We start from the raw sequence: 48,977 nt of genomic DNA on the forward strand, positions 1-48,977 counted from the left end.
CCCGGGCGACACCCGCGAACTGCGGGAACTGGCCGCCGGGTTCGGCGTGCACGTGGTGGACGCCCCGGTCTCCGGCAGCCCGGCCGCGGCCCGGGGCGGCGAGCTGACCCTGATGGCGGCCGGCGACCCCGGGCCGCTCGACCTGGCCGAGCCCGCGCTCACCGCCCTCGGCCGGGTGTACCGGGTCGGCCCGTCCGGCGCCGGCCACGCGCTGAAGGCGCTGAACAACCTGCTCTCCTCGATCAGCCTTGCCGCGACCGCCGAAGTCCTGCTCGCCGGGCGGGCGTTCGGCCTCGAACCGGCGGTGATGCTGGAGGTGGTCAACGCCTCGACCGGCCGCAACCACGCCTCCGAGACCAAGTTCCCGGCCCACGTGCTGACCGGTGGCTTCGACTCCGGCTTCGCGCTGCGCCTGATGCTCAAGGACCTGCGGATCGCCGACCGGCTGCTCGACGACGCGGGTGGCCGCTCCGACCTCGGCCGGGCCTGCCGGGCGATCTGGGAGCAGGCCCGGGCCGAGCTGTCGCAGGACGCCGACAACGTCGAGGTGGTCCGCTGGCTGGAGGCCGCGGCCGGACGGGAGCTGCGGGCATGACCGGGACCGAGGGGACGGTCGCCACCGAGGAGAGGGCCGGCACCGGGGGCAGGGCCGACAGCGACGCGGCGGCCGCGCCGCGGATCGCCGTCATCGGCGGCACCCCCGCCACCCTGCGCAAGGTGCGTGCGGCCGGCTTCGAGATCGTCTGGGTGTACGGCCCGCAAGAGCTCGACCCGGCCGGCCTCGCCCACGTGGCCGAGGCCCATCTGGTCGATTACCGGGAGCCCGCCGCCGTCGCCGAACTGCTGGCCACCGTCCACCGGTTGCGCCCGCTGGTCCGGGTGGTCTCGATCATCGAGGACGGCCTGGAGCCGGCCGCCGCCGCGACCACCCGGCTCGGCCTGCCGGGCAACGGGCTGGAACTCGTCCAGGTGCTCCAGGACAAGCTGGCCTTCCGCACGCTGCTCGCCGAGCGCGGCGTCGACGCCGTCGCGGCCCGGATCGGGCACACCGCCGCGGACATCCGGGCCTTCGTCGCCGAGCACGGCCCGGCGGTGATCAAGCCCCGCTACGGCTCCGGCAGCCTCGGGGTGCGGTTCGTCGAGGACCTCGCGGCCGCCGACGAGGCGGGCGCCTGGGCGGCCGGGTTCGGGCTGCACTCCTTCCTGATGGAGCAGTTCCTGTCGGGCACCGAGATCAGCGTGGAGACCTTCAGCTTCGCCGGCCGGCACGTGGTGCTCGCGTACACGGCCAAGGAGAAGCTCGCCTCCTTCGTCGAGGTTGGCCACACCCAGCCCGCCCCGCTGGAGGCGGACACCGCCCGCCGGGTCGAGGGGCTGGTCCGCTCGATGCTCGACGCGGTCGGCCTGACCGACGGGCCCGCGCACACCGAGGTGATCATCACCGAGCAGGGCCCCCGGCTGGTCGAGTCGCACAGCCGGCGCGGCGGCGACCGGATCACCGACCTGGTCCAGCAGGTGTACGGCATCGACACCGACGCGCTGGCCTTCCTCTGGTACGCCGGGCGCACCGGGCCGGTCGAACCGGGGGAGCCGGCCCGCGGCGCCTCGATCCGCTTCCTGACCGCCGAACCGGGCGTGGTCGACGCGGTCGAGGGCCTGGCCGAGGTGCTCGCCGACCCGGACGTGGTGGACGCCTCCGTCTCGGTCGGCCCCGGCGACACCGTGGTGCCCATCGCCTGGTCCTACGACCGCTGCGGACTGGTGCTGGCCCGCGGCCGGGACGGCCGTGAGGCGGCCGAGCGGGCGAGCGCACTGGCCGCCCGGATCGCGATCCGGACCTCGCCCGCCGAGACCGGTCCGCCGGTCCGCACCCTGGCCACCATCGCCGCCCGCCCGGACCGGCTGGTCGGCGCCGCCCCGGGCCCGGGCACCGAGCCGGTACCGGCGGCGTCCACGGGTGAGGCCGCCGGAGCCGCCGGATGAGCGTCGACGAGCAGGAGTTGCGCAGCGCGCTGCGCCCGCACGCGGCCGGGATCGCGGTGCTCACCGGGCCCGGGCCGGTCGGGGTGACGATCACCTCCTTCACCTCGGTCAGCGCCCGGCCCGCCCTGGTCTCCTTCGCCCTGGCCGAGACGTCCAGCACCTGGCCGCACGTCCGGGACAGCGAGTGGTTCGGCATCCAGCTCCTCGGCGCCCGCCAGCAGGAGCTGGCCCGGCTGTTCGCCACCCCGGGCGCCGACCGCTTCGGCCCGGACACCCGCTGGCACCCCGGACCGCACGGGGTCCCGCTGCTCGACGGCTGCCTGAGCTGGCTGGTCTGCGCCCGGCACGACGTCCGTACGGTGGGCGACCACCACCTGGTGGTCGCCGCCGTCGACGAGGTCCGGCAGGGCGAGCCGGGCGACAGCCTGGTCCATCTGCACGGCGTCATGCGGCCGGTGGCCCAGCCCGACCTGGTCCGGAGCTGACCCCCGCCCACCACCCGACTGGAGGAGCAATGGAGACGGAAGCACAGTCGCGGCAGCACCGCGCCGCCGGAGTGGCGGTCGCCGCCCGGCACGTCCTGGTGCTGGTGGACAGCGACCACGCCGACACCCCGTACGACGTCTGGGCGGCCGAGCTCGGCGTCCGGCTGACCCTGCTGGTGTCGGCCGAGAAGTACCCGCAGTACGCCCACCTGCCCGAGGCCCGGCCGATCGTCGGCTACCACGGGAGCAGCGAACTGGAGCGGGTGGCCATGGAGTTGGCGGGCGAGGGGTTCGCCGCGGTGATCGCCCGCGGCGAGCGGGACGTGCTGCGGGCCGCCCGGCTGCGCGAGCTGCTCGGCCTGCCCGGCCAGCACTGGGACAGCGCCCTGCCCTTCCGCGACAAGGTCCTGATGAAGACGGTTCTGCGTGAAAAGGGCCTGGAGGTACCGGAGTTCGCGCCGGTGCGGATCGCCCTCGACCTGTTCGGCTTCATCCGGGAGCACGGCTACCCGGTGGTGGTGAAGCCGGCCCTGGGCTCCGGCTCCAAGGGCACCTGCGTGCTGCGCGACGAGGCCGACCTCACCGCACTGCTCGCCGAGGGGCTCCCGGACCACGCCGAGGTGGAGCGCTTCGTCGACGGCCGGATGTACGTCGTCGACGGCCTGGTCGCCGAGGGCCGGCTGTCCGCCGTCTTCGTCTCCCACTACCTCAACGACTGCCTGACCTTCCACTCCGGCGGCTACCTCGGATCGGCCCAGCTCACCCGCGGCGAACCGATGGTGGACCGGCTGATCGAGTACGCCGAGACGGTGCTGGCGGCGCTGCCCACCCCCGAGTGCACCAACTTCCACCTGGAGGTCTTCCGCACTCCCGACGACCGCCTGGTGCTCTGCGAGGTGGCCAGCCGCACCGGCGGGGCCCGCACCACCGGTGCGATCCGCGCCTGCACCGGCTTCGACCTGGACCGGCGCTGGTTCGCCGCCCAGCTCGGCGAGCGGATCGCCCCGGGCGAGGAACTGCGCGGCGCGGCACCGGGGGCTTCCGGCGGCTGGGTGCTCTTCTACCCGGGCAGGGGCCGGCTGGCCGCGCTGCCGAAGGACCCGCCGTCCTTCGTGGTCGAGGAGCGGATCAAGGGCGTGATCGGCCACCGCTACCACGGCGGCGAGAAGTCCGGGGACTACCTCGGCGGCTATGTGATCATTGGCCGGGACGCGGACGAAATCGCGGCGAACGCCGAGGAGTTGGCCGCGTGGTACGCGGGCGGGATCAGCTGGGAGGACTAGTGGACAAGCGGTACATCGTGATCGGCGCCGGGGCCGTCGGCGGCGTGGTCGGCGCCCGGCTTCACCGGGCCGGGCACCGGGTGGTCCTGGTGGCGCGCGGCGACCACGGCACGGCCCTGCGCGAGCGCGGGCTCACCGTGCACGGCCCGGCCGGGGCGGAGACCGTCCCCGTCCCCGTGGCGGCCGGACCGCACGAGGTCGAGCTGCGCGAGGGCGACGTACTGCTGCTGGCCGTCAAGACCCAGGACACCGGGGCCGCGCTGGCCGACTGGGCCGAGCAGCCGGTCGGGCCGGACGGCGGCCGGGCCGGCGCCCGGCTGCCGCTGGTGTGCCTGCAGAACGGGGTGGAGAACGAGCGGCTGGCGCTGCGCCGCTTCCGCCGGGTGTACGGCGCCATGGTGGTGCTGCCGGCCGCCTTCCTCACCCCCGGCGAGGTGCGCACCTGGTGCGGGCCGCGCACCGGCGTGCTGGTCCTGGGCCGCTACCCGGAAGGCGCCGACGACACCGTCCGGGCGATCGCCGCGGACCTGACCGCGGCCGACTTCCGGGCGGTGGTCGCCGAGGACGTGCTGCGCTGGAAGTACGGCAAGCTGGTCAACAACCTGGCCAACGCCGTCGACGCGCTGTGCGGGCAGCGGCCCGGCGCGGAGTCCGGCGAACTCGCCGTCCGGGCCCGGGCCGAGGCCGTCGCGGTGCTGGAGCGCTCGGGCATCGCGTACGCGGCCCCCGCCGAGCTGGCCGAGCTGCGCCGCGGCGCGGTCGACGAACTGCCGCCCGGCGGCGGGGCGGGGCACGGCTCGACCTGGCAGAGCCTCAAGCGGGGGGTCCGGTCCGCCGAGGTCGACTACCTGAACGGGGAGATCGTGCTGCTCGGCCGCGGCTGCGGGGTGCCGACGCCGGTGAACGAGCTGTTCCAGGACCTGGTGAACCGCTGGGCCCGGGAGGGCCGCGAGCCCGGCAGCCTCGCCCCGGCGGAGCTGGCCGGACTGGTCGGCCAGGTGGACGCGTCGTAGGTCAACAGCCGTCCGGGTGCTCCCGGGACCGGCCGGTGCCGGCGAGCAGCTCCTCGGTGCGTTCCAGCCAGGGCTTCGAGCCGAGTTCGGCGAACAGCGTCCGGCAGGCCGTCAGGTGGCCGGCGGCCTCGGCGCGGTCGCCCCGATCGAGCGCGATGCCGGCCAGCGCGTAGCGCGAGCGGGCCTCCACGGCCCGCTCGCCGACCTGCTGGGACAGGTCCAGCGCGCGGGTCAGCGCGTCCACCGCGCCGTCGAGCCGGCCCTCCTGCTGCCGTACGGTGCCGAGGCCGTGCAGTGCGTACGCCTCGCCGATCCGGTCGCCGCCGGCCCGGACGATCCCCAGGACGTCCTGCAGCGCGTCCTCGGCCAGGTCGGTCCGGTCGGCCGACAGGTGCAGCTCGGCGAAGCGCTGGAGCACCTGGGCCTCCACGCGTACGCAGCTCTCCGCCCGGCAGATCACCAGGGCCTGCTCCAGCATGGTGCGGGCCCGCTCGGTGCTGCCCGCGCTCATCCACCAGCCGGCCAGGCTGCGCAGGATGTGGGCCTCGCCGATCCGGTCGCCGACCAGCCGCATCACGGCCAGCGCCTCGTCGTACTTCTCCCGCATCGCCAGGTCGTCGCCGCGCACCCCGTCGAGGAAGGCGTCGTTGCGCAGCACCAGCGCGCGGCCGTGGTCGTGCCCGGCCGCCTCGAACAGCTCCCGGGCGAGCGCGAAGTGCTCCTGGGCCTGCTCGTGCCGGGTCTGGAACATGTGCAGGGTGCCCAGCGAGTAGAGCATCGCGGCCTGGCCGACCGGGTTGCCGGCCCGTACCGCCACCTCCTGGGCGAGCCGGGCGGTCTCCTCCCAGTCGTCGAAGTGCCCCTTGGCCTCGAACAGGGTGACGGAGGTGAGCGCGAGATCCCAGCAGAGTTCGTCCAGCCCGGCCGCGGCGGCCTGCCGGACGGCCGTCACCAGCGCCAGCCGTTCGGTGTCCCAGCCGTCCACCCCGGCGCCGGCCGGGCCGGTGGCGGAGGACTGCGGCGGCCGCCAGCGCTCGGCGCGGCCGTGGATGACGGTGTAGTCGCCGCCGTACTCCCGGCGGTGGGCGTCCTCGGCCAGGGCCAGCCAGCCGCCCAGCATCCGGGCCAGCGCGGCCTGCCGCTCGGCCGCGCTCTCGGTCGCCGTCAGCTGCTCGTGGGCGTAGGCGCGGACCAGGTCGTGGAAGCGGTAGCGCGGCCCCGGCCGGTTCGGGTACTGGACGATGTCCATCACCTGGGCCTCGACCAGCAGGTCGAGGGTGTCCTCGGCGGTGACCGGGTCGGTGTCCAGCAGCGCGGCCGCGATCCAGGCGGGCGCGTCGGGCAGCTGGACCAGCGAGAACAGCCGGAACAGCCGCTGCGCGGAGGGCGGCAGGGCACGGTAGGTGAGGCTGATGGTGGAGCGCAGTTCGAGCCCGTGGTGGCTGAGTTCGTCCAGCCGCTGGCGCTCGTTGCGCAGCCGCTGCACCAGCCGCTCGACCGGCCAGTGCGGGTGCGAGGCCAGCCGGGCCCCGGCGATCCGCAGCGCCAGCGGCAGCCCGTCGCACAGGTGCACCAGCTCGACGGCGGTGTCCAGCTCCGCCTGGACCCGCGCCCGGCCGATGATCCCGGCCAGCAGGTCCAGCGCGTGGGACATCTCGAACACCTCGACGTCCACCTGGTGGATGCCCGGGACGCGGGCCAGCCGGGCCCGGCTGGTCGCGAGCACCGCGCAGCTGGCGCTGCCGGGAAGCAGCGGCGTCACCTGCTCCGCGCTGGTCACCCCGTCCAGGACCACCAGGACCCGGCTGTCGGCCAGCCGGCTGCGGTACATCTCGGCCCGCTCCTGGGGGTCGTCCGGTATCGCCTTGGCCGGCACGCCGACCGCCCGCAGGAAGCGGGCGAGCAGCGTCCCGGTCCGGTTCTCGCCGTCGCCGGCGCCGCCCGCCTCGGCGGTCGGGGTGTGGAGGTCGGCGTAGAGGTGGCCGTCGGGGAAGTGGGCGCCCGCCTCGTGGGCGGCGCGGACGGCCAGCGCCGACTTGCCGACGCCGCCGGGGCCGCAGATGTTGACGATCGGCACCGCGTAGCCGGGTGCCTGGGCGCCGGCGGAGGGGACGATCAGCTTCTTGATCTCGTCGAGCTGGCCCCGGCGGCCGATGAAGTCACTGATGCTGGCGGGGAGTTGGCGGGGGGTGAGGCGGAACGCGGTCTCCGCGGGCGGCGCGGCGGGCGTCGGTGGCTCGGCGGGGGCGCGGCCGTCGCGGCGCACCGGCAGGTCGAGCTCGGGGGACTGGTTGAGGATCGCGCCTTCCAGCTCCCGCAGCTCCTGCCCGGGCTCGATGCCGATCTCCTCGACCAGCGCCCGGCGCGCCCGCTGGAACGCCTCCAGGGCGTCGGCCTGCCGGCCCGAGCGGTACAGGGCCAGCATCAGGTGCCCGTACAGCCGCTCCCGCAGCGGGTGGCGGGCGGTCAGCGAGGCCAGTTCGGCGCTGAGCTCACCGTGCCGGCCGAGCAGCAGGTCGAGCCGGACCCGCTCCTCCAGCACCGTCAGCCGGCGGTCGTTGAGGTGGGTCGCCGAGCGCTGCGCCAGCTCGCCGGGCACCCCGTCCAGGGCCGGGCCGCGCCACAGCGCCAGCGCCTCGCGCATCGTCGCCGCGGCCCGCTCGGTGAGGCCCGCGCCGCTCTCCCCCCGGGCGAGCGCGACCAGCCGCTCGAACTCCAGGCTGTCCACGTCCTCCGGCTCCAGCTCCAGGGCATAGCCGGGGGAGCGGGTGATGATCGCCCCCGGCCGTCCGGCCCGGGCGAAGCGTTTGCGCAGGGTGGAGACGGCGACCTGGATCTGCCCGCGGGCCGTCGTGGGCGGCGCGTCCCCCCACACGGCGTCGATCAGTTGTTCGGTGGAGACCGTCCGGTTGACGTTGAGTCCGAGCATCGCCAGGACCACCCGCTGCCGTGGTCCGCCCAGGTCGAGCGAGCGCTTCTCGTGGACCAGTTCGACCGCCCCCAGCAGCCTTAGCAGCATGCTTCCTCCCCGTCAACCGGAACGCGCCCAGCGTATTGGTATACACCAGATTCCCCCGTGGGCACTACAGTCACAGCATTAACCGGACAGCCCCCGCCGAGGGTTTCCGTGCACCCGGCGAATTCTCGCCATATCCCCGGCGCTATCGTACGCGATGCGCTGCTGACCATTGGGGACGCAGATTCTTCGTGCACGTCTACGGCTTCCGGCGGGGAGGCCCCGGATTCGTTGATCGATCCGTGCGGCGCGCTCGCCCCGGAATTGTTTTTGGACATTCTGGCCAGCCCTGCCGCCCTTCCCGAACCGGCCGTGCCGAGCCGTCCGTTGACCGCTGCGCCCCGTTCGGCGCGCCCCGGGCGGCCCGTCCGGTTACGGTGGGTCAACCGGAGGGGTCGGCCGGTCGTCCGGAGGGGTCGACCGGCGGGAACGAGCGGACGAGGGCGGGCTGATGAGCGAAGTGGTGGACCGGCGCCGGCCGCGCCTGCTCGCGCGGCTCGCACTGCTGTGCGCGCTGGCGGCGGTGCTGGTGCTCGTCCTCACCGGCCCGCACGGGCTGCTGGTGCTGCTCGCCGAACTCGTCGGGCTGGTGCTGATGGCCGCCGGAGCCTGGTGGGCGATCACCCGCCGGGCCCTGCCTCGGATCGCCGGCGCGGCGCTGGCCGTCGCGGCGCCGATCGGTGTCATCGTGCTCGCCTACGCCGCCGAGGTGCTGCTGCTCGCGGTGATCGGTCTGGCCCTGTGGCTGGTCGGGCTCGGCTGTGCCCGTGCCGCGCTGCGGGCCGCCCGGCCGGCCCGGCCGATGCCGGTGCGGGAGGCCCCGCCGCCGCGCCGACCGGTGCTGATCATGAACCCGAGGTCCGGTGGCGGGAAGGTCGAACGCTTCGACCTCGTCCGCCGAGCCGAGGAACTGGGCGCCCGGGTGGTGCTGCTCGACACCTCCGACCCCTCACAGCGGCAGGACGTCGCCGAGCTCGCCCGCCGGGCCGTCGCCGAGGGCGCCGACCTGCTCGGCGTCGCCGGGGGCGACGGCACCCAGGCACTGGTCGCCGCCGTCGCCGCCGAGCACGACCTGCCGTTCCTGGTCGTCTCCGCTGGCACCCGCAACCACTTCGCGATGGACCTCGGCCTCGACCGTGCCGACCCCGCCACCTGCCTGGACGCCCTGCGCGATGGCGTCGAACTCGTCGTCGACCTGGGCCGGGTGGGCGACCGGACCTTCGTCAACACCGTCTCCTTCGGCGCCTACGCCCAGATCGTGCAGAGCCCCCAGTACCGCGACGCCAAGACCGCCACCGCCCTGGACACCCTTCCCGACCTGCTGGTGGGCGACGGCGGCACCCGGCTGACCGCCCAGGCCGACGACCACCGCATCGAGGCGCCGCAGGCCCTGCTGGTCAGCAACAACCTGTACGCCGCGCCCGACCCGGTCGACCTCGGCCGCCGCCCGCGCCTGGACGGCGGCGTACTGGGCGTCCTCGGCATTCGCGTCGACAGCGCCGCCCAGGCGGCCGAACTCGCCCTGCTGGGCGAGCGAGCCGGCGGGCTGAAGGTGCTGTCGGCGCGCCAGGTCACCGTGCACGCCGACGCCCCCGAGATCCCCGTCGCCGTCGACGGCGAGGCGCTCACCCTGCCGACCCCGGTCGTCTGCACGCTGCGGCACCGCGCCCTGCGGGTGCGCGTCCCGCGCGACCGCCCCGGCGCGGACCCGGCCCAGCAGGCCCGTGCCCGCCGGTGGGACTGGCGGGACGTCACCCGCCTCGCCCTGGGCCGTACGGGCCCGTCCCGGACGGGTGGCCACTCATGACCGGCCGCGTCACCGGCCGTCTCGTCGGCCGCATCGCCGGCCCGGTCCTGCACGACCTCGCCGCGCTCGACGGCGCGGTGTACGCCGCCGTCGCGGCGACCGACACGCCCGCCCTCGACGCGGGCCTGCGGGCGCTCTCCCGGGCCGCCGACCACTCGAAGATCAACCTCTCCATCGCGGCGGCCCTCACCCTGGGCCCCGGCCGGTGGCGCCGCGCCGGACAGGCCGGCGCGGCCTCCGTCGCCGTCGCCTCCCTCACCGCGAACGTTTTCGGCAAGCACCTGGTCCGCCGCCCCCGCCCCGACCGCGAGGCGGCGCGGGTGGTGGTCAACCGGCACGTGCCGATGCCGGTCTCGGCCTCCTTCCCCTCCGGCCACACCGCCTCGGCCTTCGCCCTGGCCACCGCGGTGGGCACGCTCCTGCCCGCCGCCGCCACCCCGCTCACCCTGCTCGCCTGCGCCGTCGGCTACTCCCGGGTCCACACCGGCGTCCACTACCCGGGCGACGTCCTGGCGGGCGCCCTCCTGGGCAGCACCTGCGCCGGTGTGGTGCTCGCCGTGGGGCGGCGGTGGGTGGCGCGTTAGGTGTCGCCGGTCGCCGGTGCTCCGCCCTGCGGCGCACGCGCCACAAGGCCGGGCTGAGCTCGTCGGACCGGACTCGGGGCCGGCGCGTCACCATCGGGGGAGGGCGTCGACGTCGATCGCGGCCAGCCGCCGCGGGTCCAGCAGAAACTGGACGCGGCTGATCCGGCCCGCCCGGACGGCGAAGCCCAGCACCGCGGTCGGCACGCCGTCCCTGGTGACCAGCGCGCCGGGGGAGCCGTTGACCAGCACCGCGGTGAACGCCGGTCCGCCCTGGCAGAGCGTCACGGCCCGCTGTGCCACCTGCTGGGCGCCGCGGAGCGGATGCCAGCCGTCCGCGTGCAGCGCCGCCTCCGGTTCCAGGGCGGCCGCCAGCGCCGCCGGGTCGCCGTCCAGCACCGCCGCGCAGAAGGCATCGACCAGCCTGCGGCGTACGGCGGGGCTGCCCTCGCCGTCCGCCTCGCGCGCCTCCTGCACCCGGCGTCGGGCCTGCTCGGCGAGTCTGCGGGTGTCCGCCGTGGTCCGCTCCAGGACGGTCGCCACCTGGTCGACGTGCAGCCGCACCAGGTCCTGCAGCACGAAGGCGACCCGCTCGGCGGGGGCCAGCGCGTCCAGCGCGACCAGCAGGGCGAGGCCGACCGGGGCGCTGCGGCCGGGCTCGCCGGACGCCTCCGCTTCGACCACCGCATCCGGCAGCCGCAGCCCTTCCTGTCCTGCCTGCCCCGGCCGTGCGCCCAGGAGGTCCAGACAGACCCGGCTCGTCACCACCGTCAGCCAGGCGGCCAGGTCCGTCACCTCCGCCGGATTGATCCGGGCGAGCCTGGCCCAGGCCTTCCGCACGGCCTCCTCGGCTTCGTCGAACGACCCCAGCAGCGGGTAGGCGAGGGCGAGCATCCGCGGCCGAAGGTGCTCGAACTGGCCTGCCTGCCGCTCATGGTCGGGCACGGTCACACTCCTCGGTCCGGGGGCGCGTCGTCGTGGCTGGACCTTACTCGGAGATCCCGGTTGATCACACCGGGTGGTGCTGACGGAATATCGCGCCCGCTCCGCCGGTGGTCGGCCGACCCCGGTCTCCTCACCGGTCGGAGGCCGTGCGGCTGCCGTTATGCTGTCCGGCGATCTTGTGCGGCACGGCGGGGTATCGGGGGATGGGCCATGGGGTCGGACGGCGTCGGGGGCGGTACTCGCCCGCGGAAGCGGACGTGGCGCCGGGTGCTCGTCGCGGTGGTCGCCGTGCTGGCGCTCGCGGGCGCGGCGGGTGCGGTGGCGATCCACCGGATGACCACCGGGAAGCTCGACCACGGCACGGTGTTCACCGCCACCTCGGGTGAACTCGTCGTCAGACCGGGCCAGTTGTTCTCGATCGAGGTGAGCGCCCACCGGTCGTGGGGCGACGTCTGGACCGTCGCCGAGGCTCCCGATCCCGCCGTGGTGCAGAGCGTGGGCGCCGAGTACGTCCGGAACTTCGGCCTGTCGGACCTGACCGGTGCGGTCGGCGCGGACTCCGGCGGCCATTTCGACTTCGTCTTCCGCGCCGCCCAGCAGCCGGGCCGGACCACCGTCGCCCTGCACGTCGACTACCGCGACAGTCTGGGCGGGACGTTCTCCGGCGGCCCGGAGCAGACCAGGCGCCAGTTCACCGTCCGGGTCGGCTGAGCCCTCTCCGCTGCGCCCGCTTCCGAGCCTCGGGGAAGGCTCAACACACATGGACGGTGTGAGGCCGCCCGCGCAGTGCTGATCGGCCGGCCTGGCCGGGGGTGGGTCCAGGCCCACCCCCGCCCGGGGTGCAGCTGGATTCCGCCGACGGTCCGTCCTCCCTAGATTCGATCACGAGCCGCCCGGAGCGGGGCGGGCGTCAGGTGAGGGCCGGGATCGGGGAGGACGTCGTGCGGGGAAGGGCGCGGTCGGGGCAGGGACCCCGGCCGGAGGTGGCGGAGGGGGCGCCCGCGCTGCGGTTGGCGGGGCTGCGCAAGCGGTTCGGGGCGCACACCGCCGTGGACGGGGTGGACCTCGTGGTGCCGAGCGGTTCCTTTGCGCACTCGGCTCCAGCCTGTACGGCCTGGACGCGGGCGCCCTCTGGCTGACCCTGGTCGCCCCCGGAGCCGAGCGGATCGACGTCCGGGCCCGGCAGTGGGCCTGGCTGCTGGTCGTCGGCCCGGCCGCCCTGCTGCTCACCGTGGCCGCCACCCTCGCCGGCCCCGACGGCCGGGCCTGGCCCTGGCTTCTGGCCACCCTGCCCGCCGCCGGCGTCGTCCTGGCCGGCACCCTGCTGCACAGCGCGCCGCTGCGGTGGGCGGGGACGGCGGTCGGCCTCGGTGCCGGGCTGCTGTACGCCCGGTGGCTCGGCCGGGCGGCCCGGCACCGGCTGGGGACCCGGGGGCCGGAGCTGCTCGACGTGATGCGCAAGGGCGTTCGGCGGGGGACGGAGCCGGACCGCTCGCCCGAGGAGCAGGAGCGGCGGGCACGGCTGGACGCCCTGTCCCGCCGCCGTACGGCGCTCGCCGGGCTGCTGGTGACGGCCGGGGTGCTGAGCGTCGCCCCGCAGGGCGTGGTGGCGCTGGGGATGTCGCTGCTCGCACCGGCGAACCGGAGCTGGTTCCTGGCCCTGTACCTGCCGCAGGGCTGGCAGGTGCCGGTGGCGGCGGGGTTCGTCCTGCTGGGCGCGGTCTGCTTCTTCGGGGTGCACCGGCTGATCCGCGCCAAGCACGCCGCCGAGCGGGAGTAGGAGCGGGGGGTGGGCCGGGCGGACCCACTGCCATCATGATCGTCCAGCATTCGACCCGGCCCCGGGAGGTCCCGTGAGCACCCCGCAGTCCCGAGGCGCCGAGGCGCTGCGCAGCGCCGTCCGGGCGCTCGGGCGCCTCGCCGTCCTCACGCTCCTCGTCCCGGTCGGGGCGCTGCTGGCCGTGCTCTACCTGGCCTCGTTCCTGCTCTGGGGCTGCCTCGGGATGGTCCCGCTGTTCCCGGCGGTCACCAGGCTGGTCCGCTCCCTCGCCGACGCCGCCCGGTGGGCCTCCGGCCACTGGTCGCAGGTGCCCGTACCGGTGCCCTACGTGCCGCTCCCGCCGCTGGAACGCACCCTGCACGGCTGGTTCTGGACCGGCCACGACTACCACAAGAGCCGCTGGTTCGCGTCCTTCGCCCGCACCCTGCGCTGGCTCTGGAACGACCCGGCGACCTGGCGCGACGCCGGCTGGCTGCTCGCCGACCCGCTGGTCGGCGGCGCGATCGCGGCCGCGACCCCGCTGCTGGCCGGCTACGGCCTGTACGGGCTGGCGCAGCCCGTCCTGCCCCAACACGGCCTCGGATACGGTCTGTTGCCGCTGCCCGGCCTCCTCGGCCCGCTCCTCGGACTCGTCCTCGTCCCCGCCGGGCTCGCCCTCGCCCGGCCCGCCCTGCACCTTCACGGCCGGTGGACCCGCACCCTGCTCGGCCCCACCGAACGCTCCCGCCTTGCCCAGCGGGTCGAGCAGCTCACCGAGATCCGGCTCGACGCCACCGAGGCCCAGGCCGCCGAACTGCGCCGGATCGAGCGGGATCTGCACGACGGCGCCCAGGCCAGGCTGGTCGCGGTCAGCCTCCGGCTCGGCGCGGTCGTGCCGCTGATCGACCGCGATCCGGAGAAGGCGAAGCAGGTGGTGACGGACGCCCAGGAGAACGTCACCCAGGCGCTGCAGGAACTGCGCGACCTGGTGCGGGGCATCCACCCGCCGGTGCTCGCCGAGCGCGGCCTGGCCGAGGGGGTGCGGGCGCTCGCGCTGGACGTGCCGCTGAAGGTCGAGGTACGGGCCGAACTGCCCGGCCGGGCCGAGGCGCCGGTGGAGTCGGCGGTGTACTTCGCCGTCAGCGAGGCGCTCACCAACGCGGTCAAGCACGGCGACGCCCGGCACGCCACGGTGGAACTCACCCACGCGGCCGGACTGCTGCGCGCCGAGGTGACCGACGACGGCACCGGCGGCGCCGACCCCGTCGGCGGCAGCGGCCTGCGGGGCATCCAGCGCAGACTGGCGGTGTTCGACGGTACGCTCACGCTGACCAGCCCCCCGGGGGGCCCGACCAGGCTGATCATGGAGTTGCCGTGCGCGTTGTCCTCGCCGAGGACCTCGTCCTGCTGAGGGACGGACTGGAACTGCTGCTGAGCGCCCACGGCCACGACATCGTCGCCGCCGTGGAGAGCGGGCCCGAACTGGCCGCCGCCCTCGCCGAACACCGCCCGGACATCGCCGTGGTCGACGTCCGCCTGCCCCCCACCTACTCCGACGAGGGCCTCTAGGTCGCGCTCGCCGCCCGTCGCGAACAGCCCGGCCTGCCCGTCCTGGTCCTCTCCCAGCACGTCGAACAGCTCTACGCCCGCGAACTGATCGCGGACGGCGCCGGCGGCGTCGGCTACCTGCTCAAGGACCGGGTCTCCAAGGCCGACCAGTTCGTCGACGCCGTCCACACCGTCGCCGCGGGCGGCACCGTCATGGACCCCCAGGTCATCGCCCGCCTCCTCGCCCGCAACGCCTACGACGAGCCCCTCGCGATGCTCACCCCGCGCGAACGCGACGTCCTCGCGATGATGGCCGAGGGCCGCTCCAACGCGGCCATCGCGGGGCGCCTCCACTTCAGCGAGGGCGCGGTCAGCAAACACACCTCCAACATCTTCGCCAAACTCGGCCTCGGCGCCTCCGACGACGACAACCGCCGCGTCCTCGCCGTCCTCGCCTACCTCGACGGCACCCGCCAGGCGTAGACAGCCAGCACCCGCGTGCCCGGCACCAGCCTCGGCGAGGACGCCGACCGGGTGAAGCGGGTTTGACCGCCACGCGCCCACGGAACGACTTCCCGCCGTACCTGCAGCGGCACGGCACCGGCCCGTGCCCGGAACCGAGGGGTGGCATGGCGAGCGCAGGCTCCCAGGGGGCTCACCGGCAGGCGAGGGCACTGGCGCTCGCCCGGAAGCCGAAACTGTGGCTCTTCCCGGGCATCCTGTGCGCCCTGGTGGCCGTGGTGCTCTCGCTGCTCTACATGGGCGGCATCGTCAACCCGAACGGCAACCTGCACCGGCTGCCGATCGCCCTGGTCAACGCCGACCGGGGCGCGCCGCCGCCCGGGCAGCCGGTGAACTTCGGCACCCAGCTGACCAGGGCGGTGGTGGCCGGCACACCCGGCGAGACCGTCGACTGGAAGCAGACCGACGACGCGGGCGCCCACGACCTGATCGCCTCCGGCAAGGTCTACGCCGCGCTCTTCGTCCCCGAGGACTTCACCGCCGCCGTCACCGGACTGACCACCGGCCGCGCCACCGGCCGGCCCACCCTCACCGTCCTCACCAACCCGGGCCTGGGCAGCCTGGGCGCCTCATTGGCCTCGCAGATCGCCCAGGGGGCCGCCCACCAGGCCTCGCTCGCCGCCGGCAGGCAACTCCTGGCCGCCGTACCCGCCTCGAAGGCCTCCGGACCGGACGGCGGCGCCACCGCCCGGCTGCTGCTCGCCGACCCGTTCGCCGTCACCACCAAGGCCGGACCGATCGGCAGCCACAGCGGGCTCGGCCTGAGCGCCTTCTACTACACCCTGCTGTCCGTCCTGAGCGGCTTCATCGGCGGCAACATCATCCACAACGGCGTCGACGGCGCGCTCGGCTACAGCGACAGCGAGATCGGCCCCTGGCACACCCGCCGCCCGACCGTACCGATCAGCCGCACCCAGACCCTGCTGCTCAAGATGGTGATGACCGCCGGGATCATGCTGCTCACCACCTCGCTGGTGCTGCTCTGCACGGTCGGCATCCTCGGCATGGACGCCCCGCACATGGGGATGCTCTGGCTCTTCGCCTACTGCGCCAGCCTGGCCGTCGGCCTCGGGGTGCAGGCCATCAACGCCGCTTTCGGGGGGATCGGGCAGCTGGTGTCCATGTTCGTCTTCATCGCCCTGGCCCTGCCGTCCTCCGGGGCGACCGTCCCGCTGCAGGCGGTGCCGGGCTTCTACCGCTTCCTCGGCGCCTTCGAGCCGATGCGCCAGCTGAGCGACGGCATCAGGGCGATCCTCTTCTTCGACGCGCGCTCCGACGCAGGACTGGCCCGCGGCTGGACCATGATCGCCGTCGGGGTGGTGCTGGCCCTGGCCTTCGGCTTCGGGATGACCCGCTACTACGACCGCAAGGGCCTGCACCGCTGGACGCCCCAGCCCTCCGACTAGCCCCGACCGGCTACGCGCTGTCCCGGGAAGTGTTCCCCGGGGCGGTCTCGACCCGGTCCGTTCCGGTCGCGATCCGCTCCGTACCGGTCTCGACCCGGTCCGTGCGGGTGTAGACGTTCATCGAGTCGCCGCGCAGGAAGCCGACCAGGGTCAGGCCGCTCTCCTCGGCGAGGTCCGCCGCCAGGGAGGAGGGCGCGGAGACGGCGGCGAGCATCGGGATGCCGGCCATCACGGCCTTCTGGACCAGCTCGAAGGAGGCCCGGCCGCTGACCATCAGCACCGTGCCGCGCGCCGGGAGCAGGCCCTCGCGCAGCGCGTGGCCGACCACCTTGTCCACCGCGTTGTGCCGGCCCACGTCCTCGCGCAGGCAGAGCAGCCGGCCCTCGGCGTCGAACAGTCCGGCCGCGTGCAGGCCGCCGGTGCTGTCGAAGACCTTCTGGGCGGCGCGCAGCCGGTCGGGCAGCGCGGAGAGCAGCTCGGGGGTGACCCGCAGCCCGTCCTCGGCGACGCTCCACGGCGCGGTGGTGCGCACCGCGTCCAGGCTGGCCTTGCCGCACAGGCCGCAGGAGGAGGTGGTGTAGAAGTTGCGCTCCAGCGAGGCGTCCGGGGCGGGTACTCCGGCGGCGAGCACCACGTCCACCACGTTGTAGGTGTTGCCGCCGTCGGCGGTGGCCCCGGCGCAGTAGCGGATCCCGGCCAGGTGGTCGGCGGAGTGCAGCACGCCCTCGCTCACCAGGAAGCCGGCCGCCAGGTCGAAGTCGCTGCCGGGGGTGCGCATGGTCACCGTCAGCGGACGGCCGCCGACCCGGATCTCCATCGGCTCCTCGGCGGCGAGGGTGTCGGGGCGGTGCGAGGCGGTGCCCTGGCGCAGTCGCAGTACCCTGCGCGGAACGGTCACTCGGCCCATCGTCGTCGGCTCCTCGGGTTCGGTCCGGTGTACGGATGAATCCTCCCCCGTGGCGGCGACCGGACCGTCGGCGGGCCTACCGGTCGTTCCCGACCGCCAGCACGACCGCGCTCGCCGCACCGCCCGGCGTCTCGTAGTTCACCGTCTCCCCGGCGTGGCGGCCCAGCAGTGCCTGCCCCAGAGGGCTGTCGTAGGTCACCAGGGTCATCTCCCGTTCCTCCGCCAGCTCGGAGATCTCGACGGTCTCCTCCTCACCGTCCGAGAACCGCACGGTGACGGTCGAGCCCACCCCGATCTCCTCCGTCGACGGCGCCCCGGCCGCCTCGGCCTCCCGCAACCGCCCCTCCAGCTCGGCGATCCGCCGGTCCAGCCGCGTCACGTCGGAGGCCCGCTGCAGTTCGTCGGCGGCATCCGCGGGATCCCCCGCCGGATCGTCCTTCCGCAGCGTCGCGGCCACCTCCCCCCGCTCCACCCGCAGCTGCGCCAACTCCTCGCGCACCGCCCGCATCCCCTCGGCACTGATCGGTTCCGGCCCACCGCTCATCACAAGCTCCCGGGTCTCTCACGGGACGTTGAAACACCGGCCGTCTCTCATTACCCCACCCCACCCATTACCCCACCCCACCGCGCCCCCGGCAAATCCTCCGCGTCGTCGCCCCGGTTTCGGCGAACCGGTTCGCGCGGATACGGCCGTCCGGCACAATGACCCGCGCGGCTGCTGGAGAAACTCGGTACGCAGCAGGACGGGCGGATCGGGCCGCTGTTGCGGCTGGCCGCCGGGCGTGAGGCTGCCGACGCCGCTCCGGACGTGGGGGGAGGACCGGGCTGAGGAAGCTGCTCGGGGTGCCGTGCCAGGAGACGGAGAGGGCTTCCCTGGCCCGCGTGCAGGCCACGAACAGCAGGCCTTCGCTCTGCGGAGCGAAGGCTCACCGGCGTCAGTTGGCGTGGTGGTCGAACTCGCCTTCCTGGGCGGCTCGGAGGAACCTGGCGGGGGGGTGGTACGGACTGTGACCTCGCCGTCGTCGGACTCGCGTAGCTCGACCAGTCCGCCAGCGGAGCGCACCTCGACGCATTCGTCGTTTGCGGCGGAGTAGCTGGACTTTCGCCACACAGAACTATTCACGCTTGCTTTCCATTTCCTTCTTGATGGATCCGATGAACTCTCGGGTTTCCTCCTCCGAGAGCGCGCGTGCCTCGAACCGGGCGAGCAGGGATCGGAACCTGGCCATGTGCGCCGGGGCATCAAAGATCCGGGCGCCAAGGCTCGTGTCCACCTGCTCCGTATCCGGCTCGGGGATCACTCCCCCGGCGCAGGTGAAGCTCTCGCTGGAGCCTGGCATCGCACCGACATCGAACGGGACTACTCGGATTCTCCGACTGGAGTCCTACCACTCCGAGAGCAAATGGCATGAGCGTGCGCTCTTCTGGGGTGAGCGGCGGCGCGGGGCCCCGGGGGGGGGGGCGCCGGGGGCCCCCGGCACCCCCCCCCCCACCGCCGCTAGGGTCCCGCCGGGGGGCGTCATCGGCTCCATCACGGAGGTTCCATGAGTGCGTCCGACACGGCCGCGCCGCCGCGCACCCAGGCGAGGGTGCGACGGGGCAGCAGACTGCTCGGCTGGCTGTTCACCACCGACCACAAGGTGATCGGCAACCTCTACCTGGTGACGGCCTTCGGGTTCTTCCTGGTGGGGGGCCTGATGGCGCTGCTGATGCGGACGCAGTTGCTGGGTCCCGACACCGGGTTCCTGTCGAACGAGCAGTACAACCAGATGTTCACCATGCACGGCACGATCATGCTGCTGCTGTTCGCCACCCCGACCTTCGCGGGCTTCGCCAACGCGATCATGCCGCTGCAGATCGGCGCCCCCGACGTGGCCTTCCCCCGGCTGAACGCCTTCACCTACTGGGCCTTCCTGCTGGGCGGGCTGACGGTGCTGAGCGGCTTCCTCACCACGGGCGGGGCCCCCGCCTTCGGCTGGTTCGCGTACGCGCCGCTGAACGGCCCGGCGCACTCGCCGGGGCTGGGCGGGGACCTGTGGGCGCTCGGCCTGGTGGTGGCCGGGCTCGGGACGATCCTCGGCGCGGTCAACTTCATCACCACCATCACCTGCCTGCGGGCGCCGGGGATGACGCTGTTCCGGATGCCGATCTTCACCTGGAACGTGCTGTTCACCTCGATCATGGTGCTGCTGGCCTTCCCGGTGCTCACCGCCGCCCTGCTGCTGCTGGAGGCGGACCGCAAGTTCGGCGCCCACGTCTACGACCCGGCCAACGGCGGGGCGCTGCTGTGGCAGCACCTGTTCTGGTTCTTCGGCCATCCGGAGGTGTACATCGTCGCGGTGCCGTTCTTCGGCATCGTCACCGAGATCATCCCGGTCTTCAGCCGCAAGCCGATGTTCGGCTACTACGGGATGATCGGCGCGACCGTCGCCATCACCTCCCTGTCGATGTCGGTGTGGGCCCACCACATGTTCGCCACCGGGCAGGTGCTGCTGCCCTTCTTCTCGATGATGTCCTTCCTCATCGCGGTGCCCACCGGGGTGAAGTTCTTCAACTGGATCGGGACCATGTGGAACGGCTCGCTGTCCTTCGAGACCCCGATGCTGTGGTCCATCGGGTTCCTGGTGACCTTCCTGTTCGGCGGCCTGAGCGGAGTCCTGCTGGCCGCGCCGCCGATCGACTTCCACGTCACCGACAGCTACTTCGTGGTGGCCCACCTCCACTACGTCCTGTTCGGGACGGTCGTGTTCGCGACCTTCGGGGGCTTCTACTTCTGGTGGCCGAAGATCACCGGGAAGATGCTCGACGAGCGGCTCGGCAGGGTGCAGTTCTGGATCCTGTTCGTCGGGTTCCAGACCACCTTCCTGGTGATGCACTGGCTGGGCGCCCAGGGCATGCCCCGGCGCTACGCGACGTACCTGGCGGTGGACGGCTTCACCACGCTCAACGTGGTCGCCTCGATCGGCGCCTTCCTGCTCGGGGTCTCCAATCTGCCGTTCTTCTACAACGTCTGGATCACCACCCGGCACGGCACCCCGGTCGAGCAGGACGACCCGTGGGGCTGGGGCCGCTCACTCGAGTGGGCCACCTCCTGCCCGCCGCCGCACCACAACTTCCGGGTGCTGCCCCGGATCCGCTCCGAGTCGCCGGCCTTCGACCTGCACCACCCCGAGGTGCCGGCGGAGGAGTCGTCGAGCACTTCCGGACAGTCGCACGCCGGCCGGACCGGAGAGGAGGACGGGCGATGAAGGCCGAGGGATGGCTGTTCACCGTGATGACGGTGTTCTTCGCGGTGACCGGGCTCGTGTACGGACTCTGGGCCCGGGAACCGGCCGGCAAGGCGATCCTGACGGTGGCGTTCCTGATGTCGGCGCTGGTCGCGCTGTTCTGGTTCGTCCAGCACCAGCGGAAGGGCGGCGGACGGCCCGAGGACCGCAAGGACGCCGAGATCGTGGAGAGCTCCGGGTCGAAGGGCTTCTTCCCGCCCCGCAGCGGCTACCCGGTGCTCACGGCGGTGGGCGTGACGGTGTTCGCGCTGGGCCTGGTGTACGCCCTGTGGCTGATCGTCTGCGGGGCGGTGCTGCTCGGCTTCGCCGTGTTCGGCTTCATCTTCCAGTACCACGACCGCGGCGACGACGGGGCCTGAGCCACCCGAACAGCCGGCCCAGCGGCCCGCGTCCCCTCGGGTGCGCGGGCCGTTCGACGGCCGGCCCCGGGGGGTGCACCGGATCGGCCAGGACGGCCGTGACGGCGCGGGACTCCTGCTCGGAGGCGGGCAGCTCGACCAAGTCGCCGTGGTACCAGGAGCCGAGCGCCGCCCGGACCCGCTCGGGGCGCGGCGCCCCGGGCCGCGGCTCGTCTGGCCGCGGCGCGTCCCGGACCAGCATCACGTACCGCTCGGCGGCCGGGACCGGCCGGTGGTGTCCGTCGAAACCGCCCTCGATCGACTGGTCGATGCGGCCGGTCTCGTCGCCCTCCAGCAGCCGGCGGCGGTCCCGGGCCTGGAGGGCCAGGCAGAGCCGGCGGGCCACCACGAAGGCGAGCGGCGGCGCCAGGACGAACGCCGCCCGCAGCGCCCAGGTCAGCGAGTTGACCGAGACTCCGAAGTAGTACGCGATCACGTCGTTGCCGCCGGCGACGAGCAGCACGGTGTAGAAGGCGACCCCGGCCGCCCCCAGCCCGGTGCGGACGGGCTTGTTGCGGGGCCGGTCGCACAGGTGGTGCTCGCCGCCGGCCGGGGTCAGCCAGCGCTCCGCGAAGGGGTAGGCGTACAGCCCCGCGAACAGCAGGCCGGGCAGCACCAGCGCGGGCAGGAAGGCGTTCCAGGAGACGGTGTGCCCGAGCACCCCGGTCTCGACGGCGGGCATCAGCCGCAGGGCGCCCTCGATGAAGCCGATGTACCAGTCGGGCTGGGCGCCCGCCCCGACGACGTCGGGCCGGTAGGCACTGTAGCGCCAGATCGGGTTGATCTCCGCGAGCATCGCGGACAGCGCCAGGATGCCGCCGACGGTGAACGCCAGGCCGGTGGTGCGGGTCAGGAACTGGGGGAAGAACGGGTGCCCCACCACGTTGCGGTTGGTGCGGCCGGGCTCGGCCCACTGGGTGTGCTTGAGCACCACCACCAGGGTCAGGTGGGCGCCGATCAGCGCCAGCAGCAGCCCGGGCACCAGGAGGATGTGCACGGTGAACAGCCGCGGGACGATCGCGTGTCCGGGGAACTCGCCGCCGAAGACGAAGAAGCTGAGGTAGGTGCCGACCACCGGTACGGAGAGCAGGACGCCCTCGGCGATCCTCAGCCCGGTCCCGGAGAGGGAGTCGTCCGGCAGCGAGTAGCCGGAGAAGCCCTCCAGCAGGGCGAGGGCGAACATGGTCACCCCGATCACCCAGTTCAGCTCCCGCGGCCGGCGGAAGGCACCGGTGAAGAACACGCGCAGCAGGTGGGCGCAGATCGACGAGGTGAACAGCAGGGCCGCCCAGTGGTGGATCTGCCGGATCATCAGGCCGCCACGCACCTCGAAGCTGATCCGCAGCGTCGAGGCGTAGGCCTCGGACATCCGCACCCCGCGCAGCGGCAGGTAGGGGCCGTGGTAGTCGAGGTCGGTCATGCTCGGGATGAAGAAGAAGGTGAGGAAGACCCCGGTCAGCAGCAGGACGACGAAGCTGTACAGCGCCAGCTCGCCCAGCAGGAACGACCAGTGGTCGGGGAACACCTTGCGGAGCAGTTCCCTCCCCGCCTCGGCCAGCGGGAGCCGCCCGTCGACGGCGCGCACGGCGCGCTCGCCGCGCGTCGGCCCGGCCGGGGGCGTGCCCACCCGCTCGTCGCGGTCCGACAGGCCGTCCGGAGACGGGTCGGTGCCCTGGTTTCCGTCCATAGCGGGCAACCTAGTGCGAACCGCCCCGTCCGGGCGCGCAGGCCGTCGCGATCCTCCCTCCGAGCGAGCGACGGAGCACCCCATCGGAGCAACCGGTGGCGCCCGGGGCGGCGGGGACGGCGGTCGGCCCCGCAGCTCCCGGGAGCTGCCCGGCCGACCGCCGGGCCCCGACTACCCCCAGTAGCCCACGTGGACCGCGGAGGCCTCCTCGAAGAGGAACGGGCCGGACACCTCGACCGTGTTGCCGCCGGCCGCGAAGACCGTCCGGCAGGGCAGTTCGAGCACCGGCTCGTCCGGGTCCACGCCCGCGATGGCGTTCAGCTCGGTGGCGGCGAGCGCGTACACGACCCGGCGGATGCCGCTCCAGTAGATGGCGCCGGCGCACATCGCGCAGGGCTCGGTGCTGGAGTAGAGGGTCGCCTCGGCGAGCTGGTGCGGCGCCAGGGTGCGCGAGGCCTGGCGGACCAGGTTGGTCTCCGCGTGGGCGGTGACGTCGTGGTCCGTCAACACGGTGTTCTCGGCCGTGAGCAGGACGGTGCCGGACGGGTCGGTGAGCAGCGCGCCGAAGGGGTGGTTGCCGTGGGCGCGGGCGGAGGCGCCGATCTCGATGGCGGCGAGCAGGAGGGCGGGGGAGTGGTCGGCCATGACTGTTCTCTCCTCGGGGCGGTGCGGATTGTGGCGTTGAACGCATGACGTCAGGGATCGGTGGTGTCAGCTGCCGTAGCCTCCTCCGCCCGGGGTGCGGATCTCCAGGGTGTCCCCCGCTTCGAGGTCGGCGCTGCCGCAGCCGGGCAGCTCCTCGACGCTGCCGTCCGCACGCAGGATCCGGTTCTCGCCGAGGCTGCCGGGGGAGCCGCCGGCCAGGCCGTACGGGGGGACGCGGCGGTGGCCGGAGAGCAGACTGACCGTCACCGGTTCGCGGAAGCGCAGCCGGCGCAGCGCGCCGTCGCCGCCGTGCCAGCGGCCCTCGCCGCCGCTTCCGGGGCGGACGGCGAACTCCTCGACCAGGACGGGCAGGCGCCACTCCAGGACCTCGGGGTCGGTGAGACGGGAGTTGGTCATGTGGGTCTGGACGACGTCGGCGCCGTGGAAGCCGGGCCCGGCGCCCGAGCCGGAGGCGATGGTCTCGTAGTACTGGTGGTTCTCGTTGCCGAAGCTGAGGTTGTTCATCGTGCCGGAGCCCTCGGCCTGGACGCCGAGCGCGGCGTAGAGCGCACCGGTGATCGCCTGGGAGGTCTCGACGTTGCCCGCGGCGACGGCGGCGGGGTGGGTCGGGGCGAGCATCGAACCGGGCGGGACGACGATCCGCAGCGGGCGCAGGCAGCCGTCGTTGAGCGGGATGTCGTCGTCGACCAGGGTACGGAAGACGTACAGGACGGCGGCGGTGACGACCGCGGAGGGGGCGTTGAGATTGCCCGCGAGCTGGGGCGAGGTGCCGGTGAAGTCGATGGTGGCGCTGCGGTCCGCGTGGTCCACCCGGACCTCGACGGCGATCACGGCGCCGGAGTCCGTCTCGTAGCGGTAGGAGCCGTCGCGCAGGCCGTCGATGGCGCGGCGCACCGCCTGCTCGGCGTTGTCCTGGACGTGCCGCATGTAGGCCTGGACGACGTCGAGGCCGAAGTGCCCGATCATCGCGTCGACCTCGTCGACGCCCTTGCGGTTGGCGGCGATCTGGGCACGCAGGTCGGCGAGGTTGGTGTCCGGGTCGCGGGAGGGGTAGCGGGCCCCGGTGAGCAGCCGGACCGTTTCGGCCTCGCGCAGCCGGCCGTCCACCACCAGCGGCCAGTCGTCGAAGAGCACGCCCTCCTCGTCGATCTCCCGACTGTCGGCGGGCATCGAGCCGGGGGTGATGCCGCCGAGCTCGGCGTGGTGGCCGCGGGAGGCGACGAAGAACAGGACGTCCCTCCCGGCGGCGTCGAAGACCGGGGTGACCACGGTGACGTCGGGCAGGTGGGTGCCGCCGTGGTACGGGTCGTTGACCGCGTAGGTGTCGCCCGGGCGCAGCTCGGGGCCGCGGCGGCGGATCACCTCCTTGACGGTGGTGCCCATCGAGCCGAGGTGCACCGGGATGTGCGGGGCGTTGGCGACGAGGTTGCCGTCCGGGTCGAACAGCGCGCAGGAGAAGTCCAGCCGCTCCTTGATGTTGACCGACTGGGCGGTGGACTCCAGCCGGGCGCCCATCTGTTGGGCGATCGCCATGAAGAGGTTGTTGAACACCTCCAGCAGGACGGGGTCGGCGGCGGTGGTGACGGTCTCCTCCGTGCGGGCCTCGACGTGTTCGACCAGCAGGTGCCCGGCCCGGGTCACGGTCGCCCGCCAGCCGTCGTCCACCACGGTGGTGGCGTTGGCCTCGGCGATCACGGCCGGGCCGGTCACGGTGGTCCCGGGGCGCATGGACTCCCTTTCCAGCAACGGGACCCGGCGCCGCTCGCCGCCGGTGTGCAGCTCAACGGCGAGGGGAGCGGGCTCGGCCCCGGAGGCGGGGGAGAGGGCGCCGAGCTCCGGCTGTTCGGTGAGGCCGGTGCCCTCGACGGCGAGTGCCTCGACGACCAGCGGCCGGTCCATCAGGAAGGAGTAGGCGGACCGGTGCCGCTGCTCGAACTCGGCCCGCATCCCGGCCGGTTCGCCCAGTGGGACGCCGATCGTGGTGTCGGTGCCCTGGTAGCGCAGCCGGGCCCGGCGGGTCAGCCGGATCCGCTCCTTCGGGACGCCCTGGTCGAGCAGCCGCTCGGTGGCCTCCGCGGCCAGCTCGTCGGCCCGCTTCCGGACGGCGGCCATCTCGCCCTCCGCCAGCGGGCGTTCGACGGCGTGTTCGCGCAACACGGTGGTGTCGGCCAGGCCGATGCCGAGGGCGGACAGCACACCGGCCATCGGGGGGACGAGCACGGTACGGATCCCCAGCGCCTCGGCCACCGGGCACGCGACCTGGCCGCCCGCGCCGCCGAAGGTGGTCAGCGCGTAACGGGTGACGTCGTGGCCCTGCTGGACGGAGATGCGCTTGATCGCGTTGGCGATGTCGCCGACCGCGATCCGCAGGAAGCCCTCGGCCGTCTCCTCGGCCGAGCGGTCGCCTATCTCCTTTGCCAGTTCGGCGAACTGACGCTGGGTCAGCTCTCGGTCGAGCGGCTGGTCGCCGTCCGGTCCGAAGACGTGCGGGAAGTGCTCGGCCTGGATCCGGCCCAGCAGCAGGTTGGCGTCGGTGACGGTCAGCGGGCCGCCGGCGCGGTAGCAGGCCGGGCCGGGATCCGCGCCGGCCGAGTCCGGCCCGACGCGCAGGCGCGCGCCGTCGAAGCGCAGCACCGAGCCGCCGCCCGCCGCGACGGTGTGGATGGCCAGCATCGGCGCCCGCAGCCGCACCCCGGCGACCTGCGTGGTGACCACCCGCTCGTACTCGCCCGCGAAGTGCGAGACGTCGGTTGAGGTGCCGCCCATGTCGAAGCCGATCACCCGGTCGTACCCGGCCAGTCGGGACATCCGCACCATGCCGACGATGCCGCCCGCCGGGCCGGACAGGATCGCGTCCTTGCCGCGGAAGTGCCCGGCCTCGGCCAGGCCGCCGTTGGACTGCATGAACATCAGCCGCACGCCCGCGAGTTCGTCCGCCACCCGGTGGACGTAGCGGCGCAGCCCGGGGCCGAGGTAGGCGTCGACCACCGCGGTGTCGCCCCGCGGCACCAGTTTCATCAGCGGGCTGGCCTCGCTGGACAGGGACACCTGCTCGAAGCCGAGCCGCTCGGCCAGGCGCCCGATCTCGCGTTCGTGCGCGGGGTGGAGGTAGCTGTGCAGACAGACCACGGCGAGCGAGCGGATGCCGTCCGCCAGGCAGCCGCGCAGCTCCTCGGCGAGCCGGTCGAGGTCGGGCGGGCGCAGCACCTCGCCGTCGGCGGCGATCCGCTCGTCCACCTCGATCACCCGGGCGTACAGCGGCTCGGGCAGGGTGATCTCGCGGGCGAAGATCTGCGGCCGGTTCTGATAGCCGATCCGCAGCGCGTCCGCGAAGCCGCGGGTGATGCACAGGGCGGTCGGCTCGCCGGTGCGTTCCAGCAGGGCGTTGGTGGCCACCGTCGTCCCCATCCGGACCGAGTCGACGTCCCGCCCGAGGTCGGCGTCGGGCGGCAGCAGGGCGCGGATCCCGGCGACGGCGGGGTCGCGGTGGCGGGCCGGGTCGTGCGAGAGCAGCTTGTGGGTCAGCAGCCGGCCGTCCGGGGCCAGCGCCACCACGTCGGTGAAGGTGCCGCCGCGGTCCACCCAGAACTGCCAGCGCCTCGGTGCCATGATCGGCTGCCTCCTCAGTCCCCGGCGTGCGCGAACAGCGCCGCGTGGCGGGCGATCGCCCCGGCGTGGTCGGCGCACTGCTGGTAGCAGCAGGCCAGCAGCACCAGGTCGGCGGCGTCCACCGGGTCGGTGGCGCCGTCGTGCAGCAGCAGCTCGTAGAGCAGTCGCTGGCGCCGGGCGACCTCCGGCAACTCGGTGAGCACACGGGTGACGCCCTCGGGCGCTCCGGACTCCAGGGTGTCGGCCGCCCGTGTCAGCAGGCCCAGCGCCGCCCCGGCGATCCCGCGCAGCGGGGCCAGCAGCCGATCGCCGTACGGCTCGCGCTCCTGCCGCGCCCAGGCCGCCTCCAGCAGGCGCCGCGCCAGCTGCCCGAGCGCCTCCACCTCGCACCCGACGTGGACGCCGACCACGATTCCGGGGCGCCCGTCGAGGGCCGTGGCGGCGTCCTCCTCGGTCCGGGCGCGCAGCTCGGCCAAGGCCTTCTCGGCGGCCGCGATCGCGGCATGGCCGGCGGCCGGGTCGGTCAGCACGGCGGTGGCACCGCGCAGGGCGGAGTGCGCCAGCCGGACGAGGCCGGCCAGCTCGCCGACCAGAGCGCGGTAGCCGGACATCCTGATCACCTCCCGCTCCCCTCGACCAGTGTCTCCCCGCCGCCGCGACGCCGCCCCGGCGGGACGGTGCCCGGCGCCACGCCACCCGGGTGAGCGCAGCGGCAGGTCTGAACTCGTACGGCTCAGTGGTCGCCGCCCACGGGTGCGGATGCGCCGAGAGGGGCGCACGGTGGCCTTAGTACAGGGAGCTTTCAGGTCGCACGCGCCCGCGAATCCGGCGGGTTGCGACCGGTGACGGTGACGCACCGTGCACAGGAACGGCGACCACCGGGTACTCGCCCGGGCTCCACGACCACGAACCACCGAAGGAGACGGCTGATGAGCCGGATCAACCCCATCGATGTCCAGAAGGCCCTGAAGGGCGTCAACTACCCCGCCGACCGTGACGAACTCGTCGAGCGCGCCCGCTCGAACGGGGCTGACGAAACCCTCGTGGACCAGATCTCCGATCTCGATCGGGACAGCTTCGAGGGCCCCGACGAGGTCAGCAACGCGCTCTTCCGCCAGAGCTGACCAGTCGCGGCGGCCGGAGGCCCGGGGACACCCCCGGGCCTCCGGCTCGCTCTCAGCCGTACAGCCGGGCGCCGTCCGCCCTCCGGGAACCCGCCCGGTCCCACCCCACCGGTTTCGGGCCGCGTGGGAGGTTACGGCGATCGCCCGGCCGGGCAGTCGCCCGGTGGGAGGTGGCGCGGATGGACGGGCCGGGGCTCTCCGGGCGCGAACTGCGGATCCTCACGGAGATCGAGAACCACCTGCGAGCGGACCGCCACCTGGACCGTGCCCTGCGCACCATGGGGCACGGCCCCCGTCGGCTGGCGGGCTGGGCGCTGCGGAAGGTCGCCCGGATTCCCGTCTTCGTGTTCTCGGTGCTCGGGGGGCTCTCCGCGGCCCTGCTGCTGATCAGCGTCACCGCGCACTCACCCGCCGCGCTCACGGGCTTCTCCCTGGTCTGGGCGTCGTCGATCGCGCTGGGCGCGGCGCGGGTGGTCGCCCACCGGCGGGGCATCGCCCCGTGACCGCGGCCCGCCCGGCGCCTTCGGCGGGGCGTGGTCGCGCAGCTCGCTGATCACCGCCCAGGCCACCGACACCACCGGCACGGCGACCAGCGCGCCCAGCACCCCGGCCAGCACGGCACCGCCGATCACCGACAGGGCCACCGCCACCGGATGGATGCGCACAGACCAGCCCAGCACCAGCGGGTGCAGCAGGTGCCCCTCGATCTGGCCGATGATCACGATCAGCGCGAGCACCAGCAGCGCCACCACCGGCCCGCGCGCGGCCAGCGCCACCAGCGCGGCGACCGCCAGAGCGATCGGGGAGCCGATCAGCGGCACCAGCGCCGCGACGAACTCCAGCACCATCAGCGGCAGCACCAGCGGCACCCGCAGCACGGCCAGGGCGATGCCGACCAGCACCGCGTTGGTCGCCGCCACGATCAGCACCCCGCGGGTGTAGCCGGCGAAGGTCTGCCAGGCGACCCGCCCGGCCCGGCCCCAGACCGGACGGGCCCGGACCGGGAGCTGGCGCTGCGCCCAGGCCCACATCCGGTCACCGGAGTGCAGGAAGAACACCGAGCAGAACACCGCCAGGGCCAGCCCGGTGGCCATTTCAACCGCCGTGCTGGCCCCGCTGAGCGCGGTGGTCAGCAGGGCCGACCGGTGCGCGGAGAGGAACGCCCCGATCTTCGCCCGCAGGTCCGTGACGGTGCCGGGCCGTACGTGGAGGGGGGCATGGGTGAGCCAGCGGTCGATCCGGCCGAGGCCGCCGCGCAGCTCGTTGCCGATGTCGTTCCACTGGTCGGCCACGTTCGTCCCGACCAGTGCCAGGACCCCGCCGATGAGCGCGACCGCGCACACGTAGGCCACCAGGACGGCGAGCGAGCGGGGCATCACCCGGTCGAGCAGGTCGACCAGCGGGCGCAGCACGGAGGTGATCACCAGCGCCAGGAACAGCGCGATCATCGGCATCCGGAGCTCGCCGAGGACACCGACGGCCAGGTACACGACCACGCCGAGCAGCCCCAGCCGCCAGGCGTACCCGGCGGCGGTGCGCAGCCCGGCCGGCACGCGCTCGGGCGGCGCCGTCGTACGGGCCCGGCGCAGCGCGACCCGGGGCGGCCGGCTGCCGAGCGGCCGGGGGCGCCGGGCCGGCCGTCCCGGGCCGTTCACGCCCACCGGTCGGCTCCACGGCATGGACCGGGCAGGACGGGCAGCACCGGACGCACCGACCGGACGGGCCGGTGCGGCCGAGGGATCCGGTGGGGCTTGCTCATGGGAAGGCTTCCGGGGCCGGCCACGGTCGGCTCAGTCGGGCGTCTCGTGCGGATCCGGCTCGGGGGCCGGCGCGGTCGGTCCGGGCTCCTGCCCGCCGTCCGGACGCTGCTGCCCCTCCTCGGGCACCAACGGCGGCCCGTCGTCGGCAGAACGGGACGGGGGTGTCTCGACCGGGACCGGCAGGTCCTCGGGCACGGGCTCGTCGCGGGTCGGGGCCTGGTCGCTCACGGGGGCTCGCCTCCTTCGTCTCGGTCCCGCTCCGGGCCGCTCTCCACGCCCGCCCCGTCGGTTGGGCGCAGTCGCGTCCGGGCGGCCTCCTCGTGGTGGTTGCCGCAGCGGCCTGGTGTTCCGCGCCGCGGGTTCGTCTCCTGGTCATGGGTGAGCCGGACGCCGCGGCGCCGGTTCCGCACCGGCAGCCAGCCGAGGTGGCCGGCGACCGTGCGGGGAAGGCCCGCGACGGTGGGCCCTGCCGTACACGGAGGCCTCCCGGGTGGAAGTCCTGCCCCCAGCGTCTCTCCGGCTCGGGGGCTCGTACACCTCGGCGGGCGGGTGGCCCGGTTGGGGCGGGCCCCGCCCGCGAGGGCCGTCCGAGCGGTTCGGCGCGCCGCGCGGCATGATGGTCGGGACGGCACCCTGCCGTTGCGAGCGGACCGGGAGCGCACGATGCCAGGGCCAACCGAGGTCCCCAGCGAGGGGGAGAAGCAGAGCGGGAGCCTGCACGTCGTGGTGGACGACCGGGCCTCGGTGCGGGTCGTCACGGTCGTCGGGGAGCTGGACCACGACTCGGCGCACGTGCTGCGCGACGCGCTGGCGCGACCGTTGCACGACGGCGTCCGGCGGATCGTGGTCGACCTCGCTGAACTGCGGTTCTGCGACTCCACGGGCCTGAACATCCTGCTGCGTGCCCGGCTCGACGCGGACGCGAGCGGGCGGACCCTGGAAGTCTCGCGGCCCCGTCCGGTCGTGGCCAGGCTGTTCGAGGTCACCGGCACCGACACGGTGCTGCGGGTCCGGCTCGACCCCGACGCGAAATCCGGCCCCCCGGCGACGGAGGCCGCCACCGACTCCCCGGCTCCCGACCGGGAGTGAGGCGGCCCACCATGAGCCCGCCGCGGAGTGACGGACCGCCGGAGCCGGGGCGGACCAGGCGGCTCGTGTTCGCGGGCGGCGACGGCGCAGTGCGGCGCAGCCGTGAGTTCAGCCGGGCAGGGGAAGACCGAGGCGCGGGTATCTCGGCGACGCGCCAGCGTTTCCCCGGCCCGCGCAGTGGACAGTCGCGCTGCGAGGGGCTGTCGTGGGACGGACCCGGAGGAGGAGCACGATGACGCGCCGCCAGCCGAAGGGGCCGGGTCCGACGTCCGACCGCGTCAGCGCACCCGGGGTGTTCGCCGCAGAGGCTTCGCCATGGGCCGGGGGTACCGTCGTCGTCCTGTACGGCGAACTCGACCTGGACTCGGCCACCGTGCTGAACGAGGTGCTCCAGCCCGCCCTGGCCGAGCCCGCGACCGTCATCGTGATCGACTGCGCCGGGCTGGAGTTCTGCGACTCGACCGGCCTCAACGCCCTGCTGCGCGCCCAGGCCCGCGCGGTCGGCGACGGCAGCCGGATCGAACTGGCCCGCCCCCGGCCGCTGGTCCTGAGGATGCTCGAACTCACCGGTGCCATCGACGCCTTCCCGGTGCGGGACACCGTCCCCGGCTGACCGCGCGCACGGCGGCGGAGGGCCGGGGAAGCGGGGGAGCGGAAGGGAGTCGGACATGGCCGGGGTGCTGATCGACGGTGACGACCTGGTCGTTCGCCTCGCCTGGTGGGAGCGGATCGTGGCCCGCCGCAGGGAGGTTCGGGTGCCGCTGGAGGCCGTCACGGCGGTCGAAGTGGAGCCGGACCGCTGGCGGGCGCTGCGCGGCGTCCGGGTGGGCGGAGTGGCCGTGCCCGGCGCGCTCTGCCTGGGTGTCTGGCGGCACAAGGACGGACGGGACTTCGTCGCTCTGCGCGGCCACCGGCACGCCGTGCTGTGCGTGGGGCTGCGCCCGCCGGAGCCGTTCGCCGGGCTCGCCGTGGAGACGGACGACCCGTTGCGGACCGCCGCCGAGCTGCGCACGGTCCGTGGGCTCGCCGCTCCCGCCTGAGCCGCTCCTGCCTGAGCCGCTCCTGCCTGAGCCGCGGCCGCCTGAGCGCGGTGCGCGGGGCTGCCGCCCCCGGGCTTCTGGTGGCACAGTGGGAGCAGGGCGGTGGCCCGCCGCCCTGGTCGGGATGCCAGAAGGCGCCCGGCCGTGCGATCCGGACGGTGGACGGATGGACGAGCACCCTGAGATCGGGCTTGCCGAACAGTCGCTGCAGCAGCTGCTCGCCGGGCTCACGGCCGTCCGCGACGGCGACTTCCGCACGCGACTGGACCCGGACCGGCCGGGGGAGCTGGGGCAGATCGCCACGGTCTTCAACGGGATGTCCGAGCAACTGTCCAGAGTCACCTCGGAGGTGACCAGGGTCGCCCGCGAGGTCGGTACGGAGGGCCGGCTCGGCGGGCAGGCCCAGGTGCCGGACGCGACCGGGACGTGGCTGGACCTCACCGACTCGGTCAACGCGATGGCGGGCAACCTGACCGGCCAGGTCCGGGGAATCGCACGGGTGGCCACCGCGGTGGCCGAGGGAGACCTCACCCAGAAGATCCGGGTGGACGCGCGCGGCGAGATCCTGGACCTCAAGGAGACCCTCAACACGATGGTCGACCAGCTGTCCGCCTTCGCCGACGAGGTCACCCGGGTGGCCGGGGAGGTCGGTACGGCCGGGAACCTGGGCGGACAGGCGACCGTCCGGGGTGTCTCCGGCACCTGGAAGGACCTCACCGACAACGTCAACGTGATGGCCTCCAACCTCACCGGCCAGGTCCGCTCGATGTCCGAGGTGGCGACCGCCGTCGCGCGCGGGGACCTCTCCAAGAAGATCACCGTGGAGGCCAAGGGCGAGGTCGCGGCGCTCGCGGCCGCCATCAACACCATGGTGGACACCCTCTCGGTGTTCGCCGACGAGGTGACGAGGGTCGCCCGCGAGGTCGGCACCGAGGGCATCCTCGGCGGCCAGGCCCGGGTGCCGAACGTCGCCGGGACGTGGAAGGACCTCACCGACAGCGTCAACTTCATGGCGCACAACCTGACCAGCCAGGTCCGCAACATCGCCCAGGTGACCACGGCCGTCGCCGAGGGCGACCTCACCCGCAAGATCGACGTCGACGCGCGGGGGGAGATCCTGGAGCTGAAGACCACCGTCAACACGATGGTGGAACAGCTGAGTTCCTTCGCTGCCGAGGTGACCAGGGTGGCCCGCGAGGTCGGCACCGAGGGCCGGCTCGGCGGCCAGGCCGAGGTCGAGGGAGTGTCCGGCACGTGGAAGCGGCTAACCGAGAACGTCAACGAGCTGGCCGGCAACCTGACCCGGCAGGTCCGGGCGATCGCCGAGGTCACCAGCGCCGTCGCGGCCGGCGACCTCACCCGCTCGATCACGGTGGACGCCTCCGGCGAGGTCGCCGACCTCAAGGACAACATCAACGCCATGGTCGAGTCGCTGCGCGAGACCATCCAGGCCAACCAGGAACAGGACTGGCTGAAGACCAACCTGGCCCGCTTCTCCTCCGCCATCCAGGGCCGCCGGGGCATCCAGGCCGTCGCCGACATGATCACCGAGGAGCTGACGCCCCTGGTCGACGCCCAGTACGGCGCCTTCTTCCTGGCAGAGGAGACCGACGGCGGCACCGAACTGGCCCGGATCAGCGCCTACGGCCGGGCGGCGGACGAACTCTCCGACCAGCGGGTCAAGTTGGGCGAATCCCTGGTCGGCCAGGCAGCGCGCAGCCGGCGGATCGTCGCGGTCGACGAGCTCCCGCCCGGCTACGCCGTCATCGCCTCCGGCGCCGGGGCCTGCGACGCCCGCTCGCTCGTCCTGCTGCCCATCGCGCTGGAGGAATGGCTGCTCGGCGTCCTGGAGTTCGCCTCCGTACACCCCTTCACCGAGGTGCACCGCGACTTCCTGGCCCAGTTCGCCGAGGCCTGCGGCGTCAACATCGGCACCCTGCTGGCCAACGCGCGCACCGACGAACTGCTCGGCGAGTCCCAGCGACTCACCGCCGAACTGCAGGCCAGGTCGGAGGAGCTGCAGTCGGGGCAGGAGGAACTCCAGCGCTCCAACGCCGAGCTGGAGGAGCAGGCCGCGCTGCTCGCCGAGCGCAACCGGGACATCGAGGCGAAGAACCTGGAGATCGAACAGGCCCGCCAGGAACTGGAGGAACGGGCCCGGCAGTTGAGCCTGACCTCGATGTACAAGTCCGAGTTCCTGGCCAACATGAGCCACGAGCTGCGCACCCCGCTGAACAGCCTGCTGATCCTCGCCCAGCTGCTCGCCCAGAACGCCACCGGCAACCTCAGCCCCAAGCAGGTCGAGTACGCGGGCGTCATCCACTCCGCCGGCGCCGACCTGCTGCAGCTCATCAACGACATCCTCGACCTCTCCAAGGTCGAGGCCGGCAAGATGGAGCTGGCCCCGGAACCCTTCGCGGTGCGCGAGCTGCTGGAGTACGTCGAGTCCAGCTTCCAGCCCCTCGCCGACCAGAAGGGCCTGACCTTCGGCGTCGCCGTCGACCGGTCCGTCCCGGACGAACTCGTCACCGACCAGGCACGGCTGCGCCAGGTGCTGCGCAACCTCCTCTCCAACGCGATCAAGTTCACCGACAACGGCCGGGTGGAACTGCGGATCCAGTGCGTCGAGGGCCCGGAGCTGCCGCTCGAACTCGGCCGGGTGGGGGCGGCGGTGGCCTTCCACGTCGAGGACACCGGCATCGGTATCGAACTGGACCAGCTGGACACCATCTTCGGCGCCTTCCAGCAGGCCGACGGCACCACCAGCCGTCGTTACGGCGGCACCGGCCTCGGGCTGTCGATCAGCCGGGAACTCGCCCGGCTGCTCGGCGGCACCCTCACCGTCACCTCCACCGCGGGGGCGGGCAGCCGCTTCACCTTCTACCTGCCCGTCGCCTCGTCCGAGCGGCGCGCCACCGCCCCGGAGGGCGGGTCCGGGGTGCTGGTGGTCGAACCCGAGCCGCTCGGCCTGCTCACCCTGCTCACCCGCGCCGCCGTCGAGTCCCTGGGCACCGCCGGCCCGGAGGTGCGGATCGACAGCGCCCAGGACGAACCGGGACTGCGGGCCGCCCTCGCCGCCGGGCCGCACCGCTGCGTGGTGCTCGACCTCGCCCACTCCGGCGAACTCGCGCCCGCCCTGCTCGACGCGCTCGGGGACGGCGCGGCCGTCCTCGGCTACCAGGGCGACGGCGCGGCCGCCCCGACCGCGGTGGGCGGAGTGGAACTCACCCACGGACTGGACGACCTGCGCGAACGCGTGATCCGGCGGCTCGGCGGACGCCACCCGGCCGCCCCCGGCCCGGACGCCGCCGTGGCCGCCGACGAGCGGCTCGCCGGGCGGACCGTCCTGATCGTCGACGACGACGTACGCAACGTGTTCGCCCTGGCCTCCGCCCTGGAGGAGAGCGGGCTGACGGTGCTGCACGCCACCGACGGAAGGACCGGGCTCGACCTGCTGCGCGATCACCCCGAGACCGACCTCGTGCTGATGGACGTCATGATGCCCGGCCTCGACGGCTACGCCGCGATCGCCGCCATCCGCGCCGACGAGCGCTTCGCCCGGCTGCCGGTCATCGCCGTCAGTGCGAAGGCCATGCCCGGCGACAAGGACAAGAGCCTCGACGCGGGCGCCGACGACCACGTCACCAAACCCGTCGACACCGCCCGGTTGATCGACCGGATGCACCACTGGCTGGACACGCCGTGACCGCCCGGCCCGAGCACGAGGAGACCACGGCCCGGGCGCTCGCCGGGACGGTCCGCCGGCTGCAGGACGCGGCCATCCGGCAGCGGGCCGAGGCCCGCACCCGCAGCGTGGTCGACCTGGCCACCGGCATCCTGTCCGAGCGCCTCGGGATCCTCCCCGCGGAGGCGGCCGCCCACCTGGTCCGGCTGGCCCGGGAGGCCGGTGTCACGGTCGCGGCGCTCGCCGCGGACATCGTTGGGCTGCCGACGGCCGGAGCCGGGACGGCCGGGGAGTCGGCAGCGGAGGGGGAGCCGGCAGCGGAGGGGGAGCCGGCAGCGGAGGGGGAGGACGCGTCGGCAGGCGGGACGGACGGGCGGCAGGCGGCCGAGGCGGCGCAGGGGCTCACCCGGAGGCTCGCGACCGCGGCGCCGCCCGTCGCCCCCGCCCTCGCCGCCGAGCCCGACCTGCAGCGAGCCGCGGGAGCCGTCCTGGAGCAGCTGGCGGCCTCGCTCGACGTCCGTGCCCTGGCGGTCTGGCAGCGCCTGCCGGGCGGCGGCCTCTGCCTCGCCGCGCACAGCGGACTCGCCGAGGCCGAGGCCGAGGCCTGGAGCCGGGTCCCGCCCGGCGTCGCCACCCCGGCCCAGCAGGTGGTCGGCGGCGCGGCGGAGCTGTGGCCCGGCGATCCGGCCGCCGCCGGTCCGTCCGTCGGGCCCGGATCCGCCCGGGCCGTCCTGCCGCTGCTGGAGGCGGGCCGGCGCCTGGGCGCGCTGGAGGTGCTCTGGCCCGGGCCCGGTCCGACCCTCACCCCGCCGCAGTGCCGGCAGCTGCGGGCCCTGGCCGAGCTCTGCACGACCCTCCTCGGCCCGGTCGGCCAACCGCCGATGCCCCAGGACCAGGACATCCTGCTGGAGGGCCTGCTCACCCCCGCGCTGCTGCTGGAGCCCCAGCTCAAGGGCGGCCAGCTCGTCGACTTCGCCATCCGGCGGGTCAACGCGCAGTTCCGCGACCCGCTCGGCCGACCCCGCGACGCGCTGGAGGGCGCCTCGTTCCTGGAGGCCTACCCCGCCGCCGGCGCGAGCGGACTGTTCGAACGGCTGCTCAGGGTGCACCGGACCGGCGTCCCGCTGACCGGCGAGGTCGTCCGGCTGGTCCTCCGGGACGGGCCGTTCGCGGTGCCCGCCACCGTACGGCTGGCCGTCGCCCCGCTCGGCGGGCGGCTGCTGGTCGGCTGGGACGCGGCGACCGGGCCGCCCGGCGGCGACGAACAGGCGGCGCTGCTGAGCCAGGCCCAGCGGCTGGCCCGGGTCGCCGGTTTCGAGGAGGACGCCGAGCACCGCAGGATCCGCTGGAGCGACGGCCTGTGGCAGCTCTTCGGCCTGCCCGCCGGAGCGCAGCCCGTCCCGCTGGTCGAGCTCGCCCGGCACGTCCACCCGGACGACGAACCCGCCGTGCGCCGCCTGGTCGACACCGTCCGGCAGCGGCGGCGTGCCTCCTCCGCGGTGTTCCGGCTCGCCCGCCCGGGCGGCGCCTACCACTACACCCGGGTCATCGCCGAACCCGTCCTCGACGACGGGGGCCGGCTCGTCGGGGTGCGCGGCGCCTACCACGACGTCTCCGCCCAGCACCGCACCGAGATCGCCCTCGGCGCCACCCGGGCACGGCTGGCCGACAGCGAGCAGGAGTCGGCCGAACGCGCCCAGCTCGCCCTGCGGCTCCAGCAGGCCATCCTGCCCGCCGAGCCCCCGCTCGACGTGACCGGCCTGCGGGCGGCGGTGCGCTACCGCCCCGCCGCCAAGCGCGACCGGGTCGGCGGCGACTGGTACGACGTGCTGCCGCTGCCCGACAAACGCGTCCTGCTCGCCGTCGGGGACGTCGCCGGGCACGGCGTCGGCGCCGCCACCGGAATGGTCGCGCTGCGCCACGCGCTGCGCGGCCTGGCCGTCACCGGGGCGGGCCCGGCCCAGCTGCTGGAGTGGGCCAACACGGTGGCGCTGCGGGAACCCGGGCAGGTCACCGCCACCGCCGTGTGCGTGCTGCTCGACCCGGCCGGCGGCGAACTGCGTTGGGCGCGGGCCGGACACCTGCCGCCGATCCGGCTGGGCGGCGACGGCGCGCACGTGCTGCCGCTGCCGCACGGGGTGCTGCTCGGGGCCCTGGAGGAGGCCCGGTACGAGGAGTGCAGCTTGCACCTGTCCACAGGGGACGTCCTGCTGCTCTACACCGACGGCCTGGTCGAACGGCGGGACCGGCCGGTGGAGGACTCCGTCGACCAGCTGATCCGCACGGCCGGGGCGCCGGGCCCGGACCTGGAGGCCTACCTGGACCGGCTGCTCGACCTCAGCCCCGCCGACACCGACGACGACACGTGTCTGATCGCGGTACGGGTCGAGTAGGGCGCCCGTGCCCGTGCTCGGTCGGGGCCCCGGAACGTTACGGACGCAGCCCGCCGGGTAGGCGCGGCCCTGGAACGGGGGGCGACCGACCGGGACGGAAGGGGAATCCCCCATGCTGCTGCTAGGACTTCTGCTGATGGCGGCCTCCGGCGCCTTCATCGGGCTGCTGATCGCCGACAACCTCGCCGGCGGGCCGGAGTACCAGGTGACCGTCCTGGGCAACGACCTCGTGAAGCTGAACAGCCTCGCCGTCTTCCTCGCCGGCGTCGCCCTCGCCCTGCTCTTCTGCCTGGGCCTGGCCCTGATGGCTCTGTCCCGGCGCGCCGTCCGGGGCGCCTCCCGGCGTCCGGTGGCGGCTACCCGGTACCGCGGCGGCTCCCGCCGGGTGGTGGAGCCGGTCGCCCCGCCCGAGACCCTCGACGATCCGGGCGGGACGGCACCCGTGACACGTGAGGAACGCGCTGCCGAACAGGGCGGCCGGGCCGGGGCCCCGCGGGAGCCGCAGCGGCGGCGGCACCTCTTCGGGCACTGATCCGGGGCGCCTCGGGGGACTGATCCGGGGCGCCTCTTCGGGAAACCGCCCCGGGGCGCCGGAGCCCCGGGAGACGGGCGGGACGTACGACACGGCACGACCAGGGACACCGGACGGAGGAGGGAGGTGCGGTCGGATGGGTGGAGTTCGGGTGCCCGCACGCTCGCGCTCCTCCCCGTGGCCCTGGGCGCGCCGACTGCCGCTGTCCGCCCGTCCGGGTGCGGTCGCCGATGCGCGCTCCTGCACCGCCGGGTTCCTGGCCGACGTCGACGACGCCCGGATGGTCGCCGACGCCGTCCTGCTGGTGTCCGAGCTGGTCGGCAACGCCATCCGCCACACCGGCGCCCCGGGCTCGCTGCTCCTGGTGCGCTGCCCGGGGCTGCTGCGGATCGAGGTCAGCGACGCCAGTCGTCGTCCGCCCCTGCCGAGGGCGCCGTCCGGCCCGAGCGAGAACGGCGGCCTCGGCCTGTTCCTGCTGAGCCGCCTCGCCCTGCGCTGGGGCTGGCGTCCGGCCGGGCCGGGCAAGGCCGTCTGGTGCGAGCTGCGGATCCCCGAGGACTGACGGGCCGCCCGGCCACTCGCGCGGTCACCTCGTCGGACCTGCCTCGCCCGTCGGGTGGCGACCGAGGTAGGTCAGGACCGCGAGGACCCGGCGGTGGCCGCTGTCGGCCGGGGAGAGGCCGAGCTTGGCGAAGACGTTGCCGATGTGCTTGTGCACGGCGTTGTCGGTGATCACGAGACGGGCCGCGATCGTGGTGTTGTCCGCCCCCTCGGCCATCAGGGCGAGCACTTCGCGCTCGCGCGGGGTCAGGTCGGCGACCGGGTCCCGGGCGTGACGGGTGAGCAGCTGACCGATCACCTCGGGGTCCATGACGGTGCCTCCGTCGGCGACCCGACGCAGCGCGTCGACGAACTCGCCCACCCGCCCCACCCGGTCCTTGAGGAGGTAGCCGACGCCGCCACGGCCGTCCGAGACCAGCTCCCCGGCGTACTGCTGCTCCACGTACTGGGAGAGGACCAGCACGGGCAGGCCCGGGTGCCGCCGGCGGGCCAGGATGGCGGCGCGGACGCCCTCGTCGCGGAAGGTGGGCGGCAGTCTCACGTCCACGATCGTGACGTCCGGCCGGTGCTCGGCGACGGCGGCGAGGAAGCCGGGAGCGTCCTTGGCTACGGCGGCGACGTGGCAGCCCTTGGCGGTGAGGAGGAGTTCCAGCCCGCTGGAGAGCAGGACGTTGTCCTCGGCGATCACGACGCGCACGGCAGGCTCACCCCGATCGTGGTCGGGCCGCCACCGGGGCTGTAGACGCGGACGGTGCCGTCCAGGGCCAGGACCCGGTGGCGGATGCCGGCGATGCCGGTTCCCCGGGTTTCGTCGGCGCCGCCGATCCCGTCGTCGGTGACCTCGATCGACAGCCGGTTGCCGTCGCGGGCGACCCCGACGCTGGTCCGGGTAGCCCGGCTGTGCCTGGCGGCGTTGGTGAGCGCCTCGGCGATCGTGAAGTACGCCACGGCCTCGACCGCCGCCGGGACCGCACCGAGCTCGCCGATGTCGAGGGTGGCGTCGACCGCCGATCCGGCTGCGAGCGCGGCCAGCGCCCCGGCGAGGCCGCGGTCGGCGAGGATCGGCGGGTAGATCGTCCGGATCACCGCGCGGAGTTCCACCATGGCCGCCTCGGTGGTCTCATGGGCCTCCGTCAGGAGCCGGGCCACCGTCCCGGGGTCCTCGTCGAGGAGTTCACGGGCCACGCCCAGCCGCATCGCGACGGCCACCAGCCGGGCCTGGGTCCCGTCGTGCAGGTCGCGTTCGATCCGGCGCAGTTCCGCGCCGTGCGCGGTCATGGCACCGGCCCGGGTCTCGGTCAGCGCGTCCACCCGCCGCGCCAGGCTCTCGGTGACCGAGGGAGACAGCAGGGTCACGCAGACCCGGGCGTGCAGCCGCGCCAGTACGGGGGCCAGCCGGTGGGTCAGGGCCGCGAGCACGACCGCCTGCGCCGTTCCCAGGGTCAGCGCCGTGCCCCACCCGGTCAGGGGGACACCGGCGGCGAAGCCGCCCGCGCGGGTGCCGGCGGGCAACGCCCACCACAGCGGCACCGTGACGGCCGTGGTGACGGCGTTGCCCGCGCACAGCAGCACGACGAGCCCGAACGCCAGGCCCGTGGCGGTGCACGAGCCCAGCCACCCGAGGACGCGCCACGCACCGACCCGGACGGGTCCGGAGGGAGGAACGAGCAGCAGCCGGTCGGCGCGGCGGCGGTGCCAGGACGCCCAGGCGCGGGACGCCTTCGGAACGGCGAGTACGGGCAGCGCGGGCAGGGCGAGCACGGCGGTGCACAGGCTTCCCAGGAGATAGCCCAGAGCGTGCCACGTCGCTGGTCCGCGGGCCCCATGGAGGTTCATCCGCACAAGTCTGGTCCATCGCGACCGCGCCCGGCACTACAGCCCACTACCCCCTTTTCCCACCGGCGGACGGTACCGACCGTCCACCCCGGCCGGACCTAGCGTCAACGCCATGACGAACACACCGAACGCCCCGGCACGACGACTCGGCCGCGCCGTCCGGCGGACCCTGGCACTGGCCGCGGTCATGGCCGCGACCCTGGCCACCCACCTGCCCAGCGCCACGGCCGCCCGGCAGCACGACGACCGGAGCCGGCTTCGGCGCGACGCCGACGCGATCACCGCCCTCGGCGTGACGGGCGTACAGGCGCGCCTGGTCACCCGGGACGGCCGGACCGTGGCCGCCACCAGCGGCGTCGCCGACCTGACGACCCGGCGGCCGGTCCCCGCGGACGGCCACTTCCGGATCGCCAGCGTCACCAAGGCCTTCGTGGCGACCGTGACCCTGCAACTCGTCGGCGAGGGAAGGCTCTCCCTGGACGACCCGGTCGAACGATGGCTGCCCGGCGTGGTGTCCGGAAACGGCAACGACGGCAAGGCGATCACCGTTCGGCAACTGCTCCAGCACACCAGCGGCATCCACGACGACTATCCGGATTACACGTCGGCGGAGGACTTCCGGCGGCACCGGTACGACACGTTCTCCCCGGAGCAGACCGTCGCCCGTGCGATGAGCCACCGGCCGGACTTCGAGCCCGACAAGGAGTGGCGGTACAGCAACACGGGCTACGTCCTGCTCGGCATGATCATCGAGCGGGCCACCGGCCACCCCTGGCACGAGGAGGTGCGGGACCGGATCGTCCGGCCGCTCGGCCTCGACCACACCTCCTGGCCGGGTGCCTCGCCCACGCTGCCCCGGCCGCACGCCCACACCTACCAGGCCTTCCGGGCCGACGAGCCGCTCGTGGACGTCACCGAGCAGGTCGGCTCGGGCGTCAACGGAGAGGCCGGGCTCGTCTCCACCACCGCCGACCTCGACCGGTTCTTCCGCGCCCTGCTCGGCGGCCGGCTCCTGCCGGCGGCCCAGCTGGCCCAGATGCAGGAGACCAGGGCGGCCACCGAGTACGACCCGATCATGCCCGGCGTCACCGACGGACTGGGGATCTTCTCCCGCCCGCTGACCTGCGGCGGGGTCTACTGGGGCCACGAGGGCGGTGACGCCGGCTGGATCACCGCTGCCGGGGTCACCGCCGACGGCCGGCGCAGCGTCACCGTCTCCCTCTCGGGCGTCCGCGCCGACACCGGCGACGACGTCCGCCAGGTGGAACAGGCCGAGAGCGAGCTGGTCGACGACGCCCTCTGCGGCGCGACCGCCGACCCCGGCCGGCAGAAGGGCTGAGGCCCCCCGGAGACCGGGAACCGCTTCAGCCGACGCCGGCGCCGATGCCCCCGCCGACGGTGAAGGTGGAGACGGTGCCGTCCGCCCCGGCCAGGCCGACCGGCCGAGACGTTCCCGAGCGGTCGACGGTGCCCCCGGCCGGTCACGCCGGGGGAATCGGGCCGAGGTAGGTGCCGCCGGAGGCGTCGATGGCCTGGCCGGTCACCCAGCGGGCCTGGGGGCCCGCCAGAAAGGCCACCACGTCGGCGACGTCGTCGGGCCGGCCGATCCGCCCCAGGGCGGTGATCGACTCCAGGCCGGCCATCGCCTCCGGGACGCCCGTCCAGGCCGAGGTCATGCCGGTGAGGACCACGCCGGGGTTGACGGTGTTCACGGTGATCCCGCGCCGCCCCAGGTCGTTGGCGAGCGGTGCGGCCAGGGCCGCCAGCGCCGTCTTGCTGACGCTGTAGCCGATCTGGACCGGTGAGCCGATCCGGGTGGCAGCCGAGGCCATGTTCACGATCCGCCCGCCGTCCCGCAGCAGCGGCAGCGCCCGCTGGATCACGAAGACCGGCGTGCGCACGTTGATCACCATCAGCCGGTCGAACTCCTCCTCGGTGAGCTGCCCGATCGTGCCGGCCAGGTGGATCCCGGCGTTGTTGACCAGGACGTCCAGGCCGTCCTCGCCGTGCTCGGCCAGCCCGGCGGTGAGGCCCTCGAACAGGCGGTCCAGCGCGTCGCCCTCGCCGAACCGGGCCTGCACCGCGAACGCCCGGCCGCCAGCCTCGGCGATCAGCTTCACCGTCTCCTCGGCCGCTTCCGCGTTGCCGCCGTAGTGCACCGCGACCAGCGCGCCGTCGGCGGCGAGCCGCCGTGCGACCGCCCGCCCGATCCCGCGCGAACCACCGGTCACCAGTGCCGTCCTGCCGTCCAGGCCGCCCATGCTCGCCGCCCCTCCCGTCGCACCGGCCTGTTCCGGTGCCGGTTCCGGGTCGTCACGGCCCGTCGCCGGACGACCCCTCATGCATCCCCCGGAGCCCGGAGCCCGCCCACCGATGCGGCCCGAGGGCCCGTCCCCGCCGACCGCTCCCGTGACGCCCGGTCACCGGCGGAGGACCATCTGACCATCACTCCCGGGGCCGATGCCCCATGCGCCCGGGACGGTGGGCGGACCAGACTGCTGGCATGCGGCGGGTCGCACACGAAGAGAGGGCGGTCATGAGTGCGGAGAGCGCGCGGAGCGTCCGGTGGCGGCCCCGGCCGGGGCAGGCGGACCGACAGCTGGCGATGGCGGGGCTGTGGGCGATCGTCTGCCTGGCCGCGGGCGGTCTGTGGGCCGGGTACGTGCTGAGCCACCTCGGCACGCCCGGGATCGGCGAGCCGGCCCGGCACCTGGCGGTGCTGGGGTACGGGCTCGCCGCCGTCGCCGGCGGGGTGCTGCTGCACGTCCACCGGCCCGGACTGGAGCTGGGCTGGGTGCTGCTGGCGTACGGGGCGGCGCTGATCCTCCCGCTGGCCGCCGAGACGCCGGTCTGGACCCAGGTGGGCGATCCGCGGTACGTCGCGGGCGTGGTGGTGCTGAAGTCGGTCGGCTACACCGTCAGCGGCACGATCTGGCAGGCACTGCCGCTCTGGCTCCCGTACGGCAGGCTGCCCGATCGCCGCTGGTGGCCGGCGATCGGCGCGGTGGGCCTGTGGGTGCTGCCCCAGGCGAGCTACTACGTGTACCAGTCCACCGTCTTCGGCCGCCCCAACCCGCTCGCCGAAACCACCGTCGCCGACTGGCTGCGGAGCTTCAACGGGCAGCTGCACCTCACCCAGCCGATCGTCTGGGGCGCCCTGACCCTCCTGGCGGTGCTCGTGCCGCTCGTCCGCACCCGCCACGTGGACCGGCGGCGCCGGCAGAACGTCCTGGCCGCGCTCGCCGTCTACCTGCTCTGGGCCGGCGCCGAGGCCGGCTACTACCTCAACGGCCAGAGCAGCGCCTCCTACACGGCCCATGCGGCCACCTCCGCGCTGTGGACGGTCACCCTCGCGGCGGTCGTGGTGCGCGACGGCTCCTGGCGGCTGGACCGCTCGGCCCGTCGGGTGCTGGTCGGCCTGCTGGTCGCCACCGGACTGACGGTCGCCTTCGTGCTGCTGGCCGGACTGCTGTCCACCATGCTGCTGCCCGGCCACGGTGTGGGTGCGCTGTGCGTGGTGGCGGGCATCTTCCTGCTCGCCAGCGGCCTGCCCCAGGGCGTGAGCCGGGCCTCCGGCATCGTCGACCGCTGGTACTACGGCTCGCGCGCGCAGCCGTACCAGGTGCTGCGCAGCCTGGCGGGCCGGGTCAGCCAGACGGTCGACCCGCAGGACGTGCCCGCCGTGCTCTGCGGCACGGTCGGTGACGAACTGCGGCTGCCCGGGGTCGCGCTGACCGTCTCCACCCGGGGCGGCGAACGTCGGCTAGCCGCCGTGGGGGAGCCCCCGGGCAGCGGCGAGCGCTTCCCCCTGGTCCACCGCGGCAGCGAGATCGGCCGGCTGACCGTCGCCCTGCGCCCCGGCCAGCGCGCGCTCGACGACAGCGACCGCGACATCCTGCGCTCGCTCGCCGACCAGGCCGCACCCGCCGTCGCCTCGCTCCAGCTGATGGAGGACCTCCGGGCCAGCCGCGAGCAGATCATCGCGACCCGCGAGGAGGAGCGCCGGCAGCTGCGCCGCGACATCCACGACGGGCTCGGCCCGATGCTGGCCGGCCTGCGGCTGCGGCTGCAGGGAGCCGCCGCGGTGGACGACCCGGCGCGCTTCGCGGGCGCACTGGAGGACCTCGCGGACGACCTCGCCGCGGCCGTCCGCGAGGTCCGGCGGATCACCGACCGGCTCGGGCCCACCGCGCTCGGCGACTACGGGCTGACCCGGGCGCTGCGCCGCCTCACCGACACCTTCAGCGGCGCGGAGCTCGCCGTCACGGCCCGGCTGGCCCCGGACCCGCTGCCCGACCTGCCCGCCGCGGTGGGGGTCGCCGTCTACCGGATCACGGCGGAGGCGCTCAACAACGTGCTGCGCCACGCGCGGGCGAGCAGCGCCACCGTGACCGTCCGGGTGGACCCGGGAGTGCTGGAACTCACCGTCGAGGACGACGGGCAGGGCCCGGGCCGCAGCGACACCGGGTACCCGGGGGTGGGGCTGCGGTCGATGAGCGAACGGGCGGCGGAGGTCGGCGGCACCTGCACCGTGGACCCCGTCGAGGGCCTCGGCGGCGGCACCCGGGTGCACGCGCTGCTGCCGCGCAATCCGGCGGGCGGCTGACCGCGGCGCGGCGGGGCGGCCAGCGGTGTCAGTCGCGGTTCGGCGGGCCGGGGCACTTCCGACGGGGCTTGCCCGGCTTCGCCGCGGCCCCGGCCGGGCCGCTCCCGACCGGGGCCTTGCGGGCCCGGACGGCACGGACGATCACGATCGCCAGGCCGATGACCGCAGCGGCACCGGCGACCGCCACCGCGTTGGCCGATCTGGCGCTCATGCTGTCCTCCGGGGAGGATGGCGCAGGCCGGTCGACCCGCCCCTCCACGGCACCGCCGCGCCCGCCCATGCGCATGGGACCACGGTCCCGTCCCGGTCCCGGGCGCCGACTACGCGCTGTGCGGCCCCGAGACCTCCAGCGTGGCCGCCGCCCAGGCCCGCACTCGCTCGGGGAACCCCGCGGCCGGGAAGGTCCCGCCCTGCGCGACCTGCTCGATGGTGACGGTGAAACCGCCCCTCGGCGCCTCACGCCCCACCGGGACGGCCGTACCACGGGCGGCCCCGCCCGGCGCGGCCCCGGCCTTCACCCGGTGCGAGTTCGCGGCGCGGGCCCGCCCGATCAGCCGCTGCACCGCAGGCAGCCCGCCGTCGAGGTACGCCTGCAGCAGGCCCCGCGCTGCCGCCCCGCCGTCGGCGGGCAGCCGGCCGGCGTGCTGCAGAAGGAAGCAGGACACCGACACGCCGTGCAGCGGCCCCCACGGCTCCGCCCGCGAGTGGTCCAGCGCCAGCAGCCCGTGGAACAGCTCCTCGCACGCCCGAGCACCGCACTCCCCGCAGGGATCCGTCACGTCCCGACCTCCTTGCTCATGTACATCGACGACACCCCGTAGCCGCTGCGGCGGTACAGGGCGATGGCTGCCTCGTTGCCGCCGAACACGTTCAGGGCGAGCGCCCTCATGCCCTCCCGGGCGACGAGCCGCTCGGCGGCGGCGAGGATGGCGGTGCCGTACCCCTGACGGCGGAACGACGGGAGGACGCGTACGTGGTAGAGCCAGGCGGAGTCGGAGGTGCCGGCCCCGGCGCGCGGATCGGGGCCGATCCAGGCGGTGCCGACGGTCCGGCCCGACTCGTTCTCGGCCACCACCAGGTGGTGGCCGGTGGTGTCCAGGCCCTCGGGCAGGAACCTGGCGGTGCCCTGGCGGGTGCGCTCCCGGGCCAGTTCCTCGGGCATGAGCCTGGCGAGTTCGCGCACCGTCTCCGCTTCGCGCTCCTCGGTGGCCGACCGGTACTCGGCCGGGGTCATCCGGCGCAGGGTCACTGTCTGCTCGTCCATGCCGCCATCCTCGGCCGGAGGGCGGCCGCGGCGAAAGCGCTTTTGCGGCGGGTGGGGCGAGGGCGTGGTACCGCGGTACTACGGACGGCCCGATGATCAGCCCGCGGTGCCACGGATCGGGCGCCGCCCGCCCTTAGCGTGGAGGCGTGGGTGGCCGGGACGGCCCGGCCCCTGGACGTAAGGGCGAGCGATGATCGAGGCGCACCAGCTGACGAAGCGGTACGGCGAGAAGACCGCCGTGGACGGGCTGGACTTCACGGTCCGGCCGGGAGCGGTGACCGGGTTCCTCGGGCCCAACGGCGCGGGGAAGTCGACCACCATGCGGATGATCGTCGGACTGGACGCGCCCACCAGCGGCTCGGTGCGGGTCAACGGCCGCCGGTACGCCGAGCACGCCGCGCCGCTGCAGGAGGTCGGCGCCCTGCTGGAGGCCAAGTCGATCCACCCCGGCCGTTCGGCCTTCAACCACCTGATGGCCCAGGCCCACACCCACGGCATCCCGCGCCGCCGGGTCGAGGAGGTCATCGAGCTCACCGGCCTCCAGTCGGTGGCCCGCAAGCGCGCCGGGGCGTTCTCGCTCGGCATGGGCCAGCGGCTCGGCATCGCGGCCGCCCTGCTGGGCGACCCCGCCACGGTCATGCTGGACGAGCCGGTCAACGGGCTCGACCCCGAGGGCGTGCTGTGGATCCGCAACCTGCTCACCTCGCTCGCCGCGGAGGGCCGGACGGTCTTCGTCTCCTCGCACCTGATGAGCGAGGTCTCGCTGGTCGCCGACCACCTGATCATCGTCGGACGCGGCCGGCTGCTGGCCGACACCACCGTGCAGGAGCTGGTCCAGCAGGCCGGCGGCGACGTCGTCAAGGTGGCCAGCGCCGACCCGGCCCGGCTGCGCTCCCTGCTCGCCGGACCGGGCGTGGAGATCACCGGCCGCACCGGCTCGGAGGAACTGCTGGTCAGCGGGCGGACGGCCCGAGAGATCGGCCTCACCGCCGCCGAGCACGGCATCGCCGTGTTCGAACTGACCCCCCGCACGGTCTCCCTGGAGGAGGCGTTCATGGACCTCACCCGGGACGCCGTCGAGTACCACGGCACCACGACCACCACCGAGACCACGAGGAGCGCGGCATGAGCGGGCGAAGCGAGCGAATCATCGAGAGGCGCGCACTGTGCGAAGCACCTGCCGAGCGCAGCGAGGTGGGCGCGTGAGTACGGTCACCCCGAGCCAGACGTCGTCCACGCCCGCAGAGCTGCGCACCGCCCGTCCCGCGTACAAGGTGACGGCCGCCCGCGTGCTGCGCTCGGAGTGGGCCAAGCTGTGGTCGCTGCGCTCCCCCTGGATCACCCTCGGCCTGGCGCTGCTGTTCCTGGTCGCCTTCGGCATGATCGCCGCCTTCCAGTTCAAGTCGCGGATCACCTCCGGCCGCCCGATGGACCGGGACTTCGCCGCCCAGAGCGCGCTCGGCCTCTCCCTCTTCGGCACCAACTTCGCCCAGCTCGCGCTCGGCGTCCTCGGGGTACTGGTCGCCGCCGGCGAGTACTCCACCGGCATGATCCGCTCCACCCTGGCCGCCGTGCCGCGCCGCCTGCCGGTGCTGTGGTCCAAGGCCGCCGTGTACGGGCTGATCGCGCTGGTTCTGGGCACCGCCGGGGTGTTCGTCGCCTTCTCGGCCGACAGCGGCATCCTCTCCAGCACCAGGGCGGCGATGACCTTCTCCGACGCGGGCGTGGTGCGCGGCCTGCTCGGCGCCGGGCTCTACCTCGGCCTGGTCGGGGTGATCGGCGTCGCCCTCGGCGCGCTGCTGCGCTCGGTGGCCGGCGGCATCGCCGTCCTGGTCGCCTCGCTGATGCTGATCCCCGGGCTGACCTCGCTGCTGCCCACCTCCTGGCAGAACCACATCAGCCCCTACCTGCCCAGCCACGCCGGTGAGGCGATGTTCGCCCTGCACCACGACTCGACGACGCTGTCGCCGACGGCCGGCCTGCTGGTCTTCCTGGGCTGGACGGTGCTCGCCCTGGCCGGCGCGGCCGTGCGGCTGCTGCGCACCGACGCCTGAGCCCGGGGGACGGGACCCCGGTCCCCGGCGCTGCCTGGGACACTCGCGGTGGGGGGCCGGCGCCGCCCCCGGGCCGCCCCCCCCCCAAAACCCCGAGCGCCCCCCCGATGCGCGGAGCCCCCCCCCCCCCA

Annotated in this window: 43 protein-coding genes and 2 pseudogenes (1 of these 45 only partly in view); 27 read left to right on the forward strand and 18 right to left on the reverse strand. The window is 74.3% G+C overall.

Annotated elements, in window-relative coordinates; genetic code table 11:
• The 5 genes in view from ACFV1W_RS09045 to ACFV1W_RS09065 are tightly spaced (at most 29 nt apart) and all read left to right on the forward strand, a layout consistent with a single transcriptional unit that may run on beyond the window.
• Positions 1-595: the 3' portion of an NAD(P)-dependent oxidoreductase gene (locus tag ACFV1W_RS09045; RefSeq protein WP_380414506.1), read on the forward strand. It extends 278 nt beyond the left edge of the window; 595 of the gene's 873 nt are visible here — the last part of the coding sequence; its start codon lies off the left edge, out of view; the stop codon is at positions 593-595.
• Positions 592-1,983, forward strand: coding sequence for an ATP-grasp domain-containing protein (locus tag ACFV1W_RS09050; protein WP_380414508.1), 1,392 nt, complete (start codon positions 592-594; stop codon positions 1,981-1,983). Before ACFV1W_RS09045 ends, ACFV1W_RS09050 begins: the two co-directional genes overlap by 4 nt.
• Positions 1,980-2,468 carry a flavin reductase family protein gene (locus tag ACFV1W_RS09055; protein ID WP_380414509.1) on the forward strand — a complete coding sequence of 163 codons (489 nt, stop codon included), beginning with the start codon at positions 1,980-1,982 and terminating at the stop codon, positions 2,466-2,468. The genes ACFV1W_RS09050 and ACFV1W_RS09055 overlap by 4 nt, the downstream gene beginning before the upstream one ends.
• A 29-nt stretch (positions 2,469-2,497) precedes the next feature.
• Complete coding sequence (locus ACFV1W_RS09060) at positions 2,498-3,751, forward strand: acetyl-CoA carboxylase biotin carboxylase subunit family protein (protein ID WP_380414511.1); 1,254 nt, start codon at positions 2,498-2,500, stop codon at positions 3,749-3,751.
• Positions 3,751-4,764: a ketopantoate reductase family protein gene (locus ACFV1W_RS09065; RefSeq protein ID WP_380414512.1), complete on the forward strand. Its 1,014-nt coding sequence runs from the start codon at positions 3,751-3,753 to the stop codon at positions 4,762-4,764. The genes ACFV1W_RS09060 and ACFV1W_RS09065 overlap by 1 nt, the downstream gene beginning before the upstream one ends.
• 1 nt (position 4,765) lies before the next feature.
• Here ACFV1W_RS09065 and ACFV1W_RS09070 read toward each other — a convergent pair whose 3' ends face one another.
• Entirely contained in the window at positions 4,766-7,783 is a 3,018-nt protein-coding gene (locus ACFV1W_RS09070) for a BTAD domain-containing putative transcriptional regulator (protein ID WP_380414514.1), read from the reverse strand.
• Positions 7,784-8,231: 448 nt separating this feature from the next.
• Here ACFV1W_RS09070 and ACFV1W_RS09075 point away from each other — a divergent pair, with 448 nt between their 5' ends.
• Positions 8,232-9,587 (forward strand): diacylglycerol/lipid kinase family protein, encoded by a 1,356-nt coding sequence (locus ACFV1W_RS09075; protein ID WP_380414515.1) that lies wholly within the window; start codon positions 8,232-8,234, stop codon positions 9,585-9,587.
• Positions 9,584-10,171, forward strand: coding sequence for a phosphatase PAP2 family protein (locus tag ACFV1W_RS09080; protein WP_380414517.1), 588 nt, complete (start codon positions 9,584-9,586; stop codon positions 10,169-10,171). Before ACFV1W_RS09075 ends, ACFV1W_RS09080 begins: the two co-directional genes overlap by 4 nt.
• Before the next feature lie 87 nt (positions 10,172-10,258).
• Here the strand turns inward: ACFV1W_RS09080 and ACFV1W_RS09085 are convergent, their stop codons facing one another.
• Positions 10,259-11,113: a sigma factor gene (locus ACFV1W_RS09085; protein ID WP_380414519.1), complete on the reverse strand. Its 855-nt coding sequence runs from the start codon at positions 11,111-11,113 to the stop codon at positions 10,259-10,261.
• 267 nt (positions 11,114-11,380) lie between these two features.
• Between ACFV1W_RS09085 and ACFV1W_RS09090 the strand changes: the two genes are divergently transcribed.
• The 5 genes and pseudogenes from ACFV1W_RS09090 to ACFV1W_RS09110 all read left to right on the forward strand — a co-directional run bounded on the left by ACFV1W_RS09090 (position 11,381) and on the right by ACFV1W_RS09110 (position 16,348).
• Positions 11,381-11,824 carry a protease inhibitor I42 family protein gene (locus ACFV1W_RS09090; protein WP_380414521.1) on the forward strand — a complete coding sequence of 148 codons (444 nt, stop codon included), beginning with the start codon at positions 11,381-11,383 and terminating at the stop codon, positions 11,822-11,824.
• A gap of 520 nt (positions 11,825-12,344) precedes the next feature.
• The gene (locus tag ACFV1W_RS09095; RefSeq protein ID WP_380414523.1) at positions 12,345-12,893 is read left to right on the forward strand and encodes a hypothetical protein; all 549 of its coding nucleotides are present in this window, start codon (positions 12,345-12,347) and stop codon (positions 12,891-12,893) included.
• A 73-nt stretch (positions 12,894-12,966) separates the two neighbouring features.
• The gene (locus ACFV1W_RS09100; RefSeq protein ID WP_380414525.1) at positions 12,967-14,283 is read left to right on the forward strand and encodes a sensor histidine kinase; all 1,317 of its coding nucleotides are present in this window, start codon (positions 12,967-12,969) and stop codon (positions 14,281-14,283) included.
• A pseudogene (locus ACFV1W_RS09105) lies at positions 14,247-14,903 on the forward strand (LuxR C-terminal-related transcriptional regulator). The gene ACFV1W_RS09100 and the pseudogene ACFV1W_RS09105 overlap by 37 nt, the downstream one beginning before the upstream one ends.
• A 146-nt stretch (positions 14,904-15,049) precedes the next feature.
• Entirely contained in the window at positions 15,050-16,348 is a 1,299-nt protein-coding gene (locus ACFV1W_RS09110; protein WP_380414527.1) for a YhgE/Pip domain-containing protein, read from the forward strand.
• Positions 16,349-16,358: 10 nt separating this feature from the next.
• Here ACFV1W_RS09110 and fdhD read toward each other — a convergent pair whose 3' ends face one another.
• The 4 genes and pseudogenes from fdhD to ACFV1W_RS09130 all read right to left on the reverse strand — a co-directional run bounded on the left by fdhD (position 16,359) and on the right by ACFV1W_RS09130 (position 18,625).
• Positions 16,359-17,255: a formate dehydrogenase accessory sulfurtransferase FdhD gene (gene fdhD, locus ACFV1W_RS09115; RefSeq protein ID WP_380414529.1), complete on the reverse strand. Its 897-nt coding sequence runs from the start codon at positions 17,253-17,255 to the stop codon at positions 16,359-16,361.
• A 76-nt stretch (positions 17,256-17,331) separates the two neighbouring features.
• Complete coding sequence (locus tag ACFV1W_RS09120) at positions 17,332-17,799, reverse strand: GreA/GreB family elongation factor (RefSeq protein WP_380414531.1); 468 nt, start codon at positions 17,797-17,799, stop codon at positions 17,332-17,334.
• 504 nt (positions 17,800-18,303) lie between these two features.
• Positions 18,304-18,378: pseudogene (locus tag ACFV1W_RS09125) on the reverse strand (DUF397 domain-containing protein); the annotation flags it as partial.
• Positions 18,371-18,625 carry a Scr1 family TA system antitoxin-like transcriptional regulator gene (locus ACFV1W_RS09130; protein WP_380414686.1) on the reverse strand — a complete coding sequence of 85 codons (255 nt, stop codon included), beginning with the start codon at positions 18,623-18,625 and terminating at the stop codon, positions 18,371-18,373. The gene ACFV1W_RS09130 and the pseudogene ACFV1W_RS09125, both read right to left, overlap by 8 nt.
• A gap of 174 nt (positions 18,626-18,799) precedes the next feature.
• Here ACFV1W_RS09130 and ctaD point away from each other — a divergent pair, with 174 nt between their 5' ends.
• Complete coding sequence (gene ctaD / locus ACFV1W_RS09135) at positions 18,800-20,503, forward strand: cytochrome c oxidase subunit I (RefSeq protein ID WP_380414533.1); 1,704 nt, start codon at positions 18,800-18,802, stop codon at positions 20,501-20,503.
• Positions 20,500-20,901 (forward strand): cytochrome c oxidase subunit 4, encoded by a 402-nt coding sequence (locus ACFV1W_RS09140; RefSeq protein ID WP_380414535.1) that lies wholly within the window; start codon positions 20,500-20,502, stop codon positions 20,899-20,901. The genes ctaD and ACFV1W_RS09140 overlap by 4 nt, the downstream gene beginning before the upstream one ends.
• Here ACFV1W_RS09140 and ACFV1W_RS09145 read toward each other — a convergent pair.
• The 4 genes from ACFV1W_RS09145 to ACFV1W_RS09160 all read right to left on the reverse strand — a co-directional run bounded on the left by ACFV1W_RS09145 (position 20,861) and on the right by ACFV1W_RS09160 (position 27,522).
• The gene (locus ACFV1W_RS09145; protein ID WP_380414537.1) at positions 20,861-22,627 is read right to left on the reverse strand and encodes a cytochrome b N-terminal domain-containing protein; all 1,767 of its coding nucleotides are present in this window, start codon (positions 22,625-22,627) and stop codon (positions 20,861-20,863) included. The two genes, ACFV1W_RS09140 and ACFV1W_RS09145, sit on opposite strands and share 41 nt — an antisense overlap.
• Before the next feature lie 171 nt (positions 22,628-22,798).
• Positions 22,799-23,272, reverse strand: coding sequence for a nucleoside deaminase (locus tag ACFV1W_RS09150; protein ID WP_380414539.1), 474 nt, complete (start codon positions 23,270-23,272; stop codon positions 22,799-22,801).
• A 66-nt stretch (positions 23,273-23,338) separates the two neighbouring features.
• A complete protein-coding gene (locus ACFV1W_RS09155; protein ID WP_380414540.1) occupies positions 23,339-26,902 on the reverse strand; it encodes a hydantoinase B/oxoprolinase family protein in 3,564 nt (1,187 codons plus the stop codon).
• A gap of 14 nt (positions 26,903-26,916) precedes the next feature.
• Positions 26,917-27,522, reverse strand: coding sequence for a hypothetical protein (locus ACFV1W_RS09160; protein ID WP_380414542.1), 606 nt, complete (start codon positions 27,520-27,522; stop codon positions 26,917-26,919).
• 309 nt (positions 27,523-27,831) lie between these two features.
• Between ACFV1W_RS09160 and ACFV1W_RS09165 the strand changes: the two genes are divergently transcribed.
• Both ACFV1W_RS09165 and ACFV1W_RS09170 read left to right on the forward strand, forming a co-directional pair.
• The gene (locus tag ACFV1W_RS09165; RefSeq protein WP_380414544.1) at positions 27,832-28,026 is read left to right on the forward strand and encodes a DUF2795 domain-containing protein; all 195 of its coding nucleotides are present in this window, start codon (positions 27,832-27,834) and stop codon (positions 28,024-28,026) included.
• A gap of 179 nt (positions 28,027-28,205) precedes the next feature.
• Entirely contained in the window at positions 28,206-28,529 is a 324-nt protein-coding gene (locus ACFV1W_RS09170) for a hypothetical protein (protein WP_380414546.1), read from the forward strand.
• On the opposite strand, the gene ACFV1W_RS09175 is transcribed toward ACFV1W_RS09170, so the two are convergent.
• Complete coding sequence (locus ACFV1W_RS09175) at positions 28,431-29,705, reverse strand: AI-2E family transporter (protein WP_380414548.1); 1,275 nt, start codon at positions 29,703-29,705, stop codon at positions 28,431-28,433. The two genes, ACFV1W_RS09170 and ACFV1W_RS09175, sit on opposite strands and share 99 nt — an antisense overlap.
• 111 nt (positions 29,706-29,816) lie before the next feature.
• Positions 29,817-30,014 (reverse strand): hypothetical protein, encoded by a 198-nt coding sequence (locus tag ACFV1W_RS09180; RefSeq protein ID WP_380414550.1) that lies wholly within the window; start codon positions 30,012-30,014, stop codon positions 29,817-29,819.
• Positions 30,015-30,449: 435 nt separating this feature from the next.
• Between ACFV1W_RS09180 and ACFV1W_RS09185 the strand changes: the two genes are divergently transcribed.
• From ACFV1W_RS09185 to ACFV1W_RS09215, 7 genes are all read left to right on the forward strand, one after another.
• Positions 30,450-30,875: an STAS domain-containing protein gene (locus ACFV1W_RS09185; RefSeq protein WP_380414552.1), complete on the forward strand. Its 426-nt coding sequence runs from the start codon at positions 30,450-30,452 to the stop codon at positions 30,873-30,875.
• 232 nt (positions 30,876-31,107) lie between these two features.
• The gene (locus ACFV1W_RS09190) at positions 31,108-31,488 is read left to right on the forward strand and encodes an STAS domain-containing protein (protein WP_380414553.1); all 381 of its coding nucleotides are present in this window, start codon (positions 31,108-31,110) and stop codon (positions 31,486-31,488) included.
• A 55-nt stretch (positions 31,489-31,543) separates the two neighbouring features.
• On the forward strand, positions 31,544-31,915 hold the full coding sequence (locus tag ACFV1W_RS09195; protein WP_380414555.1) for a hypothetical protein: 372 nt from the start codon (positions 31,544-31,546) through the stop codon (positions 31,913-31,915).
• A 166-nt stretch (positions 31,916-32,081) separates the two neighbouring features.
• Positions 32,082-35,621 carry a HAMP domain-containing protein gene (locus ACFV1W_RS09200; RefSeq protein WP_380414556.1) on the forward strand — a complete coding sequence of 1,180 codons (3,540 nt, stop codon included), beginning with the start codon at positions 32,082-32,084 and terminating at the stop codon, positions 35,619-35,621.
• Positions 35,618-37,993, forward strand: coding sequence for a SpoIIE family protein phosphatase (locus ACFV1W_RS09205; RefSeq protein WP_380414557.1), 2,376 nt, complete (start codon positions 35,618-35,620; stop codon positions 37,991-37,993). The genes ACFV1W_RS09200 and ACFV1W_RS09205 overlap by 4 nt, the downstream gene beginning before the upstream one ends.
• A gap of 112 nt (positions 37,994-38,105) precedes the next feature.
• Positions 38,106-38,525, forward strand: a complete 420-nt coding sequence (locus tag ACFV1W_RS09210) for a hypothetical protein (RefSeq protein WP_380414559.1) — start codon at positions 38,106-38,108, stop codon at positions 38,523-38,525.
• Between the two features lie 151 nt (positions 38,526-38,676).
• Entirely contained in the window at positions 38,677-39,087 is a 411-nt protein-coding gene (locus tag ACFV1W_RS09215; RefSeq protein ID WP_380414561.1) for an ATP-binding protein, read from the forward strand.
• Positions 39,088-39,111: 24 nt separating this feature from the next.
• Here the strand turns inward: ACFV1W_RS09215 and ACFV1W_RS09220 are convergent, their stop codons facing one another.
• A complete protein-coding gene (locus ACFV1W_RS09220; RefSeq protein ID WP_380414563.1) occupies positions 39,112-39,783 on the reverse strand; it encodes a LuxR C-terminal-related transcriptional regulator in 672 nt (223 codons plus the stop codon).
• Positions 39,771-40,922 carry a sensor histidine kinase gene (locus ACFV1W_RS09225; protein WP_380414565.1) on the reverse strand — a complete coding sequence of 384 codons (1,152 nt, stop codon included), beginning with the start codon at positions 40,920-40,922 and terminating at the stop codon, positions 39,771-39,773. Before ACFV1W_RS09225 ends, ACFV1W_RS09220 begins: the two co-directional genes overlap by 13 nt.
• 112 nt (positions 40,923-41,034) lie before the next feature.
• On the opposite strand from ACFV1W_RS09225, the gene ACFV1W_RS09230 reads away from it, so the two are divergent.
• Positions 41,035-42,261 (forward strand): serine hydrolase domain-containing protein, encoded by a 1,227-nt coding sequence (locus ACFV1W_RS09230; RefSeq protein ID WP_380414567.1) that lies wholly within the window; start codon positions 41,035-41,037, stop codon positions 42,259-42,261.
• A 142-nt stretch (positions 42,262-42,403) separates the two neighbouring features.
• Here the strand turns inward: ACFV1W_RS09230 and ACFV1W_RS09235 are convergent, their stop codons facing one another.
• Positions 42,404-43,183, reverse strand: coding sequence for an SDR family oxidoreductase (locus tag ACFV1W_RS09235; protein ID WP_380414569.1), 780 nt, complete (start codon positions 43,181-43,183; stop codon positions 42,404-42,406).
• A gap of 275 nt (positions 43,184-43,458) precedes the next feature.
• Between ACFV1W_RS09235 and ACFV1W_RS09240 the strand changes: the two genes are divergently transcribed.
• Entirely contained in the window at positions 43,459-45,528 is a 2,070-nt protein-coding gene (locus ACFV1W_RS09240; protein WP_380414571.1) for a histidine kinase, read from the forward strand.
• 28 nt (positions 45,529-45,556) lie between these two features.
• Here the strand turns inward: ACFV1W_RS09240 and ACFV1W_RS09245 are convergent, their stop codons facing one another.
• The 3 genes from ACFV1W_RS09245 to ACFV1W_RS09255 form a co-directional block, all read right to left on the reverse strand.
• Entirely contained in the window at positions 45,557-45,739 is a 183-nt protein-coding gene (locus tag ACFV1W_RS09245) for a hypothetical protein (RefSeq protein WP_380414573.1), read from the reverse strand.
• A gap of 109 nt (positions 45,740-45,848) precedes the next feature.
• On the reverse strand, positions 45,849-46,307 hold the full coding sequence (locus ACFV1W_RS09250) for a DUF5946 family protein (protein WP_380414575.1): 459 nt from the start codon (positions 46,305-46,307) through the stop codon (positions 45,849-45,851).
• Complete coding sequence (locus ACFV1W_RS09255; RefSeq protein WP_380414577.1) at positions 46,304-46,792, reverse strand: GNAT family N-acetyltransferase; 489 nt, start codon at positions 46,790-46,792, stop codon at positions 46,304-46,306. The genes ACFV1W_RS09250 and ACFV1W_RS09255 overlap by 4 nt, the downstream gene beginning before the upstream one ends.
• Positions 46,793-46,982: 190 nt before the next feature.
• On the opposite strand from ACFV1W_RS09255, the gene ACFV1W_RS09260 reads away from it, so the two are divergent.
• Together ACFV1W_RS09260 and ACFV1W_RS09265 are read left to right on the forward strand one after the other, a co-directional pair.
• Positions 46,983-47,921 (forward strand): ATP-binding cassette domain-containing protein, encoded by a 939-nt coding sequence (locus ACFV1W_RS09260; protein ID WP_380414579.1) that lies wholly within the window; start codon positions 46,983-46,985, stop codon positions 47,919-47,921.
• A gap of 73 nt (positions 47,922-47,994) precedes the next feature.
• A complete protein-coding gene (locus ACFV1W_RS09265) occupies positions 47,995-48,846 on the forward strand; it encodes an ABC transporter permease (RefSeq protein ID WP_380414581.1) in 852 nt (283 codons plus the stop codon).
• Positions 48,847-48,977 lie beyond the last annotated feature (131 nt).

Origin of the sequence: Kitasatospora sp. NPDC059648 (assembly GCF_042734825.1) — a bacterium.
Taxonomy (GTDB): domain Bacteria; phylum Actinomycetota; class Actinomycetes; order Streptomycetales; family Streptomycetaceae; genus Kitasatospora.

What these genes read in the sequence shown, in the direction of transcription:
- ACFV1W_RS09050 (WP_380414508.1), top strand. Translation starts at nt 592, where the DNA reads ATGACCGGGACCGAGGGGACGGTCGCCACCGAGGAGAGGGCCGGCACC.
- ACFV1W_RS09055 (WP_380414509.1), top strand. Translation starts at nt 1,980, where the DNA reads ATGAGCGTCGACGAGCAGGAGTTGCGCAGCGCGCTGCGCCCGCACGCG.
- ACFV1W_RS09060 (WP_380414511.1), top strand. Translation starts at nt 2,498, where the DNA reads ATGGAGACGGAAGCACAGTCGCGGCAGCACCGCGCCGCCGGAGTGGCG.
- ACFV1W_RS09070 (WP_380414514.1), bottom strand. Translation starts at nt 7,783, where the DNA reads ATGCTGCTAAGGCTGCTGGGGGCGGTCGAACTGGTCCACGAGAAGCGC.
- ACFV1W_RS09075 (WP_380414515.1), top strand. Translation starts at nt 8,232, where the DNA reads ATGAGCGAAGTGGTGGACCGGCGCCGGCCGCGCCTGCTCGCGCGGCTC.
- ACFV1W_RS09080 (WP_380414517.1), top strand. Translation starts at nt 9,584, where the DNA reads ATGACCGGCCGCGTCACCGGCCGTCTCGTCGGCCGCATCGCCGGCCCG.
- ACFV1W_RS09110 (WP_380414527.1), top strand. Translation starts at nt 15,050, where the DNA reads ATGGCGAGCGCAGGCTCCCAGGGGGCTCACCGGCAGGCGAGGGCACTG.
- fdhD (WP_380414529.1), bottom strand. Translation starts at nt 17,255, where the DNA reads ATGGGCCGAGTGACCGTTCCGCGCAGGGTACTGCGACTGCGCCAGGGC.
- ACFV1W_RS09120 (WP_380414531.1), bottom strand. Translation starts at nt 17,799, where the DNA reads ATGAGCGGTGGGCCGGAACCGATCAGTGCCGAGGGGATGCGGGCGGTG.
- ctaD (WP_380414533.1), top strand. Translation starts at nt 18,800, where the DNA reads ATGAGTGCGTCCGACACGGCCGCGCCGCCGCGCACCCAGGCGAGGGTG.
- ACFV1W_RS09140 (WP_380414535.1), top strand. Translation starts at nt 20,500, where the DNA reads ATGAAGGCCGAGGGATGGCTGTTCACCGTGATGACGGTGTTCTTCGCG.
- ACFV1W_RS09145 (WP_380414537.1), bottom strand. Translation starts at nt 22,627, where the DNA reads ATGGACGGAAACCAGGGCACCGACCCGTCTCCGGACGGCCTGTCGGAC.
- ACFV1W_RS09150 (WP_380414539.1), bottom strand. Translation starts at nt 23,272, where the DNA reads ATGGCCGACCACTCCCCCGCCCTCCTGCTCGCCGCCATCGAGATCGGC.
- ACFV1W_RS09155 (WP_380414540.1), bottom strand. Translation starts at nt 26,902, where the DNA reads ATGGCACCGAGGCGCTGGCAGTTCTGGGTGGACCGCGGCGGCACCTTC.
- ACFV1W_RS09165 (WP_380414544.1), top strand. Translation starts at nt 27,832, where the DNA reads ATGAGCCGGATCAACCCCATCGATGTCCAGAAGGCCCTGAAGGGCGTC.
- ACFV1W_RS09170 (WP_380414546.1), top strand. Translation starts at nt 28,206, where the DNA reads ATGGACGGGCCGGGGCTCTCCGGGCGCGAACTGCGGATCCTCACGGAG.
- ACFV1W_RS09175 (WP_380414548.1), bottom strand. Translation starts at nt 29,705, where the DNA reads ATGCCGTGGAGCCGACCGGTGGGCGTGAACGGCCCGGGACGGCCGGCC.
- ACFV1W_RS09185 (WP_380414552.1), top strand. Translation starts at nt 30,450, where the DNA reads ATGCCAGGGCCAACCGAGGTCCCCAGCGAGGGGGAGAAGCAGAGCGGG.
- ACFV1W_RS09190 (WP_380414553.1), top strand. Translation starts at nt 31,108, where the DNA reads ATGACGCGCCGCCAGCCGAAGGGGCCGGGTCCGACGTCCGACCGCGTC.
- ACFV1W_RS09195 (WP_380414555.1), top strand. Translation starts at nt 31,544, where the DNA reads ATGGCCGGGGTGCTGATCGACGGTGACGACCTGGTCGTTCGCCTCGCC.
- ACFV1W_RS09200 (WP_380414556.1), top strand. Translation starts at nt 32,082, where the DNA reads ATGGACGAGCACCCTGAGATCGGGCTTGCCGAACAGTCGCTGCAGCAG.
- ACFV1W_RS09210 (WP_380414559.1), top strand. Translation starts at nt 38,106, where the DNA reads ATGCTGCTGCTAGGACTTCTGCTGATGGCGGCCTCCGGCGCCTTCATC.
- ACFV1W_RS09225 (WP_380414565.1), bottom strand. Translation starts at nt 40,922, where the DNA reads ATGAACCTCCATGGGGCCCGCGGACCAGCGACGTGGCACGCTCTGGGC.
- ACFV1W_RS09230 (WP_380414567.1), top strand. Translation starts at nt 41,035, where the DNA reads ATGACGAACACACCGAACGCCCCGGCACGACGACTCGGCCGCGCCGTC.
- ACFV1W_RS09235 (WP_380414569.1), bottom strand. Translation starts at nt 43,183, where the DNA reads ATGGGCGGCCTGGACGGCAGGACGGCACTGGTGACCGGTGGTTCGCGC.
- ACFV1W_RS09240 (WP_380414571.1), top strand. Translation starts at nt 43,459, where the DNA reads ATGAGTGCGGAGAGCGCGCGGAGCGTCCGGTGGCGGCCCCGGCCGGGG.
- ACFV1W_RS09245 (WP_380414573.1), bottom strand. Translation starts at nt 45,739, where the DNA reads ATGAGCGCCAGATCGGCCAACGCGGTGGCGGTCGCCGGTGCCGCTGCG.
- ACFV1W_RS09255 (WP_380414577.1), bottom strand. Translation starts at nt 46,792, where the DNA reads ATGGACGAGCAGACAGTGACCCTGCGCCGGATGACCCCGGCCGAGTAC.
- ACFV1W_RS09260 (WP_380414579.1), top strand. Translation starts at nt 46,983, where the DNA reads ATGATCGAGGCGCACCAGCTGACGAAGCGGTACGGCGAGAAGACCGCC.